Genomic DNA, 57,671 nt, shown 5'->3' with positions numbered 1-57,671 from the left:
GACCGGACTCGTCCCGGCGTCATCACCGGCCAGCGCAGCGGGCTCGTCGACGATGAAGGAGTGCTTGCCGGCGCGCACTGTCGTGGCCACTGAACCGGCACCGGCACCATCGACCCTGTAGGTCAGGTGCGCGTTCGATCGATCGGCCTCGATGCGCTCGGCCCACGCACTTCCGGCTTCCGTCAGGCGAGCGGCGCGATCGTCGCCGGTGATATCAGGGACGGCGGACTGGGTGATTGCTGTGGTCGTCATGACGTCGACGGTAGGAGCGCCTGCGGCCGGCACTATGGCCGAGCGTCATCTTCCGTTACCGGGCGTCATCTCATGTCATCGGCGCCGCCGACCGGGCGCAGCGACAATCACCTTCAAATGACATGACAATTATCCAGTTGCCATGAAGTCGCGGTGTGTCTACGATCACACGCATGGCACGGGCGAAGCACGTCGAGATCCGCGAATGGATCGAGCATGAGATCCAGAGCGGACGGCTCTCGATCGGCGACCGCCTGCCCACGGAGCGGGAACTCATGGACCAGTTCGACGTGAGTCGGAACCCCGTGCAGACGGCGATGTCCAAGCTGGTCGAGACCGGCCTCGTCCAGCGGCGCCGCGGTTCCGGCACCATCGTCGCCTCGACCGGCCTGCGCAGCAGTCTGCTCCGCTTGCTCCACGCATCGACGGACGGGCCGGAGGTCGAGGGCATCCACCGGGTCGTCGGCACCCGCGTGGTCGCGGCGGAGTCCCACCCTCTCTCCGCCGATCTGTTCTCAGCCGGCACGCCCGTGGCGGAACTGGTGCGGATCAAGCTCGACAGCACCGGCGCGGGGATCGTCGTCGAACGGTGCGTCGTCGACCTCACACTCGTCCCGGACATCCTCAACCAGGACCTCGCCGTGCTCACCACCGCGGCCTACTACTCGTCCCACGGGATCGAACAGCTCCACGCCTCGAGCGTCCTCTCCGCCGCACACCTCACGGCTGATGACGCGAAGCACCTCGAGCTCGACACGACGACACCCGTCGTGCGGCAGCTGCGAACGCTCCACACCGGCAACGGCCTGCCGATCGAGCGTCTCGAGATGCTCTTCCACCCCACCAAACTCACCCTGGAGGTCACCCAGATTGAACACTGACACGGCCACAGGCCCAGTCGCTGACACATCAGCCGACGCAGCCGCGGGCACACCACCGACGGCTGCCGCACACAAGCGCGTCGCCGTCGTCGGCGGAGGCATCGTCGGAACGATGACCGCCTGGCAGCTCGCGCAGCGCGGCCACACCGTCACCGTCCTGGACCAGTGGAACACCCCCAACGATCGGGGCGCCTCCGCCGGGGAATCCCGCATCTTCCGCACCCTGTACAAAGAGGGCCCGGAGTACGTCGCCTTCATCCAGCGCGCCGGCCAGAAGTGGAAGGAGCTGGAAGCCGCCCAGGACACGCAGGTGCTCGACTGGTGCGGCGGGCTCACGATCGGCCGACCCGACCACCCCGACGTCGCTGCGGTCCTCGCATGCGCCCATGAGCTGGGCCTCGATCACCGCGTGCTCAACGCGACTGCGATGCGTGAGGAGTTCCCGGCCTACGGCGTCGACGACGACGAGATCGGCGTCCTCGACCCGAACGCCGGCGTCTTCCGCCCGGAGCTCGCGGTCCTCGCCGCCCGTGACGAGGCCATCCGGCTGGGCGCGACGTATCGGCCCTACACCGAGGTCCTCCACGTCCGGCCGTTCCCGGACCGCGTCATGGTCCACACCGCGGAGGGCTCCGACGCCTTCGACTCCGTCGTCCTCGCGACAGGACCCTGGGCTGGGGCCCTGTCCGGCCTCGGCGACGGTGTCATCCGCCCCAAGCAGCTGGTGGGCAGCTGGTTCCCGGTCAAGGATCTCTCACTCCATACGCCTGACCGGATGCCGATCTCGGTCCGTCGGCACCCGGAGGGCGCCTTCTCCGCGTTCCCGAGTCTGGACGGGGCCGGCGTGAAGATCCTCAACCACCACCTCGAGTGGCCGACGATCGACCAGGTCGACGACCTCGCCCGGTTCGTGGCCCCGGACTTCGTCCGCTCCACCGAGGCCGCGGTCGCCCGCCTCATGCCCCACCTCGATCCGACGGCCGTCCGCGTCTCGACCTGGACGGACGGCTACACGCCGGACGGCGCCCCGATCGTGGGTGTCGGCCCGGTCGACGATCGCATCGTGCTGGCCGTCGGCATGTCCGGCCAGGGCTTCAAGTTCTCACCGATGGTCGGCTCCGTGGTCGCCGACCTCGTCACCACGGGATCCTCCTCCGATGCACTCGACATCATGGACCCGGCCCGCTTCACCTCAGGAGCCTCCTCATGAACACAGGCACCATCGCACTCATCGCCACCACCGCCTTCATCGTCCTGGGCATCGGCGTCTGGATCTCCTTCTACGTCGGCAGGAAGAACAAGACGGAAGAGGCCTGGCTGGTGGGCGGCCGCAGCCTGCCCATGTACGTCGTCGCCTTCACGCAGTACGCCACCGCGGTGGGCGGCGGTGTCCTCGTCGCCCACGTGGGCATCGGCTACGCGTGGGGACTGTCCATCTTCTGGTACGAACTGTTCGTCGTCGCCGGCATGCTCATCATCGCGGCCTTCGCGAACTGGCTGCGCAAGGGGCGCTTCTCCACGATCCCGGACATCTTCGTGCGCCTCTACGGGCGGAACAAGACCCTGCTCTCCGTCGTCGCGATCGCCGTCATCCTGGTGCCCTTCGGCTGGCTCGCCACCCAGTTCGTCGCCTTCGCCAGCCTCTTCAGCGAGGTCACCGGCATCCCGTTCACCCCGCTCATCGTCGCGATGGCGATCATCAGCCTGCTGTTCGTCCTGCCCGGCGGCCTCACATCCGTGGCGTGGTCGGACTTCTTCTTCGGCGTCTTCATGGTCGGCATCTCCATCGTCATCGCGATCTACGCGGTCATGAGCGCCGGTGGCTGGAATGAGGTCGTCGAGCGCGTGCCGGACGACGTCTTCACGATGCCGGAGGGCCTCACCCTCGCGGGAGCCGGCACGATCGTCCTGTGGTTCTTCGCGATCGTCCCCGGCACGCTGACCAACCAGCTGTACTACCAGCGCGTGTTCGCGTCGCGCTCCGGGAAGGATGCGCGCACCTCCCTGTACCTCGGTGCCGTCATGGTCATGATCGCCGGTGTGTACGCGTTCTTCATCGGCGTCTCCATCCGCGCGATGAACCCGACACTGGGGGAGGACGGCCGTGAGCTGGCCGCCGGTTGGTTCCTCACACAGGTGCCCACCTGGCTGCTGGCGCTCTACGGCGCGTTCCTCATGGCGACGATCGTGTCCACCACGGGCTCGGCGCTGCAGTCGGTCGTCGCGAACCTCATCAACGACCTCCGCGGTGCGTTCATCAAGGAGAAGTCGTCCCCCCAGCAGACCATCGCGCTGTCGCGCTGGTGCACGGTGGGCGTCACCGCCCTCGCCGCCGTCCTCGCGATCGCCTACCCCAGTGCTCTCGACTGGCTCGTGGCCACCTACGCGTACTCCGCGTCGATCCTGGCGGTGCCGATGCTGGTGGGCATCATCCTGGCGAAGCGCTTCCGCATCCCCGTGCAGGTATCGTTCGCCTCGATGGGCGTCGGGCTCGTGGGCTGCGGCATCGCCCACCTCATGGGCACGACCGTCCCGTACGCAGTCTTCGGCATCGTGGCGAGCTCCGTCGCCTACGTCATCGCGATGGCGATATGGAAGCCGGTCCGTGTCCCAGGCGGGCTCGCGCCCGACGGCACGCCGGAGGATTCGAACGAGCGCATCGGCGCTCCGGAAGGTGAGCAGGTATGAAGACCATCGTCATCGGAGCAGGGATCCTCGGGCTGACCGCTGCGCACTCCCTGTCGCTGCGTGGCCACGAGGTGGTGCTGCTGGAGAAGGATGAGCCCTTCTCCGGGGCGAGCCACCGGTCGTTCGCGTGGCTGAACGCGAACAACAAATTCCCGGCGTCCTACTACCGCATCAACCGCGAGGGCATCGAGGAGCACAAGCGCCTGCAGGCAGACCTGCAGTCGGATCGGACCTGGTTCCACCCGTCGGGCAATCTGCTGGTCGACTTCGGCGAGGCACGACCGGAGACGTATGCGCAGCGCGTCGCCGACGCGGACAGCATGGGGTACCCGGTCGAGACCGTCGATCTGGCACGGCTGCGGCAGATCGAGCCCGCTGTGCAGTGGCCCGACGACCTGGACTCAGCACTGCTGTACCCGGAGGAGGCGTGGCTGGACAACGATGTGCTGGGATCCGAGCTGCTGCGCGTGCTCGCCGATCGCGGGGTCGAACCGCAGATCGCCGAGGTCGTCCGCATCGATTCCGATGACTCCGGTGCTCGTGCGGTCCTGTCCGACGGCGCCGAGGTCGCAGCCGACTCCGTGGTGCTCGCCACCGGCGCGTGGTCGCGGGAGCTGGCCGCCGCCTCCGGCATGTTCGTCCCGGTCGCCGACCTGGCGGAGCAGTCACCCCGGACGCACAGCCTCCTGGGCCTCACCGAACCGGTCGACGTGCCGCTCGAGGGGATCATCATCTCCGACCGGGTCAACGTCCGCCCGCGCCACGACGGCCGGATGTGGGTGCAGGTCGCCCGCATCGAGCAGCGGGTCGACGAGGGGGAGGACCCGCAGATGCTCGCGGAGGTCTCCGCCGTGATGGAGGAGGAGCTGGAGACGCTGTTCGGGCAGCGGGTGCCGATGGAGAAGGTCATCTACTCCGGCCGCAGCTTCCCCGAGGACGGACGCTCGATCGTCGGGTTCCTGGACGACGCGCAGAAGGTGTACGCGGTCGTCACGCACTCCGGCATGACACTGGGTCCGCTGTTCGGCAGGCTCACTGCTGAGGAGCTCGAGGGCGCGGAGTCGGAGCTGCTGTCCGACTTCCGCCCGTCGCGGTTCGCCGACCGCGACGTCGAGTCTGCGGACTTCGACTACTTCATCGGGAGGCAGTGAAGCGGTGTGAAGGGCAGTGAAGCGGTGTGAAGGGCAGTGAAACGGTGTGAAGGGCAGTGACCCGTCACTCCTGCACGCGCAGAGGCGATTCTCCGTGCCGGGGTGACGGGTCAGTGTGCTCAAGTGACGGGTCGTCGCGTCTGCTCCGGAGGGCGGCGACCACGCTCGGCACGATCGCGAACCCGGCGCCGGTCACGCAGAGGATGCCGCCGATCCCTGCGAGCAGCGGAGGCATCTCGCCGAGGAGCAGCCAGGCGAGGCCCACCGTGAACGCGGGGACCAGGAGTGACGAGGATGTGAGGACCCCCGCGGGTGTGCGGGTGAGTGCGTAGCCCCACACGAGGAATGCGACCGCTGTGGGGAACACGCCCATGTAGATGACCGCGATGACGAATCCGCGGGGCACGTCGCCGAACTCGGAGACGAGCTGCGGGGAGTACGGCAGGCACGCGAGGAAGCCGGCGCCGATCCCGATCACCGTCATCGACGTCGAGTCGATATGTGCCAGCAGGCGCTTCTGCGCAAGGACGCTGCCCGCGTACAGCAGTGCCGCGACGATGCCCAGCACGATCCCCAGTCCGGATACGTGCCCGGTGGACGTCGCGACGGTGATGAGCGCGATTCCGCCGAATGCGACGAGCACTCCCGCGATGAGGCGCGGTGGCAGTCCCTCGCCGAACACTGCGCCGGAGACGACCGCGACGATCAGGGGAGCGATGTTGACGACCATCGCCGCAGTCGCCGCGTCGATGAGGGCTTCGCTGGCGTTGAGGACGATCGTGTAGGCGGCGAACCACGCGACGCCCCACACCGCGACGGCCACCCGCAGACGACCCGTGCGCGGGACACGCACCCGGCCCAGGACGACGAGGGGCAGCAGGGCGACGGCAGCGGCCCCGATTCTCAGCAGCGACATCGCGCCGGGCGACAGGTGCAGGCCGCCGGCCCGGATGACCACGAACGACGACGCCCACATGAGCATGACGGCGAGTGCGGCGATCCACGGGAGCGCGGGGTGGGTGCGGAGATTCTGCGGCAGGCTCATGCAGATATGGTGCCCGCGGGGAGTTGTTCGTTCCAAGAGGCCCAACACGCACACATGTGCGCAGAACATGTACAGTGCGGCCATGAGGGACCTGCGACAGCTCCAGTCATTCCGCTCCACCGCGCTGGCGGGCAGCGTCCGCGGTGCGGCCGAGCATCTGGCCACGGCCCCGTCGGCCGTCAGTCACCAGATCCGTGCACTGGAGGCCGAACTGGGGCTCGAACTGTTCACCCGCGACCGCCGTCGGCTGGTGCTCACCCCCACAGGACGGGAACTGCTCGTCGATGTGGAGCGGGTGTTCGAATCGCTCGGAGACCTCGAGGACCGGGCGACGGAACTGCGGGACTCCCGCGCACGGCGGCTGGTCATCGGCTACTTCTCCAGTGCGGGCGCACGCTGGATCGCCGACCTCGTGGCCTATCTCGAGAACGCCCACTCAGACATGTCCGTGCGTCTCCGACTCACGGACGGCGGCATCGTCGAGCACGGAGTCGACCTCCAGCTCGTCGTGTCGGGGGACGAGGAGCTTCCCCTCCCGCCGTCGATGGGGTCCGAACTCCTCCTGGTCGACCCCTACGTCGCCGCCGTCCCGCGTGACCACCCGATCGCGAACAGCTCGACCGTGAGCCTCGCGGCTCTGCGCGACCTGCCGTGGATCGACAACGACGACCTGGCCGCGTCGAACGGCCGCTGTCGCCAGGTGTTCATCGACGCGTGCCGGACGTCCGGCGTGGACCTGTCGTTCCGGCACCAGGCACACGACTACAGGACGGCGCTCGACATGGTCGACCGGGGCCTCGGCGCCACCGTCCTGCCGAAGCTGGGCCTGACGGATCCCGGCGACGGCACAGCGGTCCTCGATATCGTGGATCCGCCCATGACCCGGCGGATCCACGCGGTCTGGTGCACCGACGGGCCGCGCACCGACGCGGTCCTCGACGCGCTGCGAGCTCTGAAGAGCGTGGTCGGGGAGAATCACTGACTCGCTTCGGCCCGCGCCTCACACAGGCGGGCGACGGAGGTGGTGGTCGGTGGCCCGCTGGTAGGCGTCTCCCGCGGCGAAGAGCGCGGCCTCGGCGAACGCGGGGCCCACGAACTGGACGCCCAGCGGAGTGTCCCGGACCGTGAAGCCGGACGGCAGGGTGAGCGCGGGCAGTCCGCACATGTCGATCGGCGCGGTCGGACCCGTGATCTGCTCGAACAGTTCCGTTCCGGCGGACAGGCCCTCCAGATCTGCGATGGTCGGAGATGCCTTGCCGATGGACGGCAGCAGGAAGATGTCGATGTCCTCCATCAGACGGTTCATCGCGCCGGTGAAATGCCGGCGGCGCTGCGACATCCGCTCCAGATCGACGGCGCTGAGTGAGCGGCCCAGCTCGATGAGACCGCCCAGGACGGGCCCGTACTCCTCCTGTCGCGACGGATACGTCGCGTCGTGGACGAGCGCGGTCTCCGCACCGCACATCGCGGACCAGTCGGCGGCGACGGTGAGGAAGTCCGGGGCGTCGACGTCGACGATCCGCCAGCCCAGGTCACGCAGCACGTACTCGACGGAGACGAGCATCGACTGCGTCTCCGGATCGAAGCGTGCGTTCAGCCCTCGATCGACACCGACGACGGGTGGACGGTCGAGGCGCAGTCGATCCGCGTAGTCCGGGACGGGCTGCGGCGAGGTGGTGGGGTCCGCGGGGTCCCACCCGGCGACGGCGGACAGCATGATGGCGGCGTCCCGTGCACTGCGGGTCATCGGCCCGAGGTGGTCCAGGCTGGGCGCGAGGTCGAAGATCCCTGCGCGGCTCACTCGCCCCCACGTGGGCTTCATGCCGGTCACGCCGTTCGCGCCCGACGGCAGGCGGATCGATCCGCCCGTGTCCGACCCGACTGCGCCGAAGGCCAGACCTGCGGCGACGGAGACGCCCGACCCGCTCGAGGACACGCCGGACCAGGTGCCCTCGTCCCACGGGTTCACCGGAGTGGGCAGATCGGGGTGGTGACCGGAGAAGGCGCCCTCTGTCATGTGGACCTTGCCCAGCAGGACCGAGCCGGCGGCGCGCAGTCGAGCAGCGACCGTGCCGTCCTTGTCCGGAACGAAGTCAGCGTGGATCGTCATGCCGGCCGTCGTCGTGATGCCGTCCGTGTGGACGAGGTCCTTCAGCGCGATCGGCACGCCGTGGAGTGGTCCGCGGTAGTGTCCGCGGGCGATCTCCGCATCAGCTGCGGCGGCGTCGGAGAGCGCCCGCTCAGAGGTGACGGTCGCATAGGACTGCAGGCGGGGATCAAGTGCTTCGATCCGCTGCAGGAGTCCCGTCGTCACCTCCGTCGACGTGATCTGACGCGAGCGGATCAGCTCTGCGAGTGCGGAAATCTCCAGGTATGCGACGTCAGTGTCCACAGTGCCCTCTCGACGACATCAGATGACTGCCATTGCCAGAACAGCGGGTACTCCCGATGCTAGCAGTGAGGTGAGACCTGGACGTGAGGTGGGACACAGAACCTCACGGCTCACGCTCGAGCATCCGGTACGCGCGCTGGAGCAGGGCGAACCCCGGCGAAAGCGGGCGAGGCCGCACAGGGCGTCCCGCCATGCGGGCCTGCGCGGTGTCGAAGAGGTCCTCCAGCAGGCCGTCGTGCAGGCGGATCACCTGCCGCATCGCCCACGGCCGCAGGGAGGAGCTGATGTCGAGGTGGTGCATCCACTCCACCGCCCCGGGCTCCGCCTGCGCGATGAGGAATGTGTGCTCGCCCGCGAACGGGCCGGCGCTCGTGAAGACGAACCGCACGCGGTGCGACTCGATGTCAGCGACCCGGTACCGGACGGAACCGTGACCGCCCAGGCTGTCCACCTCGAGGCCGTTGTCGAGCAGCAGCGCGGGCCATCGCCAGGTGGGCCAGAGAGTGTCGTCACCGCTCGCGATCTGTGACAGCAGCTCGGCGGCCTCGGCGAGACCCCCGTCCGTGACCCGGCGGTGGATGCTGCACGTCATCGCCGGGTCCGTGGGGTGCGGGTGGCTCCACAGTGAGTGCATGGGCCGATGGTATCGGGACGACCGGCCCATGCACTCTCAGCCGGGCCTGCCGGCCCGACCGTTCAGTCCATTCCCGTCAGCTGGGGCGGTGCGGGAGCATGACCTCGTTGAAGAACTTCTCACCCATCGGCTCGAGGTAGTCCTCGTCCTCCATCGAGTACCACTCGTCGAAGTCCTCGAACGATCCCTCGTCCTCATAGCCCAGTTCTGCGGCGATCCCGCGCCACTTGTCGACGGATTCGGGGATCGCGTCCGCAGAGCCCTCCGGCAGCAGGCCCTCGCTGACCTCCTCCTCGACGAGGCCCTCGGAAGCCGACTGCAGGTCGTCCTGCAGGCCGTCGTCCATCTCCGTGAACGACCCGCCCTCCTCGCGCACCATCTCTGCGGCGATGTGGTTCGCGTCGAGATCGCCGCGGCGAGCCTGGACGAACTCATCCTGCATCGAATCGAACACCAGCTGCTGCACTGCGAGCGGCCATGACTCCCATGCGCTCCCGGCGTAGACCCCGCCCGGACCGCGTGCGAAGGTCACCTCCGACGTGTAGGCGATGTGAGGCGCGACTTCGAGGAAGCCCGCGGCGTCGGCGGCGAGAGTGGTCGACAGCGTGCAGTCGACCGTGCCGCGCTGCAGCGCTTCGAAGGTCTCCGTGTACTGCAGCGAAACAGGGCTTGCCGACAGTGCGTTGAGCTGTGCGGTCTGTGCCTGCGACGAGGCGCGCACCTGGTTGCCGTCCCAATCGTCCGGGCTCACGTGCTCCTCACCGCACAGGGCGAAGACCGCACCAGCCGAATTGAACATGTTGAGCGGCTCGATGCCGCGATCGCGGAACTCGCTCATGAGGTTCTCGTCGTCGTACGTGAGTTCGCCGATCGCGGCGTTCGCCGCGATCTCGTCGACGAGCGGAGACGCCCCGGTGAGGGTCGTGCCTGTGACCCAGGCCTGGAAGACGGGGAACTCGTCCGGCTGGTAGATGGGCAGCATGTAGGCGATGTCCACACGGCCGTCGACCAGCGCATCCGGCAGCTCCGTGTAGCCCGCGATTCCCTGACCGTACGTCGTCTCGACCGTGATCTTCCCGCCGGAGAGCGTCTCGAGGTTCTCGATGAAGGCCTCTGCGCGGTAGGCGTCGATGCCTTCGGAGGACTGTGCGGACGGCTGGTAGGTGATCGTGACCGGATCGACGTCCTCGAAGACCTCCTGGATCTCCTCCGGTGTCGCACCGTGCTCGTATCCGTCGCCGCTTCCGCCGCCGGCGCCCGCGCTCGACCCGCCGCCGGCGCCTCCCGCGCAGCCGGAGAGCACAATCGCCGTCGCGGCCGCTGCCGCAAGCGCCCGACCGCGGCGCAGATCCATCCGTGAGTGCTTCATTGCGCCTCTACTCCTGTCAGTGACGTGTCGCTGATGCTGTCGCTCCGGAATGGTTCCGAAAGAGACAATAGCGAGACTTGAATCGGATCAAGTCTGTCATAGTGTGATTGTTCGATAAGTTTCCGTCAAGAGGTTCGTCCGCATGCGGGACGACGAGACGGTCTCTGGGCGGTCAGGATCGACTGCGCACGGGCGTGGTCATGAGCAGTGCGATGGCGGCGGCGATCGCAGCGGCCACGGCCAGTCCTGCCGGACCCTGGCCCAGCAGGACTGCTGCCCCGATCACAGGCGCCAGCGAGATGCCGACGTACATGCCGGTCGAGTACCAGGACAGGATGATCCCGGAGTGCTGGGGCCTGAGTGAGGCGAGGCGGTGCTGCAGGGCGACGACGGATGAGAAGCCGGATGCGCCCCACAGCGCGAAGACGAGCGCCGTGCCCGCCAGGGAGTCGAGGGTGACGAGCATGAGGAGGAACGCGCCGATCTCGATGACGAGCGCGATCCGCATCGTCGTGACATCACCCCACGTGTCGATCAGCCAGCCTCCGAGCTGGTTGCCCACCGCCCCGGAGAGGCCGAACACCAGCAGCAGGACTGCCAGGATCGCGCCGTCGCCGTCCGTCACCCGCAGCGTGACCTCACTGCTGAAGACGTAGATGAGGTTGAACGACATGATCATCATCATGATGGCGATGACGCCCATGATGACGCGGGGATCGGTGAGGACCCCCAGGCGTTCGGCGAGGGCTACCTTCGGGTTCCGCGGCACGCCCCGCAGGAGAGGCGCGATCGCGATTCCCAGGACAGCACCGAGGACCGCCAGGCCGCCGATCGCCACTCGCCAGTTCGTGATCTCCGCCAGACCGGTTCCGACCGGCGATCCGAGAGCCACCGCCATCGTGAAGCCCAGTGCGACGACCGCCATCGCCCGCCCCTGCTTGCCCGGTTCGGCCAGGCGGGGAGCGATGGCCGTGGCGAGCGGGACGAGGCCGGCGGCGCCGATTCCCGCGACCGCGCGGGCGATGAAGAAGACGAGGTAGTTGGGCGAGAGGGCCGATGCGCCGGTGCCCACCGCGAACACGATCATGCCGACGGCCATGACGCGCTCCGGCGGCACATGGGCCAGCAGCGTCGAGAAGACGGGGGCGAGGATCGCCACGAGAACTGCATAGGCGCTGATCGCATAGCTCACGAGAGTGGGCGTCACGCTGAGCGATTCACCGATCGCGGGCAGGACGCCGGCGACGACGAAGGCGTTCGTGCCGACGACGAACAGGGCGAAGGCCAGGGTGCCGAGGCGCAGCCCGGTCAAGCGGTGGGAATCCACGGTCAGCTCACTTGCGAGTCGGAGGTAGCCGGGGCCACGGGGCGTCGTGCTCACCAGACATCGTGCTCACGAGCCCTCTGGCATGCTGTGGCCTCTCCTCTGAGGTCACACCCGACCTTGTCTTCCTATCACGGGTCGCGCCAGTGCTGCGTGGACGTGTCACCGGGAGGGCCGTGCGCCGAGGCCCCGCCCGCGCCGGCGACGCCTGCCCGCGCCCGTGACGACTGCGAGTCTGCCGCGCACGCTGGATGCGACAGGTGTCGCAATGCCGCGGGTCAGGTTTTGAACGCTGAATGAAGACTGTGGGAATCCTGTTTGATTGCATGTCTGGAGGTGTAAGTCACATCACACAGAGCAGGAGCCGGAATACGCATGAGAGCACCCAGAGTCGCAGTCGTCGGTGTGGGATCCATCGGAAGCATGGTCCTCTGGCAGTTGTCCAGGTCGGGATTCGACGCTGTCGGCTTCGAGCAGTTCGGGACTGCGCACGACCGCTCAGCCGCAGGTGGGGAGTCCCGGATGTTCCGCACTGCCTACATGGAGGGCGCGAACTACGTGCCCCTCCTCAAGGAAGCGCGCAAACTGTGGGCGGAGCTGGAGGACGAATCAGGACTCGAGCTCCTCACGATGACGGGCGGGCTGATGATCGGTCCGCGTGATCACTACAAGATCGCGAACGTCATTCAATCGACGCAGGACTTCGATATCGAGCACGAGATTCTGGAGCCTGCTGATGTGGCGGAACGCTTTCCCCAGCACATCCTCGACGAGGGTGAGGTCGCAGTCCTTGATCACGAAGCGGGGCTGATCCGTCCGGAGCTGGCGGTCTTCGCGGCAGTCGACGCCGCCGAACGGCGCGGAGCAGTGGTCCATCGCCACGCGCGCGTCGACGACATCGTGGAAGACGCAGACCGCGTGCAGGTGGTCGTCGGGGACGACGTCCACGACTTCGACGCCGTCGTCGTCACCGCGGGACCGTGGACTCCGCGATTCTTCCCCGCTCTCGCAGACGATCTGGTGGCACGGAAGATCGTGATGACCTGGTACCTGTCGGACGACCCCGCTCGGTTCACGCCCGGCGCGTTCCCCGTCTTCGGCCGCGTGGGCGGTGTCATAGACACGTTCGGCGTGCCGAGCCTTGAAGGCACTATGACGAAGATCGGCAGTGTGAATACCTTCGGTGACATCTCAGATCCGGATCGGCTGGGCCGCGACATCGAACTCGACGAGCTCACGCACATCAACAACGAGGTGAGTCGCTGCATCAACGGCCTCAGGCCGGACCCCGCACGGATCTCTGTGCACATGGACGGGTACACGACGGACGAGCACCCAGTGGTCGGCAAGGCGCAGGGCAGTGAACGGATCACTGTCATGGGCGGATACTCCGGGCACGGCTTCAAGCTCGCACCGGTGATGGGAAGGATCGGGTGTGAGCTCGCAACAACCGGTGAGACATCCTTTGCTATTCCTCACATGAATCCGCAGCGCTTTGACGCCTGACGACGGACCGTCGGTCACGTCCTCGCATTCGCACCCGCATTCCAGAACGGACATATAACCATGAAGACATCGAAGAAGATCACGACAGCTGCTGCACTGCTTGCGGTTGGACTGGTCGCGTCAGGCTGTGCCGGAAGTGGTGGCACGGGCGACGACGGCGGTCAGATCACTCTCCGGGTGGCTGGACAGAACAATGAGGAACATCCCAACACGACTGAGCTGGAAGCCATGGCCGAAACCGTCGAAGCAGAGACGGACGGCCGCGTGACGATGGAGATCTTCCCCAACAACCAGCTGGGTGACTACACGCTGATGTACGAAGAGATCAGCCAGGGGACCGTCGACATGGGGCTCATCTCGACACCGTCCCACCTCGACAGTCGTCTTGAGATCCAGTTCCTCCCGTACCTCTTCACAACATACGAGGATGTCCACGAGCACTTCACCCTCGACTCTGTCCTGGGAGAGGCGATGAGAGAGATCCACAGCGAGCAGAGCATCGAGCTGCTGGGCTTCTTCGCAGAAGGGTTCGGCGGCATCGCGACGAATCAGCCCGCGACCGACCCGGCGGACCCGACGGTCGGCAAGGATGTCGTGGTCCGAGTCCCGGAGATCCCGATCACGGCGCAGAACACACAGGACATCGGTTACAACACCGTGTCAATGCCATACGCCGACGTCTATCAGGGCCTCCAGACCGGTGCAGTCGACGGATGGACCGGTGGGCATCCACTGGTGAACTATCTGCAGTTCGAAGACGTGATCAATCACTATTACCAGTACAACAACAACTTCGAAGCCACACACGTCCTCATCAATCAGGACACGTTCGAGGGATTGGACGAGGGAGATCAGCAGGTTCTGACCGACGCTGGTCTTCAGCTGACGGAGAACAGCTACACGATCGCGGAAGACATGGAGATCGAGTACCGCGACAAACTGGCAGAGGAAGGCATCGAAGTCGTCGAGTTCAGCGACGAGGAACTCGAGGGACTTGCCGAGTACTCGCGCGAGACGTCATGGCCCACGCTGGATGACCCGGGCCAGATCGAGCTGCTGGAAGAGGTCACCGATTCCATGGGCGTGGACTACTGAAGGCGGGGTCGCGACGCGAGAAGGAGGTGAGTCCACGTGAAACCGGTACTGCAGGCGATCTGGGCCGGATTGGTTCGGTTCCAGAAGTGGGTCATGTTCCTGTCATGCGCCGCGATCATCATCGGACTGTTCGCTGAGGTCATCTGTCGCTACGTCTTGAGGACGAGCATCTTCGGCATGAACGAGTTGGTGCTCATACCGGCGATCTGGATGTACTTCATGGGAGCTTCGTATGCGGCGCACCAGGGTTCGCACATTTCCGCGAACGTCCTCCAGGTGTACCTGCGGAGCGAGCGGGCCAAAGCAGTCCTCCGATTGATGATCGCAGTCATCAGCATGATTCTCGGCGTCATCTTCGCCTATTGGGCGACCTATTACGTGATGGACAGCGTTCAACGCGGCGGCACGACGAGCATCTTCGACATTCCACTCGTCATTCCCCAGAGCGCAGTCGTCCTGAGCTTCGTGCTGATGGTCTTGTACACGGCCGTCGACGTGGCGAAGGCGGCGCGTGATGTCCGCGCCCCACAGGGCATACCGACGGCAGTGGAGGAGTAGCGATGGAGATCTTCATCGGCCTTGTCATCCTCTTCGCTCTCCTCATCGTCGGAGTGCCGGTCTTCTGGACGTTCCTCGGGGTGACGCTCTTCCTGGTCGTCAGTCTGGGATACGACCCGAACTTCCTGCTGCCGTACGGATACAGTCAGCTCAACTCCTCGCTGCTGCTGGCGATTCCGCTCTTCATCATCGCCGGGAAGCTCATCGAGCGCGGTGGCATCGGCGATGTGATCGTGGAATGGACCGAGCTTCTGATCGGCAGGGTCAAGGGTGGGCTGGGTGTCACGACCGTCGTCGCATGTGCGGTGTTCGGCTCCATCTCTGGAAGCGCGCTCGCCGCACTGTCGACCATCGGATCGATCATGTTCGGCAAGCTTCACAGGGCGAACTACCCGCGAGGGTTTGCGACCGCGCTCGTTGCCAATGCGTCAGTCCTGGGTCTGCTGATCCCGCCCAGCGGGATCATGATCCTGTACGCGTGGATTGCGAACGTGTCTGTCCTTGCTGCGTTCCTCTCGACGCTGATCCCGGGGATCATCCTCACGGTCATCCTGAGCGTGATCACCATGATCTACATGCGGAATCGTTCGACCGCCGCAGGCTCAGGGACGGACGGACCGGTGCCTGGCGGGGGAGCGGCGCCACGGGGATTCGCCGGTGCTCCGAGCTTCGTGCCTGCACGGCAGGAGTCCGTGCTCATGACCGCGGTGGAGCCGCCGACGGTAGCTTCACGGGCCAAGGCATTCGCGAAGGTGACTTTCAGGGGAATCCCTGCGCTGCTCCTGCCCGTCATCATCCTGGGTGGCATCTACAGTGGCCTCTTCACCACAGTGGAAGCCGCGGCCGTCGCTGCCGTGTACACGATCCCCGTGGGGCTGTGGATCTATCGAAGGCTGCGGATAGGCGAGCTCAGGCCGGTGCTCATCGAAGCCGCCACGACGACCGGCGTGGTGATGGTGATGGCCTACTCGATGATGATCCTCAGCCGAGTGTTCACGATGGAGAAGCTGCCGGAGAAGATCAACGGCGTGCTGCTGTCCGTATCGAGCAATCCTGCGGTCATCCTCATCATGATCAACCTCTCTATCCTCATTCTGGGGATGCTCATCGATGACGTCAGCGGAACACTGCTCATCACTCCGATCCTGTTGCCTGTCGCTATGAGCATCGGGGTCGATCCGATACATTTCGCCGCGATCCTCGGGGTGAACCTCGGGCTGGCGAACATCACGCCGCCCACCGCCCCCTTGCTGTACTTCGGCAGCCAGTTGGGCAATGCGCCCATCAACGAGATGCTCAAGCCTGCACTGATGATGATCGTGTGCGCGTGGATTCCCACCCTCATTCTCACCACGTACATTCCGGACCTGTCTCTCTGGCTCCCACGGGTGATTCTGGGGTATTGACATTCAGCGCCGTGGAGCGCCGCACGCGGCAATCGAAAGAGGCCGCGGGACCAGGGGCCGGTGGGGCGAAAGCGCCGTGGCACGACGAGGAGAGATGACGTGCGAACTGCAGCAGTCGGAGTGATCGGCATCGGAACGATCGGTGCTATGACGATGTGGCAGGTGGCCCGCCGCGGGCACAGCGTCATCGGATTCGAGCAGCATGCCCCCGGGCATCAGCTGGGAGGCGCCGCCGGGGATACTCGATGGGTGCGGGTCGCGTCTGAGGGCGAGAGGTACATTCCGCTCGTTCAGCGGGCGCTTCCTCTGTGGCGGGAGCTCGAGGATGACAGTGGTATGTCGCTCTTGGACCAGTGCGGCGGACTGTACGTGGGGCCGCCCGGCGGAGCATTCATCCGCTCCGTTCGAGCGAACTGCGAGCGGTTCGATCTGCCGCACGACGTGCTGCGACCGGAAGAGATCCGTACGCGCTACCCGCACCTGCGGGTGGGTGACGACGAAGTGGGCATCTACGAGGCTGACGCCGGGCACGTGCAGGCCAGCGCCTCCGTTGTGGCGGCGGCACGTGCAGCGGAGGCACACGGAGCCGTCATCCACCCCTACTCGACCGTCACAGCAGTGCAGCCCACAGATGATGGCGTACTCGTCACTGTGGACGGAGAGGATTGGTCCTTCGACCGCGTCGTCATTGCGACCGGAGCGTGGGGCAGGGTTCTGCTTCCGGATCACATTCCTCACCTTGAGATCGAGCGGTTCCTCGTGTCGTGGTACCCGACAGTGCAGGGGTCACCGTGGACTCGCCCCGGAACTCCCATCTTCGAACGGCAGGGCGACGAGTACATCTTCGGCAGCTGGCCATCGACCGACGGGACCAGTGTCAAGGTCGGATTCGCGGCGCCGCTCGATACGCTGCGCGATGCGGCGGACATGCATCAGGGATACTCGCAGAAGGCGGCTCAGGTCACCGATGCGTACGTGGCACAGTGGCTCGACCACGTCATCCCGCACAGCGTTCGACACGCAGTGGGTATGGACGGGCACACGCCTGACCGCGATTTCGTGCTGGGGTTCCTTCCCGAGCTGCCGAACATCGTCGTAGCCCTGGGGCAGGCAGGGCACGGGTTCAAAATGAGCCCTGCCACGGGCGCGGCTGTAGCGGATCTGCTGGAGTCGGGCGAGACGCACCCGGACCTGGACGGCTTCCGGCCCGACCGGTTCACGATCCTGCCGTATCTGGACTTCGGTGGGTGAATGACTCCGGTATCGGCCGATCAGCGGATCCGGTTCGCCACCAGCAGCCACAGGTGCACGATCAGGCGATTGCGGCCATCTGCCAGGCTGATTCCGGTGGAGTCCTCGAACTGCTTGAGCCGGTAGTAGACGGTTGCGCGATGGATATAGAGCCGTTCTGCGGTCATCGCGGCGTTGGCGCTGGTATCAAGATAGGTGCGCAGCGTCGTCAGTACCTCGTCTGATTGGCGCCCCAATGCGTCGATGAGTCGAGGAGGGAGGTCCTGCTCGTCGATGTGGGGACGGATGACCGCCGTGACGAATGCTTCGAACGGGCGCTCTTCCCACGCGACACGGGGAGAGTCCTCATCGATAGCAATGAGCAGAGCATGTTCCGCGTGGGCGAAGGACACATGAGCACGGTCCATCTCGACCACATCGCCCACCCCGATGTGGAGTTTCGCACCGCCCGTCGAATCGAGAGATCGGACCCGATCATGGACCCTGTCCGCGAGCGAGATCAGGTCGGTCTGGCGAGGAGGCCCCGACATCCACACGATGCCGAAGCCCTGCGTGTGGGTGTTCTCCGCGAACGCACTGGTGTCGAAGGTCGCGGTGGTCTGTCCCCACACACGCCTGAGCAGTCGCATGTGGTCGACCGATGCAGGGGTGTCTGCGTCATGGGCGAAGCTCATGGAGAGCACGGCGATCGTGGCGCTGGGGAGCTCACCGAAGTCGCGAAGAGCGTCGATGCCACGTGCGCGTTCATCGGCGTCGCCGGACACTGCCAGAGCCACGACCCGATTGAGGTGTGCTTCCGCGCCTTCCCGTTCTTCGCTCCTGTCGAGCAGGAGGCCTTCGACAATCGCGGCAGTGGCGTCGCATTCGCGCAGGTCCTCGTCGGTGAAGTGGTCATCGAGGATGATCCACATGAGTCCGACCAGCTCTGTCGAGGACCGCAGGGGGAAACCCAGGCGATCGTTGACGAAGCCCGCCCGTCCCGTCGCCGGAACTCGGAAACGACTTCTCGCCGTGTACAGCCCGTGCGCGATGACGTGGTCACGGATCTCCGCGGGTGTCTGCCGCTCAATCAGAGTCTGATGGCGCAGCGGGTCGTCGTCGCCGAACTGGTGCGAGCTGTGCCCGATGTGGACCAGGTCGGCGTCGTCGACCGCTACGCTGCGGCGGATGCGGTGTGCGAGCTGTTCGATCGCGTCGACGATGGCATCCTGTTGTGACATGTGCTGAAGCTACCCGACGATTCCACCGGATGAAGACCGGGGGTCAGCGGTTCGACCGCCACTCCTGCGGGCGACCTTCCCGTACACCCCGCCCCGGTACCTCGCCCGCACGCGCCAGGTAGTGCGATTCTGCGGCCTCTGCCGGCGTGAGGTCCAGCAGCACTGCTGCCTTCAGCCACAGTGCTGTGCGCTCGACGATCACGCGGCCGTTCGGCTGCACCCGCGCCGAAGGGCGTGCACTGCACCACCGCTGACGACCGCCCGGCCCGGCACGGTCAGCTCACAGGCGCGTCGGAGGAAGCCGGGTCCGCTGCGCCGAGTCACCGGGAGGGTCGCGAGGAGGAACTGCCCTCTGACGGCAGAACGACGGCGCCGCCGCTCCGCAGTGGAGCGGCGGCGCCGTCATCGTGGGTGGTCGTGTCGGTGTCCACCGGGGCCAGTGCTGCGGCTGTCAGTGCTGCGGCGGGTGGCCCCGATCGTGCAGTGGCGCGTTCGGGTCATCCTCCGGTGGCAGCGACTGAGGGGCGGCATTCTGATCCTGCGGCGCCGGCTGGCCGTGCGGTGTGGGACGCGCGGGCGCGGCGGGCGGGCCCTCCGTCGCCGGCTGCTGCGGCGCGGGCTGCTCGGGAGTCGGCTGGCCCTGCGGAGCAGCGTGCGGGGCTGGCTCTGCCGATGGGACATACGGCGTCGGCTGGCCGTCCGGAGCGTGCTCCGCCGGTGGCGGCTGGACCGCTTCGTCTGCCTGGAACGGCTGTGTCGGCTGCTCAGCCGGTCCGGGCGCGTGAGCGGTCCCCGGTGCAGCCGCGGCTGCACCTGCACCTGGAGCTGCGGCTGAGCCTGGAGTCGGCGCTCCGCTCGCCCGGTCGCCCTGCCGGTTGGTCTTGATGTCCGGGTCGATCCGGTCGGCTTCCCGCAGGTTCTCGTCGTGCTCGTGCCGCAGGTGGTCTGCGTTCGCGCCTGTGGTCTGAGCGTCCATCTCGAGGCGCTCCGCACGTGCGGACTTCTCGTCAGCCTCGGCGCGGGCCTTCCGCGCGGCAGCCTCCGTCTCGGCGGCCTGCGCCTCCTCTCGTCGCAGCTGTTCTTCACGCTGCAGGGCGGCTGCGCGCTTCTCCTCTGCCTTGACGCGGTCGGCCTTCTGGTTCCGGTTGCGGAAGACGAAGGACATCACCACCAGGACGGCGAGGATGACGACGATCGCGATGATGATCCAGAGCAGTGTTGTGTCCATGACAGCCTCCCTTGAAGTCTGCGATACCTGTCCCCATCATGTGGGACATGAGCGATGTCGCCCAGTGCCGCGCCACGTTGTCAGCGGATTGACAGGGTCGCTTGCCTGCTGCAGGGCGGCCAGCGTCACCTGCCCGCGTCACCTGCCCGCGTCCCCGACCGGCGGCTCAGCCCGCAGCCCGCTCGACCAGCAGATCGATCGCGACGCCGTCCGGCAGCGCACCGTACTCGCGTCCGCGGTCCTCACCGATGCGTGCGTGCACGAACGACTCCGCCACCTCGGCCGGGGCGTGCTCCACCAGCACTGCTGCCTGCAGCAGCAGAGCCATGCGCTCGACGAGCACGCGGCCACTCGACTGCAGCCGGGCCACAGCGCCGGCATCACCGCCGGCGACCACCTGGCCTGCCGCGGTCAGATCAGCCGACAGGCGCTCGACGGCCCGGTCGTACGCATCGACCCGCCCGAGCCCGGTCTCCACGTACGCGAGGAACGCCTTCGCGCTCGCCGGGTCCTTCGCCATCGCGCGGATGACGTCGAGCACGATGACGTTGCCGGACCCCTCCCACACCGCCATCACCGGCTGCTCGCGGTACCGCATGGCCAAGGGGAAGTCCTCGGTGTAGCCGTTTCCGCCCAGGCACTCCAGCGATTCGTAGGCGTGCTCCGGCCCTCGCTTGCAGATCCAGTACTTGGCGACTGCGGTGGCGATCCGGCGGAAGTCCGCCGTGTCCGCGCTCTCATCGTCATGGGCCCTGGCGAGGTGAATGGCGGTCCAGACGGCGGCCTCGGCCTCCAGCTGCAGGTCCGCGAGCACGGACCGCATGAGCGGCTGGTCGACCAGGCGGGCGCCGAAGGCGGACCGGTGCTGGGCGTGCCAGACGGCCTCGGCGACGCCCTGTCGCATGCCGGCAGTGGACCCGAGGATGCAGTCCAGGCGGGTCCGGTTCACCATCTCGATGATCGTGCGCACGCCGCGTCCCGGTTCGCCGACCAGCCACCCGTGCGTGTCCTCCAGCTCGATCTCGCTGGAGGCGTTCGACCTGTTGCCCAGCTTGTCCTTGAGCCGCTGGATGCGGAACGGATTGCGCTCGCCGCCGGGCAGGATCCGGGGGACCAGGAAGCAGCTCACGCCCTCCTCCAGCTGCGCCAGCACCAGGAAGGCGTCGGACTGCGGCGCGGAGCAGAACCATTTGTGCCCCGTGAGCAGGCAGTGGCCGCCTGTCACTCCTCCGAAACCCAGGGGAGTGTCCGCCGCCGAGGTGCCGGCCGCCTCGATGCCCGAGGCGCCGGTCGCCGGGACGGCACGGGTCGTGTTCGCGCGCACGTCGGAGCCGCCCTGCTTCTCCGTCATCGCCATCCCGAACGTCACCGCGCGCTTGTCATGGGCGTCGACGAGGCGCGGGTCGTACGTCGTCTCGAGCAGGCGCGGCAGCCAGAACTCCGCGTGCGGAGTGTCCTGGAGAGCGGCGGCTGCGGAATGCGTCATGGAGACGGGGCAGGCATGTCCGGGTTCGATCTGGCTGAAGAGCATGAACCGCGCCGCGCGCTCGACGTTCGCACCCGGGCCGGGGTGTGCCCATGCGTGGGAGTGGGCGCCTGCGGACAGCGCGTCGTCGATGATGCGGTGGTAGCCGGGGTGGAACTCGACGTCGTCGACCCGATGGCCCCACCGGTCGTGCGTGGACAGCTGCGGGGTGATCCGGTGGGCGACGGCGGCGTCGCGCTGGAACGACTCGCTGCCCACTAGGCGGCCGATGCGGCCCAGTTCGTCGGCGTCCGCCTGCGGTGCGAGTGCGGTGACGGCATCGACGAGCGCGGTGTTCGAGGTGTACTCGTCGACGTCGATGCGGGGTGCGGACTGGTTGAGGACGGTGTGGGTCATGGCGAGTCCTTTCGCGGGGGTGCGCCGACTGCGGCGAGGCAGAAGGTGGTCATGGACGTGATGAGGCGGCCGGCCTCGGCATCGGTGAAGTCCGTGCGGCCCTCGTCGTGGACGGGCTCCTGGAGGCAGCCGGACAGCGCCCCCACGAGTGCGCGGGCGGTGACGGAGGTGTCCTGTGCCGGGACGTCGCCCGTGGAGATGCCCGCGTCCAGGCGCCGCGCGATCGCGGCGGCGTAGTCTGCGCGGAAGCGCAGGCGTTCGGCCTCGACGGCGGGCGGGAGCGCTTCGAAGAGGAGTGCGTCGGCGAGTCGCGCACCCGCCAGCGCTCTGGTGAGGAAGGTGTCGACGAGGGCGGCGACGGCCTCGGCGGCGGTGGGGGCGGTGTCGAGGGCGTGGGTGACGGCGGCGAGTTCGTGGCCGGAGGCGTGGGCGAAGGTGCCGCACAGCAGTGCGTCGCGATGAGGGAAGTACGTGTAGATCAGGCCCGCCGAGCAGCCAGCGCTGGCTGCGACGGACTTGACGGTGGCCGCAGAGAATCCGGAGGCGGTCACGAGGGCGCGCGCGGCCTCCGCAATGGCGTACTCGCGCTGGGCGGCGTTGCGCCGGGTGGCGTCCGTCTGCCGATACAACGTCCGCTCGACCTCCTCTGCCGTCCCGCGATTGCCGCCAAGGTTTGAACCGTGGTTCAATCAGTAGAGTATGACACCGATCACAAGAAGTGGGCAATGAAGCTCAGCACGATGCTTCGCGGGTCCGCGATGCGGGCGCCCCAGGCACAGGCACTGGTCAGCGGTGACACGACATGGACGTACACGGAGCTCGTGGGGGAATCCGAGAAGGCCGCCGGAGTGCTGGCCGATCGCGGAGTGAGGTCCGGCGACACCGTCGCGGCGATGACGTTCAACGAACCGGCGTTCGTCTTCACGGCCTTCGGCGCGTGGATGCTGGGTGCGACATTCGTCCCGGTGAACCACAAGCTGCAGGTCCCGGAGGTCGCCTACACGGTCGGCCACAGCGGAGCGACCGTGGGCGTCGTGAGCGGAGAGCTCGCGGAGACGGCACTGGCGGGTGCGCCGGACGTCGACTGGCTGACGACCGGAGCGGGCGGAACGTTCGAGGAGCTCCTCGCAGAGGCCAAGCCCTGGACGGAGACCCACGACGACGACCGAGCGCCCGCGGAGGTTCTCTACACATCCGGGACGACGAGCGCGCCCAAGGGATGCGTGCACACGCACGACTCCCTGGTGCGGCTGGCGACGCAGATCTCGCTGAACCTGGGGTACGAATCAGACGAGCGGATCCTCATCGCGATGCCCATCTGGCATTCCGCACCGCTCAACGTCTGCATGCTGCCGGTGCTGCTGATGGGCGGCACGGTCGTGCTGCAGAGGGAGTACCACCCGATCGAGACGCTCGAACTGATCGGCGCGGAGCGGATCACGACGTTCTTCGGTCCGACGGTCGCGTACCTGGCGCCCCTGCGTGCGGCCGCGGCGCACGGGAAGGACTTCGCGGACTTCGACTTCTCGTCGGTGCGGCGCTGGACGTTCGGAGGTGCACCGATCGACGCCGCGGGGACCGGCACGATCCTCGAGTCCTACCAGCCGGGAGCGCACTACCAGCTGTTCGGGATGTCGGAGACGGGTCCCAGCGGCAGCATGCTGCGGCCGCACGAGCAGCTGGAGAAGCCGGGAAGCATCGGGAGAACCGGGATGATCGGAGTGCAGATGCGCGTCGTCACCGCGGACGGGACGGAGGCGGGGCCGGGGGAGTCGGGCGAGATCTGGTTCCTGTCGGACACCGTCATGAAGGGATACCTGGGGAACCCCGAGGCGACCGAGGCCGCATTCGAAGGACGCTGGTACAAGACCGGCGACATCGCGCGAGTGGATGAGGACGGCTACTACTACGTCGTCGACCGGCTCAAGGACGTCATCATCGTGGGCGGTGAGAACGTGTTCTCCCTTGAGGTCGAGGAGGCGATCGCACTGCATCCGGGCGTGGCGGACGTGGCCGTGGTCGGGAAGCCGGATCCCGAGTGGGGCCAGCAGGTCGTCGCGTTCGTGACCCCCGCAGAGGGTGACGCGGGAACAGGCCTCACGACGGAGGGCCTGCGCGGGTTCCTCGAATCGAAGCTGGCGCGCTACAAGCTGCCGCGGGAGGTCGTCATCGAAGAGTCACTGCCGCGGAACCCGTCCGGCAAGCTGCTCAAGCACGAGCTGCGGACGGTCGCCGCTGGGTGACGGTCCGTAGACTCGACCCATGTTCGGAGACAACCTGGCTCACGCCCGCATCGATGCACTCACCCGACGAGTCACTGCGCTCGAGGCGCTGGTCGAGCGGCTCGTCGACGATGCGGGCATCTCACAGGACGAGGTCGCAGAACTGCGTCAGGCCTCGAACCCGGGGCTGACTCCTGAGGTGCGACGACTGGTCGCAGAGGACCGCACCATCGAGGCGATCAAGCAGTACCGCAGGGCCACCGGTGCCGGACTGATCGATGCGAAGCGCGCTGTCGAGGAGTACGCGGCCCGCGGTCACTCGTCCTGAGCAGGGCCACCACTCCTGAGCAGCCGGATCAGCCCGCCCGTTGACGGTTCACGTACGGTGGCACCAGCCCCGTCAACGAACACAGCGCAGTGTCCGCTCTTCGGTCCATGCGACGAGTGTCGGCTGCACGATCGCTGCTTCCAGAAGGATCTTCCGGAGCGGAAGAAGGTCTGGGTGGGCCGCTGGGCCGTTCGCAGAGGGCGGCGTTGAGCTGCTGGCGCTGCGGCTCAAGATCCGCCGCCGTCACCACGACTTCGCGCGGGAGCGGTGGGATGCCCCCGACGCGGCGGAGGCCTGAGAGCCCGAGGCGTGAGGCCTCGAAGCCTGTGAACCTGAGGCGTCAGGCCCCGAAGCCTGAGAACCCGAGGTCCGCCCTGGCCGAGGTCGGAGCCGGCTCCTCGTGGGGAGCGGATCAGGCCTCGGGAGGACTCTCGAGCCAGCTGGGTCTTACGGGGTCGCTCAGCCTCGCTGGGTTCCCGTCACGTAGGCCGCCTGGCCCACGTGCTGCAGGGCATCCGCGTAGATGCTCACCAGACGTGCACCGCGCGTGACCGGCGGGTTCCAGCTCTCATCGATCACGTCAGCCAGATCATCGGGGCGGAGCGTACTGATGTAGTCGAGGGACTCGTCCGTCACCGCGGAGAGGTAGCCGCGCAGCAGGTCCTTGTTCTCGACGACGATCGCTCGCGCCTCGTCCTCCGTCTGGCCGAGGCCCAGGTCGTCGTCCGGCACGCCGAGGTCGAAGCGTGCGGACCAGCCCTGTGCCCAGATCTGCTCACGGCCCGAGGCGTCGGCCACCTGCACGTCGATCTCGCGACCGGTGTGCCAGACGAGCCACGCGATCGAGTTGGGATGACCGGCGGGGTGCTCGTTGAGCTGCCCGGAGTCCACGGAGTCCCAGAAATGGTCGAGTTCCTGCAGGGGGCGGTGAGCAAGGTCGGTGAGGAGTTCTCGTGCGTCCATGTCCTCAGTGTGCACGTCGCACTGCGCGCCCGGCTAGCCCAATGGGTACGGGCATTTGGGGATGCCCTCCAGGTCTGGACGGTGACGCGACCGTCGCCAGCGGCAACGTTGACGACCCGCACCTGAGGCGCCGGGTGCAGGAGCAGATCGACCGGGCGAACGCCACGCTGGCCCGGGTGGAACCGGGCGAGGGAGTGCCTGTCAGTCCCGCGTGGCCCACTTCAGGCGCTTCTTGGTGCCCAGCTTCTCCGCGGTCGGGACCACCAGCAGCGCCAGCATCGGAGAGAACATGAGTGCCGCAAGGCCGAGGACGGAGATGATGGTGCTGATGTCGGCGTCGCCCATGGAGCCGCTCCTTCCAGACAGGTGTGGATGCCACTCGCCGCGTGGTGACGGGTGGCTCGAGAATCGCACCTCAACCTTATCGACTCTGCGGCGACAAGCGAAGTCGCCTGACGAGGCATGAGATCCGTGGCAGTGCCTGACAGACTGGGCGCACGTCGAGGAAAGGACCGAGTCATGACCGGCACCCCACACCAGCCCGACATGCAGCCCGGCGCGGTGCCCGGCTCCCAGCCCGCCTGCGTCGCTGCGGAGACGACGACGGACTCCCGCGAGGTCGCGGAGCACCTCGCCTCCACCGCCGTCGACCAGTGCCTCGCCGCGTGCGTCCAGATCTCTGCGATCCGCAGCTACTACCGGTGGGAGGGCGAGGTGCAGAACGACCCGGAATTCCTCCTCACGTTCAAGACGACCGCGGCCGCTGCGGACGGACCGCTCAAGGAGTTCCTCGACCGCGAGCATCCCTACGACGAACCGGAGCTCATCATCGTTCCGATCATCGGCGGCAGCGACTCCTACCTCGCGTGGATCGCGGACAGCGTCACGGTCGACTGACGGATCGTCACCGGACGGGCCAACCGTCACACCTCTGTAACAAGCTGTGCGAACCTGTCGCTTACCTGTGTAAACGGTGGGAGACTGTGGGGTGCCGTGACTCGGGCCACTCGGTGAAGGTGCCGCAGCTGGCCGCTCACGGGCACCGACTCTCAGTGCACGGGGATGGAACCCCGTGCACTTCGACTCTCAGCGAAGGACCGGTCAATGGCGCAGCGCGGAACGTCGCAGGACGAGTCGATCACGGACTCCCAGACGACACGCGACACCGCGAAGCCCCCGCGCTCCCGCCTCCGCCGGATCCTGCTCGCGACTCTCGCGGGTCTGCTCGTCCTCGCACTCCTCCTGACCGCCGTCCTCACATGGTCGGTCATGCGCGCCTTCCCGCAGACGGACGGAGAGATCGAGGTCGCAGGGCTCCAGAGCGCGGTGACCGTGCAGCGCGACAGTCACGGCATCCCCACCCTGACCGCTGAGACCACGGACGATCTCTTCCGCGCGCAGGGCTTCGCCCACGCGCAGGATCGCTTCTGGGAGATGGACTTCCGCCGCCACATGACCGGCGGTCGCCTGTCTGAGCTGTTCGGGGAGGCGCAGGTGGGCACCGACTCCTTCCTCCGCACCCTGGGGTGGCACCGCATCGCACAGGAAGAGGTCGACGCGCTGCCGCCGGATGCGCTCAGCTACTACGAGGCGTATGCCGACGGTGTGAATGCCTACCTGGAGGAGCGGCAGGGCGGTGCGCTCGCCTTCGAGTACACGGTGCTCGGCCTGCAGAACCGCGGCTATGAGCCAGAGCCGTGGACTCCCACCGATTCCGTCGCCTGGCTCAAGGCGATGGCCTGGGATCTGCGCACGAACATCGAGGACGAGACGACCCGCGCACTGCTGGGCCAGAGTCTGGATCCCGACAGGCTGGGCGATCTGTACCCGGGGTACCCCTTCGACGAGCACCCCGTGATCATGGCGGAGGACCCGGACGCCTCGGAGGTGACCGACGCGGACATTCCTGCCCCGGCCTCCGGGCCGGCGACTGACGACGACGCCGAGGCCGCCGCTGCGGAAGACGCCGCGGCCGCCGATGCCGAGGCGGCCGATGCCGAGGCGGCCGATACCGAGGCCAGCGCGAGCGCTGTGCCGTCTTTGAGCTACGACACCTCGGCTCTCAGTGATCTGCTCGCGCGCGTCGACGCACTGGTCGGTGGGGCGGCTGAGGGGATCGGCTCCAATTCGTGGGTGATCGGCGGCGAGCACACGGACAGCGGCAGTCCGCTGCTCGCGAACGACCCCCACCTGGGCGCCGCCCTGCCGTCGGTGTGGACGCAGATGCAGCTGCGCTGCGCCGACGTCACCGACGAATGTCCCTTCGACGTGGGCGGGTACAGCTTCTCCGGGCTTCCCGGCATCGTCATCGGCCACAACCAGCAGGTCGCATGGGGCTTCACGAACCTCACGACGGATGTCGCGGACCTCTACGTCGAGCGCGTCATGGATGACGGCTACCTGCGCGACGGCGAGACGGTTCCGTTCGAGACCCGCCAGGAGACCATCGAGGTCGCCGGGGGAGACGATGTCGACCTCGAGGTGCGCTCGACCGGGCACGGTCCGGTCGTCTCCGGCCTCACACCGGAGTTCACCGCGATCGCGGAGGCTCCCAGGGTGGGGGCCACGCGAGGTGCGGAGGAGCGGCCGCTGGACCCGGCCTCGGGAACGGACCCGATCCCCAATGGCGAACCGTCGGAGGACACCCCTCTGTCGACCGACGACTACGCGCTGAGTCTGCGGTGGACCGCACTGGACGCAGGCTCGACCGCGCAGGCCATCTTCTCCCTCAACCTGGCCGAGGACTTCTCCGACTTCCGGCACGCAGCCTCGCAGTTCGACGTGCCGGCGCAGAACCTCATCTACGCGGACACGGACGGCAACATCGGATACCAGGCACCGGGCCGGCTGCCCATCCGCGGCGAGGGCGACGGATGGCTGCCGCAGCCCGGATGGGACAGCGCGTACGACTGGCAGGGCTTCATCCCCTTCGAGGAGCAGCCGGTCGTGTTCAACCCGGATTCGGGCTACATCGTCACGGCCAACAACGCGATCGTGGACGATGACTACGAATACTTTCTCAGCCGCGACTGGGACTACGGGCACCGCGGTGCACGCATCGTCAAGCTGCTGGAGAGCGCGATCGACGCCGGTCCGGTGACGGCGGCGGACATGGCGGACATCCAGATGGACAACGAATTCCCCGCGGCGGACTCGCTGCAGGACCTGTACGCGGATGTCTTGGTCGAGGATGAGGACGTGCAGGGTGCGCTCGCCCTGCTCGCGAACTGGGATGGACAGAACAATGCGGACTCGGCGGCTGCCGCGTACGCGAACGTGCTGTGGGACCACGTGACGGCGGGCATGGTCAACACGCACGGGGCGACGGCCGATGCCGGTGCTGGACCAGGCACGGCACCGGGCGGTGTCGACGAGTCGTCGGAGCGGACGATGATCCCGCGCGGCGATCAGTCGCGGTTCGCGGTGTTCCTGGCAGAGCAGGCTGATGATGAGGACAGTCCGTGGTGGGGCGGTGCGCGCGACGAGCTCCTGCAGCAGGCCGCCGAGGATGCACACACGGAGCTCGTCGATCTGCAGGGGGCTGATCCGGATGAGTGGAGCTGGGGTGAGCTGCACGCGCTGCCGCTCACGCACGAGACGTTCGGGACGAGCGGCATCGCGCCTGTCGAAGCGCTGTTCAATAGGGGTCCGTACGAGACCGGAGGAGGGCCCGGCGTGGTGAACGCGACGGGATGGGACCTCGACGACGGGTATGCGACGACGACCGTCCCGTCGTTCCGCATGGTGGTCGACGTGGGGGACTGGGACGCCTCGACGTGGCAGAACCTCACGGGGCAGTCCGGCCACGCGTTCCACGATCACTACACGGATCAGGCGGACGACTGGGCCACCGGGACGCAGTACGGGTGGGCGTACTCGGAGGACGCAGTGCACAATGCGGCGGAGGACACGCTCACGCTGACGCCGTGAGGCGAGCGTCAGTACGCCTGGTTCGCCCGTATTCGGCCTGTGCATCGGTGAAGCCCTCATAGACCAGCTGATCGATCAGTCCCTGCAGGGAGAACGAGCTGTACTCGAGGTAGGACTCCGCTGACTGCACAGCCTGCTCTGACCAATCGACGTCGAGGGAGTCGACTGCGTGTTCAGCGTCGGCCGTGCTGAACCCCTCGTACTCCAGCTGATCGATCAGGCCCTGGCGCGAGAACGCGCTGTAGTCCAGGTACGATTCCGCGGATCCCCGGGCGTTGCTCTGTCCGGACGTCTCGTCCTGCGCGGATGAGCCGCTGTCCTCCGCGACGACCTCCTCGGCTTCCTCGGGTGGCTCAGGGCGCTCGGCTTCGTCGTTCTCCGGTTCGACCGTCACGGTCCTCGTGACGGTGACAGTGGGTGCAGGCTCTGCGGCCGCCGTCACCGTGACGGTCACGGCCGGCTCGGGAGTTTCCGAGGCAGCGCTGTTTCCACCGCCGCATCCGGCCAGGGTGAGGAGCGCGAGGGAGCCGACGGCGACCAAGGGTTTCGTTGTCACAGGGAACGTCCTCTCAGTAGGAACCGGTCCGTGACGAGAACACCGCGGGCGGTTCGTCAAGGTCTCTCGTAAATCGTACGACACCTACGAGGTGATCGTACGTGTGCGGCGAGTGAACACATGATCCGTCTCAGGAGATGGGAGGCAGGGCGAACGGTCGGGACGCCGCCCCCTCCCGGGTGGGGTGGAGAATGGAGGAGCCCCACGCGAAGGAGACCCATGGACCTGCATCCCCTTGCCGATCAGCTGAGCGACGGCGCGCTGACCACCGACCCGGACGTCGTGGCTGCGCATTCGAGGGACGAGGCGCTCTTCTGTCCTCATGACGGTGCGATCGCGCTGGTCCGCGCGAAGACCGTCGAGGACGTGCAGGCCACGGTCCGCTTCGCTCACGCGCAGGGCATCCCCGTCGTCCCGCAGGGTGCACGCAGCGGAATCTCCGGGGGAGCGAACGCGACGGAGGGGTCCATCCTGCTGAGCGTCGCGGCGATGAAGGACGTGCTGGAGGTGAATACGTCGGAGCGCACGGTCCGCGTCCAGCCGGGCCTCATCAACCAGGACCTCAAGGACCACCTGCGACCGTTCAACCTGTCCTATCCGCCGGACCCGGGATCCGTGGGGATCTCCTCGATCGGCGGGAACATCGCCACGAACGCGGGCGGTCTGTGCTGCGTGAAGTATGGGGTGACCCGCGACTTCGTCCGCAGCATTGATGTCGTGCTGGCAGACGGCACTCTCACGACCTTCGGACCCCAGACCGCGAAGGGTGTCGCCGGCCTGGATATGCGCGGGCTCTTCATCGGCTCCGAAGGCACCCTGGGCATCGTTGTCGAAGCCACGCTGCGCCTCATCCCGCTCATGCCGGATCCGGTGACGGCGGTGGCCGTCTTTCCCGACGAGCGTTCCGGTCTGCAGGCCGTCGCGGACTTCATGACCGCGGGTGGGCAGCCGAGCCTTTTCGAGTTCCTCGACCGCGCCAGCCTCTCCATGCTCAACTCCTACGGTGACTTCGGCCTGGACGATGAGGCCGGGGCGATGCTGCTGGTCCAGTTCGATCAGTCGCCCGCGGAGGCTGCGGACATGCTGGGTGCCTTCGGCGCCGTCGCCGAGGCCGCGGGCGCCGTGGACGTAGCCGTCTCCGATGATCCGGCGGACTCCGCTGCTCTGGTCGCCGCCCGTCGGTCGATCCAGCCTGCGTATGAACACTTCGCGCATGCGCACGGTGGAGGACAGCTGCTGGACGACGTGTGCATCCCCCGGGCGGCGATGCCGGAGTTCTGCGACCGGCTCGACGAGCTGCGCGAGTCGACGGGGCTCACGATCGCCCTGGTCGCCCATGCGGGCGACGGCAACACCCACCCGTCAGTCTTCTTCGACTCCTCCGACGCGCAGCAGACCGCGACGGCGGAGGCCGCGTTTGCACAGATCATGCAGATCGGTCTGGACCTGGGCGGCACGATCACCGGCGAGCACGGAGTCGGCTACCTCAAGAAGGGGTGGCTTGCGAAGGAGCTCGACGAGGGATCCCGCTGGGCCCAGCGCGCGGTGAAGGACGCGCTGGACCCGAAGAACATCCTCAATCCGGGAAAGATGCTCGCGGAAATCTGAGAGCAGTGATCTGAAGCTCTGCGAGTCGAAATCGTCAGAGTGGACCCGGACTGATCGACGCAGTTGATTGACGGACAGAGAGATGACATGGCCGGTGGCGTGATCGCGTACAAACCGAACGGCTCGAACGTGGTCCTGCGGCACAGTCTCTGGCTGGAGTGGGACCGGAAGTGCTATTGGTGCACTCGGCCCTTGTTGGATTCGACGTGGGCAGACATCGATCACCTGATCCCTCAGAGGGGTTTCGACGCGGCACGGAGTCGTGCGGGGCTTCCGTCGTCGTTCGAACTCCACGCGGTGGAGAACCTTGCGCCGATATGCGGTTCCGGATCGCGGTGCAACCAGACGAAGCCCGAGGACATCTCCGGCATCCTGGGCCCCATCCAGACTGCGGTCGCACGTGCTGAGCAGCGCGCGCCTGCAGTGCGGGACAGAGTACGTCGCGTCCGGTCAGCAAGGGGCGTTGAAGCGGGACTCGTGAAGTTCATCGCGAGCGATATCGACGACCGGATCGCTCGGCTGGGTGCTGAGTACGGTCCGCAGATCCTCCAGCGCCTGTATGCGATTGACCCACAAAGCGTGGACGAATACACGTCATCACACGGTGTGGAGGTGGACTTCCATGCACTACGGACGAATGGGTTTGACGCGCCGGCGCCAGCCTCGCTGCTGGTGAACAGTGACGGGCGCTTCGCCTTCGACGCTGCCCGCCGACTGTACGGCGTCCGCGTCGAGGAGCACCTGGGCGAGCCGGTTGAAGCAGCTTTCGCCGAGGTCGTGGACCAGATCGAGGACGAGTTCTCCGATCGGACCGACGCGTACGATGCCCGGAGCACTTTCACCGCAGACCGCCTTCCGGACCTGAGCTTCTCGCTCGTCAGGTGGGGGTTCGATGAGTCGGCTGGACTGGAGATGATGTTCATCGTCGAGATGCGGGCATTATTCGTCTGCTCGACAGCACTGACGGACAACGACGCGACATTGGTGAGCGGGCAGCTCGAGACGGACACCGTGGCGCAGGCTGAGATCCATCTCGTGATCGCTGGTGGCGACGTCTCAGCCAACCACGAGCTCACGTCTTTCAAGTTCGTGGATTCGTCACACACCTACTGACGAGCCCGGGGTCCCGTTCGAGAACTTCACGAGATCTCTGGCTCGGTCACGTCGTCGGGATCGGATGGTCCTCGATCTGGATCGTGGCGGAGGGGCACACGTACTCAGCCTCCCGTACAGCTTCCCACTAGGATTCCGCCGGGCTCGGCATACAGCAGCCCGACGAACTCCCCGTTCTCCTCCCGGTTCGGGGAAACCCCCGACGCACCATCGGCAGCTGTGGTGCGATCATCGTGGCCACTGCACCGCGCAGGTTCATCTGCGCGGTGCTGTGGCCACGAGGGGCACTCTGATCGCGGCGCCGGCGGCGAAGGCGCGCCAGTGTCCGATCGACGGTCGCCGCCTACGCGATCGAGACGTAGCCCCCGCCAGGTCTACCGGGACCGCTTGCCATCTACACCTGCATCTGGGGAGTCGGTGCGGTGGTACCGGACCTGAGAACGGTGTCCAGCTCGTCGCGAGTGTCCTGGTACTGACTGCGGAGCTGAGCGACGAGCTCCTCGGTCGACATCGACGTCTTCACTGCGCCGATGCCCTGGCCGGCGCCCCAGATGTCCTTCCACGCCTTGGCCTTGACCGCTCCCTGTGAGAAGTTCATCTTCGACGCATCGGACTGGGGCAGATCATCCGGATCGAGGCCCGCCGCCTCCACGCTGCGGCGCAGGTAGTTGCCGTGTACGCCCGTGAACAGATTGCTGTAGACGATGTCCGACGCGCTGCTTTCGAGCACCATGTTCTTGTGGGTTTCAATCGCGTTCGCCTCGTGGGTGGGGAGGAACGCCGATCCGACATAGGCCAGATCGGCGCCCGCCGCCTGGGCCGCCAGGATCGAGCTGCCGTGGGCAAGGGCACCGGAGAGGACCAGAGGCCCGTCGAACCAGTCGCGGATCTCGCGCAGGAGGGCGAAGGGGGACTGCGTTCCTGCATGACCTCCCGCACCTGCGGCCACGGCGATGAGCCCGTCGGCTCCCTTCTCGATGGCCTTGTGCGCGAACTCGTTGTTGATCACGTCATGGAGCACGATGCCGCCGTAGGAGTGCACAGCTTCGTAGATCTCGGGCCGTGCGCCGAGCGATGTGATGACGATCGGCACCTGGTGGTCGACGATGACCTCCATGTCCTGTTCCAGCCGCACATTGGAATGGTGGACGATCTGGTTCACCGCGAACGGGGCCACTGGACGTGAAGGGTTGGCCGCGGCGAACGAGGCGTTCTCCTCCGTGATCTGCGCGAGCCAGTCGTTGAGGAGCTCGGCGGGCCTCGCGTTGAGCGCGGGGAAGGATCCGATGACTCCCGCCTGGCACTGGGCGGCGACGAGCGACGGACCGGACACGATGAAGAGTGGTGCGGCGAGAACGGGAAGGGACAGGGACTGACTCAAGATCGGGGGGACTGGCATGAGGACTCCTGTGATCGTTGCTGGGTTGCACACGCCTGCTGAGGCGCGGTGCTGAGCGATGCTCAGCGGACGGAAGGTGCTGTCGCGGTTCGGGTGGTGGTGAGCTGGTCCACCAGTGCATCGTCGTATCCGAGGATCTCTGAGAAGACGAAGGCGTTGTGTTCTCCGAGGAGTGGGGCAGGGGCCGTGACGCGACCAGGCGTCTCCGAAAGGGAGCAGCGCGGACCTTCTACATGCACGGTGCCGTGGATCGAGTGCGGCAGGGGGACGATATGACCGTGGTGGATCAGCTGCGGATCGTTGCAGAAGGCCGCGCTGTCGGCTGACTCATGGGCGGGTATCCCCGCGTCCTGGAGCAGTTGTGCGGCACGCGGGCCAGGCAGAGTCGCTGTCCACGCGGCCACTGCGGCGTCGATGTCGCTCTCCCGGGAACGACGCCCGGCGCTCGTGCGCAGATCGGGGTCGCTGCCGAGGTCCGGCCGGTCGATCAGGTCCGCGAGGGCGGCCCACTGCGCGTCGTCGGTGACGGCGATCGCGATATGCGGCGTCCGCTCGGCATCCGAATCCGCCGCAGTCGGGAAGACGCCGTGCGGTGCGAACTCGCGATCCGCATTGCCCATCCGAGACATGACGGTTCCGTCGCGGCGGAACTGCGCCATCTCCGATGACTGCATCCACACCCCGGCCTCGACCTGCGATAGGTCGATGAAGCAGCCAGCGCCGGTTGAACGGCGGTGAGAGATCGCCCCGATGAGCGCGGACAGACCGAACCTCGGGGCGACGAAGTCGGTGTAGGGACCGAACGGGCCCAGGGGTGGGCCGTCAGCGCGACCGACGACCGTCTGAAAGCCGGACAGCGCGGCCCCGATGTTGCCGAACCCTGCCATCTTCGCCAGGGGCCCTCGCTGACCATTGAGCGAAGCGCTGAGCATGATGAGACCGGGGTTCACCTCTCGGAGGCTGTCGTAGTCGAGGTTCCATTGTGCGAGCATCCCCGGTGAGAACGATTCCACGACGACATCCGCCCACCCCGCCAGGTCGCGAGCCGCCTGCTGGCCCGCCTCTCCAGTGAGATCGAGGGTGATTCCGAGCTTTCCGGCGTTCCAGGTTCCGAACAGTGCGGAGTTCTCCGGTCCGGCCACACCCCCGTAGAAGGGCTGCATGAGACGTGCGGTTTCGGGGCTGTGCGGATTCTCCACTCGGATGACTGTGGCTCCGAAGTCAGCCAAGGCACGAGTGATCGATGGGCCGGCCACGACCCAACTGAGGTCGAGGACCTTGAGGCCCGCGAGCGGGAGCCCGGCATCATGGTCGGGACTCAGCTCGCTGCCGTCGTCGGAGCTTTCAACGGCGGACGGAGGGTTCGCGGCGTGGTCAGCTCCCAGCCACGCGCGGACGACTTCGTCGGTGTGCTCGCCGAGCAGCGGAGCGGGACGGGAGATGTCGAAGGCGTCGGCATCGATCTGCGCGAACGGCCCGGGCAGCGTGAGTTCGCGGTCCCCGTCGCCCACGGTGGCCCAGAAATTCCGACTCTCCAGCTGTTCCGAGGCTGCGATGTCCGTGGCGTCGAGGATGGGTACGCACAGCAGTTTCCGCTCGACTGCTGCTGCCAGGACCTCGGCCTTCGTCTTCGAGGCGAAGAACGTGCGCACCCGCTGGCGCAGGTCGCTGGTGTCGGCGTCGGTGAACTCGCCCTGTGCGATGAGGTCGGGGACACCCCGGAAGTCGATCTCACCGAACTTCCCGAGGTCCACGCCTTCGTCGGCGAGCCACGCGACGAAGCGGTTGGTGAAGTTCCCGGTGGCTGGGCCGATACTCAGGTGATACTCGATGAGCCCATCTCTGCATTCCCACTTCTTCAGGGATGGCGTCGTGCCGCTGCCGCTCCCGGACTGATCCACGTGCTTCTCCTCCAAGCGCATGCCTTTGAACAGCTCATCCGGAGTGTCCCCGGTCTTGTCGGTGAGCACGCGGGCAAGGGTGGAGGCTCCCATGCTGACCTGGGCAGACACGTCCACCAGCTGTCCTCGGCCGGTTTCGGCGCGGGAGAGAAGCGCGAGCTGCGCACCCGCCGCTGCATCTGCGGCGGCGTGGAGGAACGCCTGAGGGACTGAGGGGCGCAGCGGCGAGCCGCCATCCGGCCGGTGCTCATCGAGGACTCCGCCGGCCGCCCATATCGTGATATCCGATGCCGGGAGGTCTGCCTTCGGGCCGGTGCGGCCGAAGGGTGTCACGGACACATAGACCAGGCGTGGATTCAGCTGCACGATGTCCGCATAGTCCAATCCGCGCGACGTGGACACGGCACGGAGGTCGGTCGTGATGAAGACATCAGCCTCCCTCACCAGGCCGTGGATCAGCTCCCTGCCGTCCGCAGTGGTCGGATCGGCGATCAGACTGCGGGAGTTCGCCGCGTAGGCCTGCCAGTAGTACGAAGCAGAGCCCTCGTCGTCGCCCAGCGGTGCGCAGTGCCGGGCACTGTTGCCGCCTGGAGGTTCCACCCGCACGACGTCTGCGCCTAGATCGGCGAGCATCCTGCCTGCGAGAAGGCCTCGTTCATCGCTGAGATCGAGGACCTTGGTCCCCGTGAGAAACGCCATGTTCCCTCTTTCGTCCTTGAAAAGGTCAGATGTATCGCTATGATTCAGGTACGCATCTGCAGGTTCCTCGGTCGAGTATGCGCCAGATGCGGAGAAAATGGAAGTAAACATCATATGTTTACGCGATGTGTCTAGCTGGGTCAACGGAGAACAGTGATGGCTGTCACATGGTGAGAACATCTTTCGTATCCGCAGAGTTCAAAGGAGATCGACGCGTGCACACAGGACGAATCGGAGTTGCAGCAGCCATGGCCGCGGCCCTGGCCGTGACGGCAGGCTGTGCCGGCGCTGCCGGTGGAGAGGTGACCGAAGCCGAAGGGGAGGGCGTGCCGTACGGCGCGTCCCAGGAGGAGTACGCCGAGGCCCTGGCCGACATGGAGCCGGTCGAGCTCGTGTACCAGGCGGGCAGTTCGGCGACGGGCCACACTGCTGAAAGGGAGGAGGCCTTTGCCGAGTCGATCGAAGAATGGTCGGACGGCAAGATCACCATTGAGACCCTCTGGGGCAATCCGATCGCGCCCTACGACGAAGTGGTGGAGGCGGTGTCCGATGGCCGTATCGACATCGGCCTGGAGATTCCGATCTACAACCCGTCCAAGTACCCGGCGATCACCGACCTCAGCACACTGTCCGCGGCTCCAGAAGTGGGCCCCCTGGTGCCGGAGATGGTCAACATCGCGGCCACTCAGGAAGTCGCGTGGAACAATGACGCGATTCTCGACAACCTGCGAGACCTGGGTGTGGAGGTCCTCGTCCCGGCAGAGTTCGAGTTCTCGAATGCCCTGATCTGCGGGGAACCGATCACGTCGCTGGACGATTTCGACGGCAAGCAGATCCGTGCGGGCTCGGCAGCGGACTTCGCGCTCATCGAATCGGTGGGTGCCTCCGCCGTGTCGCTGCAGCTGGGCGAGGTCTACGAAGCGCTCCAGCGCAATGTCATCGACTGCGCAGTGCTGTCGTTGAAGATCGCTGCGTCGCAGGGTCTCCTCGAAGTCGCGCCTGAGGTGATCTTCCCGAACGGCGTGTCGTGGGGACGCAGTTCGACTGCGCTGGTCGCCAGCCCGAAGTTCTCCGGCCTGCCGCTGGCGGCGCGCCAGCTGGTCTTCGACAAGCTCCAGGGCTCGTTGGGCGGTCAGATCAGCACCAGCGCCGCGTGGACCGTCGACTCGGTCGCCGATGTCGAGGAGTTCGGGGGCACATTCCACCGCCTGGACGATGACGCGGAGGACGCGCTGCAGGAGGGAGTGCGAACGCTGCGCGAAGCGGATTCGATGAATACGCTGGATGGGCAGGCTGTGGGTGCTGAGCTGGATGCCGCCATCGAGAAGTGGTCCGAGATTGCTGCGGAAGAGGGCTTCGAGAGCTATGAGGACTGGCATGCTCTGGCCGACGACGTGTCGGACGACCCTTTGGATGTCGACTCCTATGCGAAGAGAATGTTCGAGGAGATCTACCTTCCCCACCGTCCGAGCTGATTGACCGCTCTGGCGCGCCCCGTCCGTCCGCTCCAGGACGGGCGGGGCGCGCCGCGGTGAGAGCGATGGTGTGATGTGCAGCAGTGAATGGTCGATGTCGGACACGAGGGGTGCGAATGGTGGATATGGCAGGCAAGAGCGCGGCGGGACCGGCATATGCAGCTGTCGCCGACAGCATTCGGGGACGAATCCTCTCTGGAGAACTCAGGCCGGGCACGCGACTGCCCACCGAGTCACAGCTGATCGAGGCTGTCGGGAAGGGACGTGGGACGATTCGCGAGGCCATCCGGACGCTGGAGAGTGAGCACCTCGTCTACACGACGCGCGGTGTCTCCGGTGGCACTTTCGTCGCGACGCCCAGCGTGGGTGTGATCTCAGCCCAGATGGAGACGGGGATGACACTGCTCGCGGCTGCCGATCACGTGAGCGCGGACCAGCTCATGGAGGTCCGACGGCTCACCGAGGTTCCGGCCGCAGGGCGTGCGGCGTTCTCACGAACCGATGAGCAGCTGGCGGCCATGCGCGCGACGTTCCAGAGCGCGCCCAACGAGGGCAGCTATGACCGCAATCAGGACTTCCACTTCGTCGTCCTGCAGGCCGCGGGCAATCCGCTCCTCGAACTCGTGACGGCGCCCGTCTTCAGTGTGCTGCACAACCGCTTCCGCAGCGACAGAGTGCCAGAAGGTTATCGGGACCAGGTGGATGACGAGCACCGACGGGTCTACGAAGCAATCGCGGCGGGCGACTCGATGACGGCCATGCAGGAGATGCGGCGTCACCTCGATCAGTTCGATCGCACGTTCCGCCACATCGACGGCATGGGGGATGTGTGACGGATCCTGGGCTCGTCGACGTCCCAGCGTGAAGCCGCTGTCACGTCGTGTGCACGCCCCTGCTGCGCATGAGTCGTGTGACGTGCGTGCTGATGCTGTTCGCGGTGCCTGCGGCCAGTGTCATCCCCAGGGTTCCGTGGCCGGTCGCTGCGAAGAGTCCGGGCTTCTTCCCGACGGGTCCGACGACGGGCACGCTGTCCGGCGTGGTGGGGCGGGCGCCGCTCCACACCTCATGGTCGTCGAGGCTGACCTCGGCCAGACCCGGCAGATAGGGCGCCGCCGCATCGAGCACGTGCTGCATGCGCGCACGGTTCGTCGGTGCGTCCCTCCCCACCAGATCGAAGGTTCCGGATATGCGCACCTCGCCGCTGTCGAACGGCGCGCAGGCGACCTGGACCTCGGCGATCTTCACCGCCTGTCGCAGCGAAAGGTTCCCCGGCAGCGTCACGCTGCACCCGCGGCCGGACTGCAGCAGGATGCGGGCGCCGCCCTTCCGCAGCAGGCTCGGGGAGTGCTCGCCTGCGGCGACCACGACGGCGTCGACCAGCAGATCCGCGCCCGAGGCGGTCGCCACCGTCCAGCGCCCGCCCGGCTGTTCGTCGAGCCCGGTCACGGACGTGTGCTCGCGCAGCTCGCCGCCGGCTTCGCGGAACCCACGGGCCAGGGCGCTAGTCATCGAATCCGGTCGGACGGTCAGCTCATCGAGCAGGTGGACACCGCCGGCAAGATCGTCGCTCAGCGACGGTTCGCGCTGGGCGAGCTGCTCGGGATCCAGCCACTCGCCCCGGCCCTCATAGCCCAGCTCTTCCACCCGCGCCTGGGTGCCGCTGTAGCCGGCGAGCGCCTCCTCGGATGCAAACGGGATGAGCAGGCCGGTCCGGTGGACCTCGAAGTCGAGTTCCTCGGCCAGGCGGCCCGTGGCCTCGGCGGTGTCGTGCGCCATCACGGCCAGGGTCTGAAGCGAATCCTCGCTCCTCCCGGCGCTGCTGTGGCGCAGGAACGACAGTCCCCAGAGCGCGAGGCGCGGGCTGGGGAGCTGCCGGAGTGCCGCGTAGCCGCCGCGTCGGAGGAACGTCCGGAACGCGTCAGCGGCGACGCCGGGGGAGTTGAAGGGCTGGATGAGGGTGGGCACGATCCATCCCGCATTGCCCCACGAGGCGCCGCGGCCGATCTCGTTCCGTTCCAGCACGGTCACATCCAGACCGGCCCGTGCCAGGCGGTACGCGCTGGCGAGTCCGATGACGCCACCGCCGACCACGGCGACGTGGCGGCGGGCCTGCTGTGTCGTATTCGTGGAACGAGTGCTCATGGAGCCATTGTTCACGGAAACGGTGCGTACGAAAGGGGTTCCTTCCTGGATGTTCGGTAAGTCGCGGCACCGCCGCCTCGCCTGGTGGGTATACGGTTCTTCCCGCGGTGGGCGGTGACTATCGAGGATATGCCTGCAGAGTCGGATTGACATGTTCGTCAATCGAGGTGATTATTGGGTGTCGGGTGATTGCGCGACCGGTGGGAACGTGCCCCGGGTGTGAAGTGGGTGCTTGTGTGCCTGCCCGAAGCCGGTGCGAGGGTTCCGTAGGCCCGGAGAGTAGTGGTGAGAACGGAGATCGACGAGAGTGGCTGAGGGTAGACGGTGACGAAGTATCGAGCGGTCGAACGGCAAAGCGCAATCCGGGCGGGGGCGGCGCGAGTCGTGGCCATCGCTCGCGGCTTAGACGCGCGCGAGCTCGGAGGCATCGAATGAAATCGCGGCCGATGCGCGATGCGGGGTGGACGAATGCGCGCGACATCCGCAGAGACGTGGAGTCTGAAACAAAGAGCGCGCTGATCACTGCCGCGCGGAGGGTCTTCTCCGAAGAGGGTTTCGGAGGGACCACAATCGGCGAGATAACGACTCGGGCCGACGTGTCCCGCGCGACCTTCTATGTGTACTTTGCGACCAAGTCGGAGATGTTCCGCGTCGTGACATCCCAGTTGCGAGACGAAGTGCTCGAAGCGCACCACTTCACTGGCCAGATCGCGGATGAACCTCTCATGCTTGCCCGTGCGTCGACGGAGGCATTCGTCGATCTCTACTCGAGAAACGTCGCGATCTTGGACGAGATCGCGAAGCGAGCGCACGCTGATTCGACCGTTGCTGCGTTGCAGGCGGAGATGGTCGACAGGCCGGCCCGACGGATCCTGCGATTTATGGTGCGACTGCGTGAAGAGGGGTTGGCGAAGCCCTCGGTCTCGGAGGACTACTCCGCCAGGCTCATGCGTGCAGTGCTTCTCGATGCGGCGACGGCGGCTCGGGACAGTCCGGAGAGGTTCGATTACTTCGTCGACCAGGCGACTCGCGTCTTCTTCGCCCTCATTGGATTCACCGGTGACCTTGCGGGGATTGATGCGATGTCCGCAGTGCAAGTCGAGGGCGATTCGTGGGCCGAGGCCGATCCGCGCAATTAGGTGACTGACAATCACCCGTGTGCCGCGCCAGAGGCGATGGCGCACGCCACGTTTTGGTTGCTGCCGGATGACCCTTTGTCGCTGATCGAGGACATCCTGCCACGCGACACCGGCAGGTCGCGTCGACCGTCCTCGGGCATCCGCAGGATGATGGAGGCTGCGGCCACGTCAAGGGGTCGCGCGGGCTCGCCACTCGCTGCGACGGACATGCTCTGATCAACCACGACGCCGTCGTCGTCCACGCGATCATCGCCTGGATCTGCCAACTATTGGGTGCGCCCTGGACGGATTGGTTGCGCGTGGTGCCCGATCGGGGCGCCACGCCGGGGCAGCTGCGTGTCTGCCTTCTGGGTCACTCCGTGGGTCGTCCTGCGGCCGGGATTGTGCTGAGCCAGCCGGCTGCCGGCTGGCTCTCTATGCGTTCTGAGGGTGCCACGGCGGAATCGTCCTCTGTGCGTCGAGGGGATGCGGCGGCGCGGCGCTGGGGTTCCACGACGGTGAGGATCGGCCGGATTGAGTCACGTTGACGGAGTCGTCAAAAGCGATTGACGAATCTGTCAGAAGTGGTTGACGACTCCGTCAGCCAGAGCTACTGTGAACGCGAGACGCTGCAATGACGCAAGCGTGCATCTGGACTCCCGCCCGACGAGCGTGCGGTCACAGGTACAGGGTTCGCTGATTGCGGCGGGGGCGCGAGGTTGCCCCGGAGAGCCAGTAATCCGCAACTAAGGGCAGAAGGGCGGCGATCGCGCTGAAAGTGAACAGTTGTTCAAATGTGGAGTTCCGAGCAGATCTAACGGGTGGGGGACAGTCATGATGCACGGTGCCCAGCGCATGCTCATTGCGAACCGGGGCGAGATTGCAAAACGGATCGCTTCGACTGCCGCTTATATGGGGATCGAGACGGTTGCGATCTTCGCGGCAGACGATCGTGCGTCTGCCCACGTGACCGCTGCGGACCACTCAGTCGAACTACAGGGGAGCGGGCCCTCCGCCTACCTCGACGTCGAAGCCGTGCTCGCTATAGCCACCTCAATGCGGTGCACCCTAATCCATCCCGGATATGGGTTCCTTGCAGAGAATGCCGAATTCTCCGCAGCGTGCCACGATGCCGGGATCGAATTCGTGGGGCCGACGGCCGACGTTCTGCTGCAGCTTGGAAGCAAGACGTCGGCACGGCAGTTGGCGGAAGGGGTGGGCGTCCCGGTGGCGCGCGCCACCCGCGAAAAGACGAACTTGGACGAAGCCGCCGCATTCATGCGTTCGCTGCCCCGCGGCAGCGGCGTGATGGTGAAGGCCATGGCCGGCGGTGGCGGCAAGGGCATCAGGGTCGTCATGGACGAGGCTGAGCTGAGCGACGCGTACGATCGTTGTACGTCGGAAGCGTTACGGTCGTTCGGCAATGGCGATGTCTATGTTGAAGAGCTCATCGCAAACGCGCGGCACATCGAGGTGCAGATCCTCGGTGATGGCACCGGGGCCGTCGGCGTGCTGGGGGACCGCGACTGCAGTCTCCAGCGCAATCGTCAGAAGCTCGTCGAGATCGCGCCGGCGCCCGGTTTGTCGACCCAGACTCGAAGTGCCCTTCACGACTCCGCTCGTCGCGTGACGTCTGAAGTCGCGTACCGCGGTCTTGCAACGGTGGAGTTCCTCGTCACAGGGGAGGACATCGTCTTCCTCGAGGTGAATCCACGTATCCAGGTCGAGCACACGGTGACAGAGCAGGTCACGGGACTGGACCTGGTCCACCTGGGCGTTTCGGTGGCTTGCGGCGACACGCTGGCAGACTTGCACATTCCGGCCGAGATCACGCCTCGTGGGACCGCAGTCCAGATGCGGGTCAACAGCGAACTCTTGGCAGAAGACGGCGCAGTGACCCCCTCCGGTGGAATGCTGACCAGCTTCGAGCCACCGACTGGTCGAGGCATCCGCGTCGACACCCATGCGTACGAAGGCTATTCAGTCGGCAGTCGGTACGATTCCCTATTGGCCAAGCTGATCGTGTCAGTGCCGGATTCGGACTTCAGTGCTCTCCGAAACGCTGCATACCGCGCGGCGGCGGACTTCTACATCCGCGGCGTGCAGACAACCTTGCCGCTGACTCGCGCGCTTCTTGCCACACATGCAGTCTTTGACGGCACGCTGACGACCGCATATCTCGATGATGAACTCGCAGCGGCTCTCGCTGAGTCCTCGGAGCATGAAGATGCGGTATTGAACTCGTGTCGCCTCGCAGCTTCGTCCACGGTCGAAGAGCAGGCGCACATAGGATCGGTCGACATTCCCCCGGGTACGGATTCAGTCGAATCACCGCAGGTGGGCGTTGTCGTAAATGTGCTTGTGACGGCGGGTGACGAGGTCGCCGCTGGCGCGACGATCGCAGTAATCGAAGCAATGAAGATGGAGCAGACCGTGGTTGCTCCTGCTGCCGGTGTCGTGGCTGATATCTATGTAGAGGCCGGCGATGCTGTCGACGCCACGCAGGTGATCGCCGCAGTCCGGGCGGACGGCTCTGTCGGCGCGACGATCGAGGAAAGCAGTATCACCGATCCGGACTACATTCGACCCGACCTCCAGTCAGTGATCGACGTCCACAACATCGGGCTTGACGAGTATCGTCCCGATGCAGTGGCGAAGCGGCGACAGCGGAATCGCATGACTGCTCGAGAGGCCGTCGACCGGTTCGTCGACGATGGGTCCTTCGTCGAGTACGGAGCATTGGCCGTTGCTGCTCAGGCTCAGAGGAAGTCGCGTGAAGAGCTGGTGAACCGGTCACCTGCTGACGGACTGGTCACCGGAGTCGCCACCGTGCGTGACCGCGATGTCGCCCTGCTCTCCTACGACTTCACTGTGATGGCAGGCACGCAAGGCGTCCAGAGCCATCGCAAGACCGACCGGATGTATCACCTCGCGCGAAAGAACCGACTGCCGCTCGTGGTCTTTGCCGAAGGCGGCGGCGGTCGGCCCGGCGAGACAGACACTGTGCAGATCGCGCTGCTGGATTTGCCCACGTTCCACCTCGCTGCCGAGCTCAGCGGCAAGGTCCCGACGATCGCAGTGGTGTCCGGATACTGCTTCGCAGGCAATGCCGCGCTGGCTGCGGTCTGCGACTTCACGATCGCGACGAAGGACACCAGTCTGGGTATGGGAGGCCCCGCGATGATCGAGGGGGGAGGGCTGGGCACGTACCACCCGGACGAAGTGGGTCCTATGGATACGCAGGTCAAAAACGGTGTCGTGGATGTCCTCGTCGAGGACGATGCGGCGGCGATCGACGCGGCGCAGGAGCTCCTCGAGCTACTCACAGTGCCCAAGATCGATACCTTCGCGGCGGGGGACCAGCGAGCCCTGCGGCACATCATCCCCGAGGACCGGTTGCGTGCGTATGAGGTGCGAGAGGTCATCGACGGGCTCGCCGATGTCGGAACCGTGATGGAACTCCGACCCCAATACGGACGAGGAATCGTCACGAGCCTCGCTCGGATCGAGGGGCAGACCGTCGGCATAGTCGCAAACAATCCGCTGCACCTGGGCGGGGCGATCGATACTGAGGCTGCGATCAAGGCGACGCGCTTCTTGCGGATCTGCGGCAGCCACGATATCCCTATCGTGTCCCTCTGCGACACTCCCGGTTTCATGGTGGGGCCTGCATCGGAGGAATCCGGCGCTGTGCGTGCTTTCGGTGAGTATTTTGTTGCCGGCGCCGGCGTGAGCTCACCGATGATCACCATCATCCTGCGCAAGGGGTACGGGCTTGGAGCGGTATCCATGGCGGCCGGCAGCTTCCGGGCCACCACTATGACCGTGAGCTGGCCTACTGGAGAGTTCGGTGCTATGGGGCTCGAGGGAAGTGTACAGCTGGGCTTCCGACAGGAGCTCGAAGCGATCGCCGATCCTATTGCACAGAAGGCGAAGTACGACGAGCTCGTCGCGAAGGCCTACGAGGACGGAAAAGCAATCCGCATGGCCCAGGCGTATGAGATCGACGATGTCATCGACCCCGCTGAAACTCGTGCATTCATCATTCGCACGTTTCGACACTCCACGGCGTCCCCGGGTCACGCAGAGAAGGAGTCGCTGCATGTCTGAAGCGATGCTGGACGAGACGCCGCCGAACGCACCCATCCGGCGTGCAATGACACCGGTCAGCGGACGTGAGGGACTGGTCTTCCGAGGCACGCCGACCCCGTGGACCGGGGCATACGGGGGTGATCTCATGAGCCACTGCATCGGTGCCGCCCGACATGGGCGGAAGCTGGGCCGGCTCATTTCCGCAAACTTCGAGTTCCTCCGCGCCTCCGATCCCCTCGGTGAGGTCAGTGCGTCCACCGAGACCGTTCGTGAAGGTCGGTCGCTCAGACACATCCGTGTCACGCTGGACCAAGCGGGGTCGGAGAAGCTCACAGCGATACTCGTGTACGAAACTGACTCGGCCGCGACTGACGTACCGGTCGTGATGCCACCCAGTCACGAGGCGCCGCGAACAGAGCCGGGTGATATTCCTTCGATCGCGGATGCCGAACTCGAAAACCTGCCCGACAGTTACCGTACTTACTACGCAGCCACACGCGGTTTGGACGTTCGTTACATCACTAAGCCGCCGTTCGCGACCTGTGAAAGTGGAGACCTAACGGAGAGCCGTTTCGGCGGGTCAGAGAATTGGACTCGTGTCGTCGAACCGGCCGATCCCGGACGTGCATTCTCCGAAGCGGCGCTTTGCTACATAGCAGATGATTCCGCGCTGGAGCCAGTTCTGAATGGGCAGGGAGTGTCGTGGTTTCACGATGACGCGAAATTTGTCACGCTGTCGCATTCCATGCGGTTCGTCGAGCGGATTGAGTCGGGCGAGTGGTTGTCCTGCACGAATCGTCTTCATGTCGTTTCTGGTAGGTATGTGGAGACCAGGGGGACTATCACGACCTCCTCTGGTCGCCGAGTGGCTTCAACTCGACAGCTGGGGATTAAGGTGGGTCATGCTTGACTGAATAAAGCAGCGAACAGTAATCTGCGTCGATGCAGCGTTGCAATCGTCGCGCCCGCCCCTTATTTCAAGCGCGTAGCATGCGTCTTACGCAGAAGCTCTTTCTTGTCGAAAAGTGAGCGTCTGGTCCAGAAGTACAAACAATGAAGTTTCAATCTGGGAGATACTATGAATAATATACGTCGACACACTCGAGGAGCCGTGGGATTGCTGGCCGCCGTTGCTCTAGCTTTTGGAGCCAGCGGGTGTGGAACATCGGCTTCGGACGCCGAGTTCGAGCTGACGGTCACTAACTTCAACCATATCGACGCGTCTGAGTCCGCGGTTCTTCACTGGTTCCTGGACGAGGTCGAGGAGCGTAGCGAAGGGCGGGTCGAATTCGAACGCTACGACCAGGAGCAGCTGTGCAGCGGTGCGGAGACGACCGAATGCGTGCGGGATGGGCGAGCCGATATCGGAGCGACGATCCCTAGTTATAAGCCGGGTGAGTTCGAGATCTCGGAGATTATGAACATGCCGTTCCAGAGCCAGAACGCTGAGGCGGTCGGGCAGGCATATGCCAAGCTGCTCGAATCGAACGAGGAAGTGGCGTCAGAGGGTGAGTCCATGGGACTCAAGCAGCTGTGGGTGACATCGACCGATGTCTCGATCTTTGGTGCAACAGAACCGATCGAGGGAATCGATGGACTTGCCAATATGCGATCCCGCAGTGCGGGCGAAGGAATGACCTATGCTCTCGAGGCTATCGGTGCCAGCCCAGTGAACACCACCGCGAGCGAAATGTACGAGGCCATGCAGAACGGCGTCATTGATGTGTGGTTCAATTTGATCTCAGGTGGTTCTGACTATAATCTCTTCGAAGTCTCGGAGCACTGGCGCACCACTGGTTTTGGTACGTACATCAACGTGATTCAGGTCATTAACCAGGAGACGTGGGATTCGCTCCCGGACGATATCCAGCAGATATTCAACGAGACGGTCACCGATCTCAATGCGGGCGCCGGGTATGACGTCTTGGCTGAGACGATGCAGGAGCAGTGCGACAAGGTCATTGATGCGGGGACCCTCGAAAGCTGGGAGACCTGGGACGATTCCGCAACGGATGAGTGGGAGAACGCGCTCGGCGACACCGTGGTCGAGGAGTGGAAGAGCAATGTCGAGGGCAAAGTTGACGATCCGGATGCATTGCGCGAGGAATTCCTCACTTACCTCGAAGAAGCAGAAGCGAGTTCCGATTTTGTTTCTCCGGCAATCGGCTGTTCCGAAAGGGTCTGACCGATCTCATCCTTCGGGGTGAAGGGAGCTGGGAATGAACGTTCAGCACAAATCGGGTTTCGAACGCGTCCTCGACCGCCTCGTAGAAGGACTGGGCACTCTCGCTGCTGCCGGGACCGTCATCCTTGTGATTACGACGACGACGGACGTCGTCGCGCGCCAGTTCACTGATGCGAGTATCCCGGGGATGCTTGAGTTCAACCAGTCGATGCTGGTGTGGATTGTCTTCCTCGGCATGGCTTACACCCAGAAGGAGGGTGCGCAGGTGAGGATGACCCTCGTTACTGACAGGGTCCCGGACCGCGTCGCCCACGGTATGAGGATCGTGGCATACGCGTTGGCACTCCTCATTATCACGTGGATGGCGTATCAGTCTGGTCTCCGCGCATTCGACTCGTTCGACATGAACGAGACGCGGCAGGGCCTGCTCCGATGGCCTGTCGCACCGTGGCGCGCCGTTCTGTTCGTCGGCCTGATGGCGTTGGCCATCCAGCTTTTGCGCGACCTCGTGAGGTTAGTGCGCGGTGGACGGTTGCGCGAAGAGGCCACCGCGATTTGACCCCATCGCTGAACGCTCGAGCGTCGCGTGAGGCGCTCGAACGATCCGACCGGACGCGGTGGCGGAGGTTCAGACGTCCACCCGTCCGGTCGGCACCAGCACAGAGCTGACCAGACCTCAGCTGCGAAGAGAAAGCACACTTTTGTGGATCCCTTAATCGCCATACTTGTCGTCACAGCGACGTTGTTACTGTTGCTGACCATTGAAACTCCGGTCGCATACGCCCTCGCCGTCGCTGGCGCGTTCGGGCTGTTCCTCCTCCACGATTGGCAGTATGTGGGAACAGTTTTAGGCAGCGCTCCGTTCGACGAGACCTTCGTGTTCACGCTCACCGTGATTCCAACGTTCATCATGATCGGGGTCTTCGCTGTTCATGGGGGGATCGCAAGCCAGGTGTATAAGATCTCCAACCATCTATTCCGCAAGGTTCCGGGCGGTCTTGGAGCAGCGACTGTTATGGCGTGTGCTGGCTTTGCCGCGGTTACCGGGTCCTCCGTCGCCACGTCAGCAACCATGGCAAGGCTGTCGATCGGCGAGATGACCCGTTACGGCTACCCCAAGTCCTTTTCCAGCGGTCTCGTCGCGATTTCCGGAACCCTCGGAGTCATGATTCCCCCCAGCGTGATTCTCGTTTTCTACTCAGTGATGACGGGAGAGTCGACCGCAGCGATGCTTGCGGCAGGTGTCATTCCGGGGCTGCTCAGTGCGATCGCGTACATGACCTACGTGTTCTTCGTAGCCAAGCGGTTGAATCTGGGAGCTAGCAACACAGGTCCGCCAGATGCGGTTGCTGCAACTGCAGCAGGGGTACGGGGTGCATCTGTCCGACTATCCGAATCGGGAGGCTCTGAAGCAGACCTTGTGGAGTCACTCGTCGCCATCGATGAGAAGGAGATCCGCGAGGCACAGGCGCCAACGGAGCGACTGAGGGATCTGCCGTGGCGCGGTCTCATCAAGATCCTGATCATTGCCGCGATCGTGTTCGGCGGAATCTACTCCGGTATCTTCACCGCGACGGAGTCCGGTGCGATTGGGGCCATCGCCGCATTCCTCATGATGCTTTTGGAGGCTCGATCACAGGGTTTCGGAGAGATCTGGAAGAACGTTCGGTCCGGCCTTCTGGAGACGGCTTCGACAACCAGCATGATATTCTCCATTATCGTCGGTTCCTCCGTCTTGTCTGCTTTCCTCATCACGTCTCGTGCGCCGAACATGTTGGCCGACTACGTTTCCGAATTGGATATTCCACCGTATGTCATCCTGCTAATTTTCCTCGCGATTCTGGTCCCCATGGGAATGGGGCTCGAATCCATTTCAATCCTCGTGATCGCGATGCCACTGATGTACCCCGTAGTCATGGACCTGGGCTACGACGGGGTGTGGTTTGGCATTCTGGTTGTCAAGCTCATCGAGGTGGGTCTGGTGTCACCTCCCGTCGGCCTCTCCTGCTACGTGGTCAGTGGTACGGCCGGCGTCAGGGTCGAGACCGTGTTCAAAGGGGTGTTGCCGTTTCTGCTCGTCGACGTCGTCATCATCGCCATCCTGTTCGCCTTCCCCGAGATCACGCTCTGGTTGCCCAATCTGATCCAGCACTGAACGTTCTGCTTCGTCTGTTCCTGCAAATCTTCGAATCCGAAAGAGGCAGTCGACCATGAGTCACTCAACCAACAACTTCCTCAAAGTCGTCGAACAGGACGGTGCGACTGTTCTCGAGGCGCTGGCAGCAGTCGAAGCGGACTGTCCCGAAGCCGTCGCAGTTGACTATCGGTACACGGAACGCTCCCTCACTTACAGCGATCTTGCACGAATCCGTCGGTCGATTGCGGTAAATCTCCGGGATGACGGGCTTCCAATAGGTGCCCGGGTAGCCGTCTACACCACTCAATCGTTCGTGTCGGTGAAGGCCATGGCCGGGATCTGGACGGCCGGAATGGTATACAGCCCCATCAACCCGGCGTACCGGACGGATCTGCTCGCCTACCAGCTCAACGATCTGCAGGCAGAAGCAATCATCGTGGACAAGTCTCTGCTGTCCGAACTGGAAGCTGTCCGCGGACAGCTCTTGGCTGTCCCACGCGTCTACCTCATCGACGGTGACGGAAGCGACGGTAGTGATTCCACGTTCACCACCAGCGATTACGACGTGTTGGAATCGCCGGTGGCTAGGGACCCTCAGGTAGAAGTGGGCTTTGATACGCCAGCAAACATCATCTACACGTCCGGCACGACGGGACCCGCCAAGGGGGTGCTGCAGTCGCATCGCTGGATGAATCAGTACAGCTGGCTGCGCAGATCGCTTCACACATCGGAGGATGTCGTCTACTGCGACCTGCCGATGTACCACGTGGGGGGTGCGATGTTCAATGTCGTCGCGGCGTGGTGGGTCGGTGCGACTGTGAGTCTGTGGGACAAGTTCAGCACGACGGAGTTCTGGAAGCGCGTCGCTCATTCCGGTGCGACATCGGCGACGCTCGTCGACGTCATGGTGCCGTGGGTGTCGGGGGGCGAGCCATCCCCTGCTGATCGTAATAACACGCTGCGGCTCGTCCACATGCAGCCGCTGCCCCTCTTCCACCAAGAGTTCTGCGCACGATTCGGCATCAATATCGCGACGGCAGGGTTCGGACAAACCGAGTCCGGCATGAGCCTCAATGTCGTGGTGTGCGAATCCGAGGACTGGGTGGAAGGCGTTCCGACAGCGACGCTTGAGACGTTGAAGGAAGTAGGAGTTCCAGTGCTGCCTGCCGCTGCGGTGACAGGTCGCGGCTTCATGGGCGCCGCGGCTCCGTTCGTCGAGGTCGAGGTGCACAATGAGCGCGATGAGGTGTGCGCGCCGGATGAGGTGGGCGAGCTCGTCATTCGTTCCAAGGCGCCAGCGATTCTGCTCGATGAGTACATCAATAAGCCGGACGCGTCGGCTTCTGCACTTCGGAACCAGTGGTTCCACTCCGGAGACGCCGCGAGTCGTGGTGCTGATGGATACTTTCGCTTCGTCGACAGAATGAGCGGTCGCTTGCGAGTCAAAGGCGAGAACATCTCGAGCTATCACGTCGAAGAGATGCTGACTAAACACGAGCAAGTCCAAGTTGCCGCTGTCATCGCTGTACCGAGCGTCGAGGGTGAAGAAGATGATATTGCTGCGTATATCCAGGGCGGCGATGTTGATGTCGACGCAATCCGGAAATACTGCGAAGAGACGATGCCAAAATTCATGCGCCCCCGGTATATCACTGTGATCGATGAGATTCCTCGAACCCCGACGAACAAGATCGAGAAGTACAAGTTGCGTGCTCAGTTCGAGTATTCCGTTAATTGAGAGATGTTTGATGAGAGAGCGAGTTCGTGAGAATGCATGACCACGCACAGTTGAACCTTGCCGATATTCTGGTTCGCTCCTGCCGGCGTACCCCGGACAAGGATGCGCTCGTATTCGGCGATCGGACGTGGACCTACGCGCAGCTTACGGAGGCGGTCGAGTCCCTGGCGATGGAGTTCGCCGCACGTGGTCTGGCACATGGCGGCCGGGTGGTGGTCCGGGGAGCCAACTCGGACCTGTATATCATCGCGATGTTCGCCTGCTTCCGGCTCGGCGCGGTGCACGTCCCAATGAATGTCGGCTTCAAAGCGGGTGAAGCGGTCGACCTCATCCGCCGCACGGCACCGTCACTCATCCTCACTGATGACGCTGAGTTCCTCGTGGACCTAGAAAGAGCGTATGACGAGGCAAGCGGCGGCTGGTTGAATGGCACGGAGGTCCTGGCGCTGGATCAGCGCCTAATCTATCGCGGTCGGGGCCTCGAGACAGCGCGAGACCTGACTGCGCGTACGTCGACGAGGTCGAACGCTACGTTTACTCCCGCGCGAGTTGAGCGTGACGACATTGCGCAGATCATCTTCACGTCCGGTACGACGTCGAAGCCCAAGGGCGCGATGATGTCGCACAGCGCGCTGTCGTTCCACTGTGCGTCGGCGACTATCGCTCTCGACCATCACGCCGATGATCGGGTTCTCTCCGCACTGCCGCTGTACCATGCGGGCCAGATGCATAGCTTCACGCTGCCTGCGCTCATGGCGGGAGCGACAGTCGTCATCAGTGAGAAGCCGGAACCGGGGCGGGTGTTCTCACTCATCGAGAAGCACTCGATCAACAATTTCTTTGCGCCGCCGACGGTGTGGATCGCCCTCCTCAATGACTCCCGTCAACCGGAGTTCGATCTGAGCAGCATGTGCAAGTTGCAGTATGGTGCGTCGATTATGCCGGCACCCGTCCTTGCTCGGTTGCGCGCGACCTTCGAAGGCGTGCAGTTCTACAACGTCTTCGGTCAGACAGAGGCCGGTCCGACAACGACGGTGCTGGGGCCGAAAGGCCACGACATCTCACCGACTTCCGCCGGAAAGGCCGTCACGTTCGTCGATGTCCGCATCGTCGATGAGGACTTCAACGACGTTGAGGTAGGTGACGTGGGCGAGATCGTCTACAGATCTCCGCAGCTGTTCTCCGGATACCTGGATGATCCGGAGGCGACATTGGACGCGTTTGTCGGAGAATGGTTCCGATCCGGTGACCTGGGCCGGCAGGACGAGCACCGTTTCATCCATGTCGTCGACCGGGTCAAGGACGTCATCAACACAGGCGGGGTGCTGGTGTCGTCGAGAGAGGTGGAAGAGCACATCTACGACCTGCCAGGAGTTGCCGAGGTGGCCGCTGTGGCCATTGCCGATTCCAAGTGGGTCGAGGCAGTCGCCGTGGCCGTTGTGCGCCATCCGGACGCCGACTTCACAGCCGGTGACGTGATCGCGCACTGCAAGGGTGGGCTAGCTGGTTTCAAAGCACCAAAGCACGTGCGCTTCATCGACGAAATGCCCAAGAGCGCGGCCGGGAAGATTCTCAAGCGGTCGTTGCGTGACGTGATGGGCGACTAAGCGCAGACAGCGAGTCGCTACAACAGATCATCCACGAAAGAATAGAGGAAAGACGATGAAGTCGATTTTCACGAAGATTGTGTGCAACCGTGCGGGGGTGGCGGCATGACTGCGGGTCTGATACAGACACAGCCCACCAGCGCTTCCATCAACCCGGCTACAGGTGAAGTGCTCGCAGAGTTTGCCAAGGCGGACGACGCGCAGGTCGCCCAGGCCGTAGACGCAGCGGATTCGGCCTTCACGGGGTGGTCGAAGACTCCGATCGCAGAACGCGCCAAAGTCATTGCGCGCGTCGCGGAGATCTACAAGGAGCGGCTCCCCGAACTCGTCGAGACGATCTCTCAAGAAATGGGAAAGCGCGCCCGAGAAGCGAAGGGCGAGGTGATCATCTCCTCACTGATCATGAAATACTATGCCGAGCACGCGGAGCGGATGCTTGCTGATGAGCCCGTCGAGACGTTCGGCACCCTGCCAGCAGTGGTGCAGCGGCGTCCGCTGGGCGCGCTGTTGGGTGTCATGCCGTGGAATTTCCCCTTGTATCAGGTCGTTCGCTTCGCGGCGCCGAACCTCATGGCGGGCAACACGATCGTGCTCAAACATGCGGACAGCTGCCCGCGTACGGCGACCGTGATCGAGGAGATCTTCGCTGAGGCGGGTCTTCCAACGGGTGCCTATGTGAAGGTCTTCGCTTCGCACCAGCAGGTCGACGACATCATCGCCGACCCTCGGATCCACGGGGTGTCCCTCACTGGCAGTGAGGGCGCAGGGGCGAGCGTCGCGCAATCTGCGGGTAAGCACCTGAAGAAGGTCGTGCTCGAGCTGGGCGGATCAGACCCTTACCTTGTTCTTGATTCAGAGGACGTGGCTGAGTCCGTCGACACGGCGTATGAGATCCGGATGATGAATATGGGCCAGGCGTGCAACGGTCCGAAGCGGATGATCGTCATGTCTGACATCTACGACGCGTTCGTGGAGAAGTTGCGTGAGCGTGTGCTGGAATATAGCGCTGGTGATCCGCTAGATAAGGAGACGACCCTGGCTCCGCTGTCCTCACAGCAGGCGGCCAACACGTTCGTCGATCAGATTGAGCGAGCGGAGGCCGACGGTGCGACGGTGCTCGCCGGTGGTGGGCACATCGAGGGACCAGGCGCCTACGTCGAGCCGACGCTGCTCGTCGATGTGAAGCCTGGCACTGTCGCCTATAGCGAGGAGATCTTCGGTCCTGCGTTCGTCGTCTTCAGAGTGGAGTCCGACGACGCGGCGGTGGCACTGGCCAACGACACAGATTTCGGACTCGGTGCGACGGTGTTCTCGACCGACGTTGAGCGTGCCCGTCGAGTGGGGGACGAAATCAACGCTGGAATGGTGTTCGTCAATAATGTCGAGGAATCGCGGGAGTTCCTTCCGTTCGGGGGCATCAAGCGTTCCGGTTTCGGGCGTGAGCTGGGGCCGTGGGGGATCGAGGAGTTCCTCAACAAGCGCCTTGTACGTGTCAAGGACGACGCATGAGTGTGGAATATGCGGACCGAGCGAAGAGCTCGTCGGCCACTGGGGACTACGAGACCCTCGCGTTCGAGGTGACAGACCATATCGCGCTCATCACCATCGACAGTCCGACGAACAAGAACGGATTCAACGGCACTATGCGCAACGAGCTCATTGCCGCAGCGCAGCGCGCCGATTCAGATGATGATGTTCGAGTCGTTGTGCTCACCGGAAAGGGCAGGTTCTTCTGCCCCGGCGCTGACCTGACTTCTGGCGGAACGACATTCGACTACGAATCGGAGAACAACGTCGAGAGTGATCAGGCGGAGCCCGTCCAGCTGGTCGACGGCTTCCGACGGGACGGCGGTGGGCAGGTCTCGCTGGCATTCGCCGCTCTGCGTAAGCCGATCATCACCGCGTACAACGGCGCTGCTGTGGGGGTGGGGGCCACATTCACCCTTCCCACGGACATCCGGATCGCCTCCTCGGAGGCCAAATTCGGTTTCGTCTTCGTCCGGCGTGGGCTCGTGCCAGAAGCAGCCTCGAGCTGGTTCCTGCCCCGCATCGTCGGAGTGAGCCGGGCGCTCGATTGGTCGTACACGGGTCGCGTCTTCGGCGTCGACGAAGCTCTCGCAGCAGGACTGATCTCCCGAATCGTGGAGCCTGAGAACCTCCTCGACACAGCGCTCGAGATGGCCCGTGACATCGTCGCAAATGCCTCGGCCGTTTCTTTGGGAGCGACCCGGCAACTGTTGTGGGGAATGCTCACGGCGGATTCTCCGTGGGAGGCGCACCGAGTAGATTCGCGCACGGTCTACGAACTGGGCCAGCAGTCGGACGTGGCCGAAGGCGTGGAATCCTTCCTCGAGAAGCGCGCCGCATCGTTCAGTCTGACGGTGCCGCAGGACTACCCGGACTTCATCCCGTCCTTTCCTGACAAGGACCGAATCGATTGAGGCGGGACGAGGCCGCCCGTGGAGCCGGAACACTCCGGCTCCACGGGCGATCACATGCCTTGCGCACCATTCATCCGTGTATACGACCGGCCTGCAGCATCGGCGGGCAGCCGCAGAAAGAGGAACTTCATGAAAGCCGCATATCTGTCCGAAATCGCCAGCCCGTTCATCGTCGGCGATGCCGTCATCGATGCGCCGATCGGCCGCGAAGTGCTCGTGGATGTCAAAGCGGTCGGCCTGTGCCACAGCGATGTCCACCTCGGTGAGAACGACTTCGGCTTCTCTGCTCCGATCATGCTGGGGCATGAAGTCGCGGGAGTGGTAGCTGAGATCGGCCCCGATGTTGCGGGCCTGCAGGTCGGTGACCACGTCGTCGCCTGCCTCATCACGTCGTGTGGGCACTGCAATGCCTGCGCTCGGGGCTATCTCAATGCGTGCCGGAACGGCCGCGAGCTATACCGCGCCCGTACGGAGAACCCACGTGTGAGCATCAACGGCGAAGCAGTGTCGACGCCAGCTGGCATGGCCGGGTTCGCAGAGCAGGCTCTCATCCATGAGAACCAGCTCGTCGCCATCGACAAGTCGGTACCGTTCGATCGGGCCGCGCTGCTGGGCTGCGGCGTGCTCACCGGCGCTGGTGCCATCAGCAACTCCGCAAGGGTCCGTTCAGGTGAGACTGTCGCGGTCATCGGCTGCGGAGGCGTCGGCCTCAACGCCATCCAGATGGCCCGCATCACCAGTGCTGAGCGGATCATCGCCGTCGACCTGCAGCCGGGCAAACTGGAGTTGGCACGCGACTTCGGCGCGACCGATGTCATTCACGCGGGTGAGGTGGACCCGGTCGCGGCAGTCAAGGAGATCACGGGCGGCCTCGGCGTGGATCACGCCTTGGAGGTCATTGGTCTTGTGCCGACAGTTGAGCAGGCACTAGGAATGCTGACGACGCACGGCACTGCCTACTTGGTGGGCATTCAGCGTCCCGGTGCGACGCTCGACCTGAACATCGACGGCGTCGGCGGGCCGTTCCTGCAGCGCGAGCACGGAGTGCGAGGCGTCTGGATGGGGTCGTCGAACTTCCGCGTCGACGTCCCGAAGTTGGCCGAACTGTACCTGCAGGGACGGCTGAAGCTCGACGAGCTGGTCTCCCGGACGATCTCTCTCGCTGATATCAACACTGGTTTCGATGAGCTCAAGACCGGCACGGTAGCCCGCAACGTCATCGCGTTCTGATCATGAGAACCGCGTGACCGGTCATACAGCCCGCGACCACCTTGCTTCCGGCAGCGTGATCGGGAGAGTGAGTGGGGTTTTCGCGGCGCTGTTGGCCGGGCTACTGGCGGGAGCATGTATTGTCCACCACTCAGACCAGCCTTTGAGGAAGAAGAACTTGCTGAGACAAGGACGCTTCCGGCTTCTGCAGTCCGCCGCAATCGTGCTTGGTTCGGAGTTCAGAACTTGAGTGTGAATGAAGAATCACCGAGGTGAGCGCTTCAGGCACCAATGATGCTGGACAAGGATTCGTCCTTGAAGACATCGACATGTCCGAACCGATCGGCACTGAGATGCTCATACAGGGGCCTCTATCGTCCGGATCTCTCGATAGCGAAGGATGGGCTGGGCGGCCTGTACCCCTTGCCTGCGGCTACGGGTATGAGCCGCAGATCGAGTGTTACGGCTCGCCCGGACTGGGACCCTCCGCGCACGTCCATCAGGGATCGGTGTGAGGACCCGATCCGCATCGTCGAGTCCGGCGACCGACGGTTGACGAGGAGTCGGCTAACCAGCCTCGATGTGTTGGAAGAGGTCCTTCGGCAGCTCCGCGCCGCCCTCGGGCGCCCCCCGTCGCGCGACCCGTCGATGCCGATGACTGGTCAGTTCCGAAGCACGACGATGGTGGCCGGGGAACGTGGTACGTCGCCTGACGCGAATCGGAAGACGTAGTGGCGACCACCGGAGGACAGCGCCCGCAGTGCACTCTCCACAGTCAGTCCGCCACAGGGGCGAAAATGGCTCTTCTCGAACGAGGGTGTAGTCCGTTGAGCGCGTCGCTGTCCGTGTAGGAGTCGAGGTCTCCCTGAAGATGGAAGTTCCTACACTGCCCATCCGGAAGACCTCGACATGTCCCACCCTACTTT

At 65.1% G+C, this 57,671-nt stretch carries 47 protein-coding genes (1 of these 47 running past the window's edge); 29 read left to right on the top strand and 18 right to left on the bottom strand.

Features of this window, described 5'->3' with window-relative positions:
* Window positions 1-252, bottom strand: partial view of an OsmC family protein gene (locus tag BJEO58_RS11375; RefSeq protein ID WP_101589660.1) — the start only. 306 nt of this gene lie to the left of the window's left edge; 252 of the gene's 558 nt are visible here — the first part of the coding sequence; its start codon is at window positions 250-252; its stop codon lies beyond the left edge, outside the window.
* 173 nt (window positions 253-425) lie between these two features.
* Between BJEO58_RS11375 and BJEO58_RS11370 the strand changes: the two genes are divergently transcribed.
* From BJEO58_RS11370 to BJEO58_RS11355, 4 genes are read left to right on the top strand one after another with little or no spacing between them, the layout of a single operon-like run.
* Window positions 426-1,133 (top strand): GntR family transcriptional regulator, encoded by a 708-nt coding sequence (locus tag BJEO58_RS11370; protein ID WP_101589599.1) that lies wholly within the window; start codon window positions 426-428, stop codon window positions 1,131-1,133.
* Window positions 1,123-2,343: an N-methyl-L-tryptophan oxidase gene (solA, locus tag BJEO58_RS11365; RefSeq protein WP_257904212.1), complete on the top strand. Its 1,221-nt coding sequence runs from the start codon at window positions 1,123-1,125 to the stop codon at window positions 2,341-2,343. Before BJEO58_RS11370 ends, solA (BJEO58_RS11365) begins: the two co-directional genes overlap by 11 nt.
* On the top strand, window positions 2,340-3,821 hold the full coding sequence (locus tag BJEO58_RS11360) for a sodium:solute symporter family protein (protein ID WP_101589598.1): 1,482 nt from the start codon (window positions 2,340-2,342) through the stop codon (window positions 3,819-3,821). The genes solA (BJEO58_RS11365) and BJEO58_RS11360 overlap by 4 nt, the downstream gene beginning before the upstream one ends.
* On the top strand, window positions 3,818-4,972 hold the full coding sequence (locus BJEO58_RS11355) for an NAD(P)/FAD-dependent oxidoreductase (protein WP_101589597.1): 1,155 nt from the start codon (window positions 3,818-3,820) through the stop codon (window positions 4,970-4,972). The genes BJEO58_RS11360 and BJEO58_RS11355 overlap by 4 nt, the downstream gene beginning before the upstream one ends.
* A 64-nt stretch (window positions 4,973-5,036) precedes the next feature.
* On the opposite strand, the gene BJEO58_RS11350 is transcribed toward BJEO58_RS11355, so the two are convergent.
* Window positions 5,037-6,017 (bottom strand): DMT family transporter, encoded by a 981-nt coding sequence (locus BJEO58_RS11350; protein WP_101589596.1) that lies wholly within the window; start codon window positions 6,015-6,017, stop codon window positions 5,037-5,039.
* 82 nt (window positions 6,018-6,099) lie between these two features.
* On the opposite strand from BJEO58_RS11350, the gene BJEO58_RS14815 reads away from it, so the two are divergent.
* On the top strand, window positions 6,100-6,999 hold the full coding sequence (locus BJEO58_RS14815; protein WP_180951933.1) for a LysR family transcriptional regulator: 900 nt from the start codon (window positions 6,100-6,102) through the stop codon (window positions 6,997-6,999).
* A gap of 18 nt (window positions 7,000-7,017) precedes the next feature.
* On the opposite strand, the gene BJEO58_RS11335 is transcribed toward BJEO58_RS14815, so the two are convergent.
* From BJEO58_RS11335 to BJEO58_RS11320, 4 genes are all read right to left on the bottom strand, one after another.
* Window positions 7,018-8,409, bottom strand: coding sequence for an amidase (locus BJEO58_RS11335; RefSeq protein WP_101589594.1), 1,392 nt, complete (start codon window positions 8,407-8,409; stop codon window positions 7,018-7,020).
* Window positions 8,410-8,512: 103 nt separating this feature from the next.
* Window positions 8,513-9,043, bottom strand: coding sequence for a hypothetical protein (locus tag BJEO58_RS11330; protein ID WP_144573807.1), 531 nt, complete (start codon window positions 9,041-9,043; stop codon window positions 8,513-8,515).
* Between the two features lie 76 nt (window positions 9,044-9,119).
* Complete coding sequence (locus BJEO58_RS11325) at window positions 9,120-10,412, bottom strand: type 2 periplasmic-binding domain-containing protein (protein ID WP_101589592.1); 1,293 nt, start codon at window positions 10,410-10,412, stop codon at window positions 9,120-9,122.
* A 172-nt stretch (window positions 10,413-10,584) separates the two neighbouring features.
* Window positions 10,585-11,793 (bottom strand): MFS transporter, encoded by a 1,209-nt coding sequence (locus BJEO58_RS11320; RefSeq protein ID WP_180951932.1) that lies wholly within the window; start codon window positions 11,791-11,793, stop codon window positions 10,585-10,587.
* A 318-nt stretch (window positions 11,794-12,111) separates the two neighbouring features.
* Here BJEO58_RS11320 and solA (BJEO58_RS11315) point away from each other — a divergent pair, with 318 nt between their 5' ends.
* From solA (BJEO58_RS11315) to solA (BJEO58_RS11295), 5 genes are all read left to right on the top strand, one after another.
* A complete protein-coding gene (solA, locus tag BJEO58_RS11315; RefSeq protein WP_101589590.1) occupies window positions 12,112-13,242 on the top strand; it encodes an N-methyl-L-tryptophan oxidase in 1,131 nt (376 codons plus the stop codon).
* Between the two features lie 177 nt (window positions 13,243-13,419).
* Window positions 13,420-14,337: a TRAP transporter substrate-binding protein DctP gene (gene dctP / locus BJEO58_RS11310; protein WP_180951931.1), complete on the top strand. Its 918-nt coding sequence runs from the start codon at window positions 13,420-13,422 to the stop codon at window positions 14,335-14,337.
* A gap of 36 nt (window positions 14,338-14,373) precedes the next feature.
* Window positions 14,374-14,895: a TRAP transporter small permease gene (locus BJEO58_RS11305; RefSeq protein WP_101589588.1), complete on the top strand. Its 522-nt coding sequence runs from the start codon at window positions 14,374-14,376 to the stop codon at window positions 14,893-14,895.
* Window positions 14,896-14,897: 2 nt separating this feature from the next.
* Entirely contained in the window at window positions 14,898-16,301 is a 1,404-nt protein-coding gene (locus BJEO58_RS11300) for a TRAP transporter large permease (RefSeq protein WP_101589587.1), read from the top strand.
* A 99-nt stretch (window positions 16,302-16,400) separates the two neighbouring features.
* Window positions 16,401-17,552: an N-methyl-L-tryptophan oxidase gene (gene solA, locus BJEO58_RS11295; RefSeq protein ID WP_101589586.1), complete on the top strand. Its 1,152-nt coding sequence runs from the start codon at window positions 16,401-16,403 to the stop codon at window positions 17,550-17,552.
* 20 nt (window positions 17,553-17,572) lie between these two features.
* Here the strand turns inward: solA (BJEO58_RS11295) and BJEO58_RS11290 are convergent, their stop codons facing one another.
* From BJEO58_RS11290 to BJEO58_RS11275, 5 genes are all read right to left on the bottom strand, one after another.
* Window positions 17,573-18,772: a PucR family transcriptional regulator gene (locus tag BJEO58_RS11290; RefSeq protein ID WP_101589585.1), complete on the bottom strand. Its 1,200-nt coding sequence runs from the start codon at window positions 18,770-18,772 to the stop codon at window positions 17,573-17,575.
* A 43-nt stretch (window positions 18,773-18,815) separates the two neighbouring features.
* Window positions 18,816-18,974: a hypothetical protein gene (locus tag BJEO58_RS14995; RefSeq protein WP_180951930.1), complete on the bottom strand. Its 159-nt coding sequence runs from the start codon at window positions 18,972-18,974 to the stop codon at window positions 18,816-18,818.
* 249 nt (window positions 18,975-19,223) lie between these two features.
* Complete coding sequence (locus tag BJEO58_RS11285) at window positions 19,224-20,000, bottom strand: hypothetical protein (protein WP_101589584.1); 777 nt, start codon at window positions 19,998-20,000, stop codon at window positions 19,224-19,226.
* Between the two features lie 166 nt (window positions 20,001-20,166).
* Window positions 20,167-21,882 (bottom strand): acyl-CoA dehydrogenase family protein, encoded by a 1,716-nt coding sequence (locus BJEO58_RS11280; RefSeq protein ID WP_101589658.1) that lies wholly within the window; start codon window positions 21,880-21,882, stop codon window positions 20,167-20,169.
* Window positions 21,879-22,571: a TetR/AcrR family transcriptional regulator gene (locus BJEO58_RS11275; protein ID WP_101589583.1), complete on the bottom strand. Its 693-nt coding sequence runs from the start codon at window positions 22,569-22,571 to the stop codon at window positions 21,879-21,881. Before BJEO58_RS11275 ends, BJEO58_RS11280 begins: the two co-directional genes overlap by 4 nt.
* A 36-nt stretch (window positions 22,572-22,607) precedes the next feature.
* Here BJEO58_RS11275 and BJEO58_RS11270 point away from each other — a divergent pair, with 36 nt between their 5' ends.
* Together BJEO58_RS11270 and BJEO58_RS14990 are read left to right on the top strand one after the other, a co-directional pair.
* On the top strand, window positions 22,608-24,125 hold the full coding sequence (locus tag BJEO58_RS11270) for a class I adenylate-forming enzyme family protein (protein ID WP_101589582.1): 1,518 nt from the start codon (window positions 22,608-22,610) through the stop codon (window positions 24,123-24,125).
* A gap of 19 nt (window positions 24,126-24,144) precedes the next feature.
* Window positions 24,145-24,432, top strand: a complete 288-nt coding sequence (locus BJEO58_RS14990; protein ID WP_180951929.1) for a hypothetical protein — start codon at window positions 24,145-24,147, stop codon at window positions 24,430-24,432.
* A 459-nt stretch (window positions 24,433-24,891) separates the two neighbouring features.
* On the opposite strand, the gene BJEO58_RS11260 is transcribed toward BJEO58_RS14990, so the two are convergent.
* Together BJEO58_RS11260 and BJEO58_RS14985 are read right to left on the bottom strand one after the other, a co-directional pair.
* Window positions 24,892-25,395 (bottom strand): mycothiol transferase, encoded by a 504-nt coding sequence (locus BJEO58_RS11260; protein WP_101589581.1) that lies wholly within the window; start codon window positions 25,393-25,395, stop codon window positions 24,892-24,894.
* A gap of 201 nt (window positions 25,396-25,596) precedes the next feature.
* Window positions 25,597-25,740, bottom strand: coding sequence for a hypothetical protein (locus BJEO58_RS14985; RefSeq protein ID WP_180951928.1), 144 nt, complete (start codon window positions 25,738-25,740; stop codon window positions 25,597-25,599).
* 174 nt (window positions 25,741-25,914) lie between these two features.
* On the opposite strand from BJEO58_RS14985, the gene cutA reads away from it, so the two are divergent.
* Both cutA and BJEO58_RS11250 read left to right on the top strand, forming a co-directional pair.
* Entirely contained in the window at window positions 25,915-26,292 is a 378-nt protein-coding gene (gene cutA / locus BJEO58_RS11255) for a divalent-cation tolerance protein CutA (protein WP_219617109.1), read from the top strand.
* Window positions 26,293-26,499: 207 nt separating this feature from the next.
* Window positions 26,500-29,325: a penicillin acylase family protein gene (locus BJEO58_RS11250; protein WP_101589580.1), complete on the top strand. Its 2,826-nt coding sequence runs from the start codon at window positions 26,500-26,502 to the stop codon at window positions 29,323-29,325.
* Here the strand turns inward: BJEO58_RS11250 and BJEO58_RS11245 are convergent.
* Window positions 29,309-29,881, bottom strand: a complete 573-nt coding sequence (locus BJEO58_RS11245; RefSeq protein ID WP_101589579.1) for an Ltp family lipoprotein — start codon at window positions 29,879-29,881, stop codon at window positions 29,309-29,311. The two genes, BJEO58_RS11250 and BJEO58_RS11245, sit on opposite strands and share 17 nt — an antisense overlap.
* A 219-nt stretch (window positions 29,882-30,100) precedes the next feature.
* On the opposite strand from BJEO58_RS11245, the gene BJEO58_RS11240 reads away from it, so the two are divergent.
* The gene (locus BJEO58_RS11240; protein WP_101589578.1) at window positions 30,101-31,489 is read left to right on the top strand and encodes an FAD-binding oxidoreductase; all 1,389 of its coding nucleotides are present in this window, start codon (window positions 30,101-30,103) and stop codon (window positions 31,487-31,489) included.
* Between the two features lie 192 nt (window positions 31,490-31,681).
* The gene (locus BJEO58_RS11235) at window positions 31,682-32,602 is read left to right on the top strand and encodes a hypothetical protein (protein ID WP_144573808.1); all 921 of its coding nucleotides are present in this window, start codon (window positions 31,682-31,684) and stop codon (window positions 32,600-32,602) included.
* 394 nt (window positions 32,603-32,996) lie between these two features.
* Here BJEO58_RS11235 and BJEO58_RS11230 read toward each other — a convergent pair whose 3' ends face one another.
* A complete protein-coding gene (locus tag BJEO58_RS11230; protein WP_101589576.1) occupies window positions 32,997-34,001 on the bottom strand; it encodes an NAD(P)H-dependent flavin oxidoreductase in 1,005 nt (334 codons plus the stop codon).
* A 62-nt stretch (window positions 34,002-34,063) separates the two neighbouring features.
* Window positions 34,064-36,601, bottom strand: a complete 2,538-nt coding sequence (locus BJEO58_RS11225; protein ID WP_101589575.1) for a CaiB/BaiF CoA-transferase family protein — start codon at window positions 36,599-36,601, stop codon at window positions 34,064-34,066.
* 215 nt (window positions 36,602-36,816) lie between these two features.
* Here BJEO58_RS11225 and BJEO58_RS11220 point away from each other — a divergent pair, with 215 nt between their 5' ends.
* Both BJEO58_RS11220 and BJEO58_RS11215 read left to right on the top strand, forming a co-directional pair.
* Entirely contained in the window at window positions 36,817-38,076 is a 1,260-nt protein-coding gene (locus BJEO58_RS11220) for a type 2 periplasmic-binding domain-containing protein (protein WP_180951927.1), read from the top strand.
* A gap of 125 nt (window positions 38,077-38,201) precedes the next feature.
* Window positions 38,202-38,909, top strand: a complete 708-nt coding sequence (locus BJEO58_RS11215) for a FadR/GntR family transcriptional regulator (RefSeq protein WP_219617108.1) — start codon at window positions 38,202-38,204, stop codon at window positions 38,907-38,909.
* 40 nt (window positions 38,910-38,949) lie between these two features.
* Here the strand turns inward: BJEO58_RS11215 and BJEO58_RS11210 are convergent, their stop codons facing one another.
* Window positions 38,950-40,218 (bottom strand): NAD(P)/FAD-dependent oxidoreductase, encoded by a 1,269-nt coding sequence (locus BJEO58_RS11210; RefSeq protein ID WP_180951926.1) that lies wholly within the window; start codon window positions 40,216-40,218, stop codon window positions 38,950-38,952.
* 431 nt (window positions 40,219-40,649) lie between these two features.
* Between BJEO58_RS11210 and BJEO58_RS11205 the strand changes: the two genes are divergently transcribed.
* On the top strand, window positions 40,650-41,357 hold the full coding sequence (locus BJEO58_RS11205) for a TetR/AcrR family transcriptional regulator (RefSeq protein WP_101589571.1): 708 nt from the start codon (window positions 40,650-40,652) through the stop codon (window positions 41,355-41,357).
* Window positions 41,358-41,368: 11 nt separating this feature from the next.
* On the opposite strand, the gene BJEO58_RS11200 is transcribed toward BJEO58_RS11205, so the two are convergent.
* Complete coding sequence (locus BJEO58_RS11200; RefSeq protein ID WP_101589570.1) at window positions 41,369-41,599, bottom strand: hypothetical protein; 231 nt, start codon at window positions 41,597-41,599, stop codon at window positions 41,369-41,371.
* A 592-nt stretch (window positions 41,600-42,191) separates the two neighbouring features.
* Between BJEO58_RS11200 and BJEO58_RS11195 the strand changes: the two genes are divergently transcribed.
* The 10 genes from BJEO58_RS11195 to BJEO58_RS11150 all read left to right on the top strand — a co-directional run bounded on the left by BJEO58_RS11195 (window position 42,192) and on the right by BJEO58_RS11150 (window position 56,766).
* Entirely contained in the window at window positions 42,192-45,446 is a 3,255-nt protein-coding gene (locus BJEO58_RS11195; RefSeq protein WP_257904211.1) for an acetyl-CoA carboxylase family protein, read from the top strand.
* Complete coding sequence (locus BJEO58_RS11190; protein ID WP_180951924.1) at window positions 45,439-46,338, top strand: acyl-CoA thioesterase; 900 nt, start codon at window positions 45,439-45,441, stop codon at window positions 46,336-46,338. The genes BJEO58_RS11195 and BJEO58_RS11190 overlap by 8 nt, the downstream gene beginning before the upstream one ends.
* Before the next feature lie 201 nt (window positions 46,339-46,539).
* Entirely contained in the window at window positions 46,540-47,613 is a 1,074-nt protein-coding gene (dctP, locus tag BJEO58_RS11185) for a TRAP transporter substrate-binding protein DctP (RefSeq protein WP_180951923.1), read from the top strand.
* Between the two features lie 34 nt (window positions 47,614-47,647).
* Window positions 47,648-48,172, top strand: coding sequence for a TRAP transporter small permease subunit (locus tag BJEO58_RS11180; RefSeq protein ID WP_101589567.1), 525 nt, complete (start codon window positions 47,648-47,650; stop codon window positions 48,170-48,172).
* 144 nt (window positions 48,173-48,316) lie between these two features.
* Window positions 48,317-49,768 (top strand): TRAP transporter large permease, encoded by a 1,452-nt coding sequence (locus tag BJEO58_RS11175; RefSeq protein WP_101589566.1) that lies wholly within the window; start codon window positions 48,317-48,319, stop codon window positions 49,766-49,768.
* A 55-nt stretch (window positions 49,769-49,823) separates the two neighbouring features.
* Window positions 49,824-51,488, top strand: coding sequence for an AMP-binding protein (locus tag BJEO58_RS11170; RefSeq protein ID WP_101589565.1), 1,665 nt, complete (start codon window positions 49,824-49,826; stop codon window positions 51,486-51,488).
* Between the two features lie 32 nt (window positions 51,489-51,520).
* The gene (locus BJEO58_RS11165) at window positions 51,521-53,095 is read left to right on the top strand and encodes an AMP-binding protein (protein WP_101589564.1); all 1,575 of its coding nucleotides are present in this window, start codon (window positions 51,521-51,523) and stop codon (window positions 53,093-53,095) included.
* A 105-nt stretch (window positions 53,096-53,200) separates the two neighbouring features.
* Window positions 53,201-54,604: an NAD-dependent succinate-semialdehyde dehydrogenase gene (locus BJEO58_RS11160; RefSeq protein ID WP_101589563.1), complete on the top strand. Its 1,404-nt coding sequence runs from the start codon at window positions 53,201-53,203 to the stop codon at window positions 54,602-54,604.
* Window positions 54,601-55,536, top strand: coding sequence for an enoyl-CoA hydratase-related protein (locus tag BJEO58_RS11155; RefSeq protein ID WP_101589562.1), 936 nt, complete (start codon window positions 54,601-54,603; stop codon window positions 55,534-55,536). Before BJEO58_RS11160 ends, BJEO58_RS11155 begins: the two co-directional genes overlap by 4 nt.
* Window positions 55,537-55,665: 129 nt before the next feature.
* Window positions 55,666-56,766, top strand: coding sequence for a Zn-dependent alcohol dehydrogenase (locus tag BJEO58_RS11150; protein WP_101589561.1), 1,101 nt, complete (start codon window positions 55,666-55,668; stop codon window positions 56,764-56,766).
* Window positions 56,767-57,671: the final 905 nt, after the last annotated feature.

Origin of the sequence: Brevibacterium jeotgali, from assembly GCF_900169175.1 — a bacterium.
Lineage (GTDB): Bacteria > Actinomycetota > Actinomycetes > Actinomycetales > Brevibacteriaceae > Brevibacterium > Brevibacterium jeotgali.
The sequence above is the reverse complement of the archived record's forward strand: the minus strand, read 5'-3'. Positions and strand labels throughout refer to the sequence as shown.

Excerpts from the sequence above, each read along its gene's own strand:
- BJEO58_RS11280 (WP_101589658.1), bottom strand. The coding sequence starts at position 21,882 with ATGACCCACACCGTCCTCAACCAGTCCGCACCCCGCATCGACGTCGAC.
- BJEO58_RS11360 (WP_101589598.1), top strand. The coding sequence starts at position 2,340 with ATGAACACAGGCACCATCGCACTCATCGCCACCACCGCCTTCATCGTC.
- BJEO58_RS11170 (WP_101589565.1), top strand. The coding sequence starts at position 49,824 with ATGAGTCACTCAACCAACAACTTCCTCAAAGTCGTCGAACAGGACGGT.
- BJEO58_RS11370 (WP_101589599.1), top strand. The coding sequence starts at position 426 with ATGGCACGGGCGAAGCACGTCGAGATCCGCGAATGGATCGAGCATGAG.
- BJEO58_RS11325 (WP_101589592.1), bottom strand. The coding sequence starts at position 10,412 with ATGAAGCACTCACGGATGGATCTGCGCCGCGGTCGGGCGCTTGCGGCA.
- BJEO58_RS11270 (WP_101589582.1), top strand. The coding sequence starts at position 22,608 with ATGAAGCTCAGCACGATGCTTCGCGGGTCCGCGATGCGGGCGCCCCAG.
- BJEO58_RS11150 (WP_101589561.1), top strand. The coding sequence starts at position 55,666 with ATGAAAGCCGCATATCTGTCCGAAATCGCCAGCCCGTTCATCGTCGGC.
- BJEO58_RS11180 (WP_101589567.1), top strand. The coding sequence starts at position 47,648 with ATGAACGTTCAGCACAAATCGGGTTTCGAACGCGTCCTCGACCGCCTC.
- BJEO58_RS11285 (WP_101589584.1), bottom strand. The coding sequence starts at position 20,000 with ATGGACACAACACTGCTCTGGATCATCATCGCGATCGTCGTCATCCTC.
- cutA (WP_219617109.1), top strand. The coding sequence starts at position 25,915 with ATGACCGGCACCCCACACCAGCCCGACATGCAGCCCGGCGCGGTGCCC.
- BJEO58_RS11260 (WP_101589581.1), bottom strand. The coding sequence starts at position 25,395 with ATGGACGCACGAGAACTCCTCACCGACCTTGCTCACCGCCCCCTGCAG.
- BJEO58_RS11290 (WP_101589585.1), bottom strand. The coding sequence starts at position 18,772 with ATGTCACAACAGGATGCCATCGTCGACGCGATCGAACAGCTCGCACAC.
- BJEO58_RS11205 (WP_101589571.1), top strand. The coding sequence starts at position 40,650 with ATGAAATCGCGGCCGATGCGCGATGCGGGGTGGACGAATGCGCGCGAC.
- BJEO58_RS11210 (WP_180951926.1), bottom strand. The coding sequence starts at position 40,218 with ATGAGCACTCGTTCCACGAATACGACACAGCAGGCCCGCCGCCACGTC.
- BJEO58_RS11215 (WP_219617108.1), top strand. The coding sequence starts at position 38,202 with ATGGCAGGCAAGAGCGCGGCGGGACCGGCATATGCAGCTGTCGCCGAC.
- BJEO58_RS11250 (WP_101589580.1), top strand. The coding sequence starts at position 26,500 with ATGGCGCAGCGCGGAACGTCGCAGGACGAGTCGATCACGGACTCCCAG.
- BJEO58_RS14985 (WP_180951928.1), bottom strand. The coding sequence starts at position 25,740 with ATGGGCGACGCCGACATCAGCACCATCATCTCCGTCCTCGGCCTTGCG.
- BJEO58_RS11300 (WP_101589587.1), top strand. The coding sequence starts at position 14,898 with ATGGAGATCTTCATCGGCCTTGTCATCCTCTTCGCTCTCCTCATCGTC.
- BJEO58_RS14990 (WP_180951929.1), top strand. The coding sequence starts at position 24,145 with ATGTTCGGAGACAACCTGGCTCACGCCCGCATCGATGCACTCACCCGA.
- BJEO58_RS11355 (WP_101589597.1), top strand. The coding sequence starts at position 3,818 with ATGAAGACCATCGTCATCGGAGCAGGGATCCTCGGGCTGACCGCTGCG.
- BJEO58_RS11230 (WP_101589576.1), bottom strand. The coding sequence starts at position 34,001 with ATGCCAGTCCCCCCGATCTTGAGTCAGTCCCTGTCCCTTCCCGTTCTC.
- BJEO58_RS11160 (WP_101589563.1), top strand. The coding sequence starts at position 53,201 with ATGACTGCGGGTCTGATACAGACACAGCCCACCAGCGCTTCCATCAAC.
- BJEO58_RS11350 (WP_101589596.1), bottom strand. The coding sequence starts at position 6,017 with ATGAGCCTGCCGCAGAATCTCCGCACCCACCCCGCGCTCCCGTGGATC.
- BJEO58_RS11190 (WP_180951924.1), top strand. The coding sequence starts at position 45,439 with ATGTCTGAAGCGATGCTGGACGAGACGCCGCCGAACGCACCCATCCGG.
- BJEO58_RS11240 (WP_101589578.1), top strand. The coding sequence starts at position 30,101 with ATGGACCTGCATCCCCTTGCCGATCAGCTGAGCGACGGCGCGCTGACC.
- BJEO58_RS11330 (WP_144573807.1), bottom strand. The coding sequence starts at position 9,043 with ATGCACTCACTGTGGAGCCACCCGCACCCCACGGACCCGGCGATGACG.
- BJEO58_RS11155 (WP_101589562.1), top strand. The coding sequence starts at position 54,601 with ATGAGTGTGGAATATGCGGACCGAGCGAAGAGCTCGTCGGCCACTGGG.
- BJEO58_RS14815 (WP_180951933.1), top strand. The coding sequence starts at position 6,100 with ATGAGGGACCTGCGACAGCTCCAGTCATTCCGCTCCACCGCGCTGGCG.
- BJEO58_RS11225 (WP_101589575.1), bottom strand. The coding sequence starts at position 36,601 with ATGGCGTTTCTCACGGGGACCAAGGTCCTCGATCTCAGCGATGAACGA.
- BJEO58_RS11165 (WP_101589564.1), top strand. The coding sequence starts at position 51,521 with ATGCATGACCACGCACAGTTGAACCTTGCCGATATTCTGGTTCGCTCC.
- BJEO58_RS11195 (WP_257904211.1), top strand. The coding sequence starts at position 42,192 with ATGCTCATTGCGAACCGGGGCGAGATTGCAAAACGGATCGCTTCGACT.
- solA (WP_101589590.1), top strand. The coding sequence starts at position 12,112 with ATGAGAGCACCCAGAGTCGCAGTCGTCGGTGTGGGATCCATCGGAAGC.